The organism is Anabaena sp. UHCC 0204 (assembly GCF_009711975.1).
Classification (GTDB): domain Bacteria; phylum Cyanobacteriota; class Cyanobacteriia; order Cyanobacteriales; family Nostocaceae; genus Dolichospermum.
This window is the reverse complement of the sequence record NZ_VIKW01000004.1, coordinates 1-57,671: the sequence shown is the minus strand read 5'-3', so window position 1 is coordinate 57,671 and position 57,671 is coordinate 1. Positions and strand designations below refer to the sequence as shown.

Sequence of the window (57,671 nt, the reverse complement as noted above, 5' to 3'; positions counted from 1 at the left end):
AATGCAATTTCTCTAATTTGCTCCCTGGTATATTCTCCATCTTGCTGACGTTTAAAAGCTACTTCAAGAATTTGTTGCATTTCCTCTGAATTGTAAGTCATATAAATACCTAAAATGGTAAAAAATCCTTATGAGTGTTATTTTTGAAATGGTAGCTACACAAGCATTAAAAATATATTTGCCTACAAACTGTTTAGAAACACATTTTATCTCTGAAAAATAATTGATATCGTAATTAACAGTACAAATATAGATAAAATTAAAATTCAAAAATAAATCATTCCTCAGATAGTGTTTTCTCATCTATTTCTGAGAAAAAATGAAGTATGATTTTAATGACAGTAAACAATAAAAATACTTAAGTAAATTCGGTGTTTTTATAATTTATTCTCTACTTTTAGCAAGTATAAAATATTCACAAATTAAAAATATTATCAGAAGTAAATGTATTTATTGAACTTATTCATCCAAGAGTTGCCAAAACCAGAAATTTCTCCCAACATAATTCCAGAAAATCCATCATTAGGTACAGATTCACTAATTGCTCATGGGTTAGAAAAAGAGCAGTACATTGGCATGATTATCCTCGTCATAGCTGTGATTAGTGCTGTGGGATTTTTTAGCCGTAGAGTTGAATATGCTATTTTAGTATCTCTTTTTTTGAGTGCATTTTTGATTATTTTGTTATTATTTTTATAACCAAAACTAAATTTTAATCTTTAAAAAATTATCTCAAACAGATTGGATAAATTGGCAATTATAGATAATTTGCTTATTTCCATCCTAGACGTTTAGCAATATCGGTAACATTAATCACAGATGCCACTAATTTATAACAAAATTCTTCCTCACTTTGAAATGAAGGTTGGAAAGGTTCACTTAAACTAATTGTTAACCTAAATTTATCAGGTTCAAAATTTTCTAAGTTGAGTTTTTCTATTACCTCTTCACAGGAATATTTTCCCTCTTCTAAATAATTAAGTTTATTTATCCACATTGAATCTGTAATGGGTAAGTCATAAAAATGATCACACAAATAAAAAAGACATCTAAAGGTTTTTTTATTGGAAGAATTGTATTTAACTTCCCATTTTAATTTTTCTGGTTTTATCATTGTTAATGAAGATTTAATTGGTGTTACTTGTAAATCTTCATAACAAATACGTTTATCAAAATTACCTAATAATTTAGGTTCAAAAGAATTATTTTCAATTTCTGGTTTAATTAACTTTCTTACTTGTTCTAAAGAAGCTTTTCCTAAAATCTGCCATTTATCACTATAATGAATTAGCCAATTTTCTGGATGATGACATTTTGGTTCATATCTAATAAAAGGAATTTTAATAACATCAAATAATTGGACTTCTCTACCATCTCTCATAGTGTAATGTTCTGGATATAAAGTACCATTTATTCTATTAGAAACTGGCCGCAACCAACCTGTACCATCAGTTTTCATACCTGCAAGACAAATTCCGCCATGCTTAGTAGATTTAGCAAGACAAATAATATCAAAAGTCTGCATTTTTTTAGTCTTATTAACACCCTATTTATCTAAGTAATAGTAAAACAAGACTAGATAATTAGTGAATAGTAATATTACTGAATTCTTGAAAAAAGTTGAAAATATAAATCTGGAAATATACTCAAAGATGATGAATTTTGATGGTTGTTTCTAGGTTATTTTGCAAATATTCTGCTACTAAGCGACGATGACAATTATGGGGTTTTAATTCACTACACAACAAACAACTTTTATCTATGATATCTATAGATAATTTCTTTTCAATCTGTCGTTGTGAAATCAGTTGATTAAATTTCTGTTCATAGCTATCCCAGGTTATTTCTTTCTTTTTATAAGCATCCAAAATATCTTTAGTGGGAGCTAAATCAAGAATATGGATATATTCAATTCCACCAATTTTCTGAAGAAAATATTGTAAATCTGACTTTTTTGCAAATCCCGCAAGTTGAGAAACATTATTTAAGCGAGTATCAATTACTCGTTTCACACCTGATTTTATTAAAATTTCAAAAAACTGTTCTGCTTTTTTTTGGGTAAAACCAATAGTAAATAAATCAACTTCTTTATTCTTCATGATCTGTGATTTCTGTATAAGCTACTTTTTCACTTTGTAATTGATATGCTTTTTCTACTAACTCGGCACGGGAAAGAGGTTTTTCTAGGGTTTGTATAGGTTGTAAATCAAATAGAGAAAGTTGTTTAACCGGACTTTGCAATTCAGTCAACAGTTTATATAAATTATTCTGTTTCAATACCCTATTTTCTAAATCCTCATTTGCTTCTAAATCTCCATTTTTATGAATATGCTTAATTTCCAAACCAGCATTTTTTAAATGTGGACAAATCAAAATAGCTCGATGACAAACAATAGGATCTTGTTCAGCACACATTAAACTAATTTGATATTTTTCTGAACCTTGAATTAGACGATTTAACCCGATTTTAAAAGCCTCCGTAGCCGCAATTAAATCATAACGAGCCATACCCTCTACATAACAGTTTCTATCACGGGGACGAGCGCCTAAATTATCTCCCAGGGGAACATAAGCAATATTTGCGGTTTTCAAGGCTGCTTTTAAAGCAGATTGGTTAAACTGAGGAAATCGGCGACTATAGGGACTAGAACGCACGTCAGCTAAAGCTGTTACTTGATGTTGGTGTAACAGTTCGATAAATGTTTCAATTGGATGATTGGAGTGTCCAATAGTGAATGTTTTCATAATTTGTTATTATGGGGAATAACACTGAATTACAATTATTTACAGGCATTTTAAGCATTATAATGTCAAAATGCAACCTATATTCGTTGTTTGGTTTCTTCGCACCTTTTGCAACTGTGAGGGAAAACACAAAAAACTATTATAATTAATTCAGTATAGACTAGCTTTGTAGAGCAGAGCAAGGAATATGAACACAACACCCTCTAAAAGCGAAACTGATGAAATACTTAAGTGGTTGAATCACAACCGCCAAATGTTATTAGATTTGTATAAAAATCAATATGTTGCGTATAATGCGAATGGGATAATTGCACATAGCGAAAACTTACGCGAAGTTTTAGAATTAGCTAATGCTGCAAAACAAACGTTTTTAATCTATTTAGTTCCTCATTACACTGCTTCTGTAGAAATTTTACCAATTCGCTTTCGCACCGTTGCCCGTCATGATTGGCAACCAAATTATACTGTTAATTTAAAGCATAGAGATATAGAATTTTCTACAACAATGTTAGTAGATTCTGGTGCTGAATTGAGTTTAATTTCCTTGAAAGTAGGTCAAGATTTAGGGTATGCTTTAGCTGATGCAGAATCTATTTTATTAGCAGAAACTATAGGTGGTAAAGTTGAGTATGTTTTACGTAACGTAGAAATGACAATTGATGGACATAATTTTATTGCTTCTGTGGCATGGTTACAAACCAATACAGGTGGAGAACAATTATTATTAGGGCGAGAAGTTGTATTTGATAAATTTAATATTGAATTTAGGCAAGCGGAGGAGAAAATTATTTTTACATGGCGCGAAGACTGGCATTCATAATTTGTCAGAATCAGGATTTACAGGATTTAAGGATTTACAGGATGATGATAAGATTAATCAGAAAAATCAAACTACAATGATTAGTGTCTAAAAGATACATCACTCAAAAGGATTAATACGATTATTAATTTTCACTTTACCTCTAGTTTCAGAGACTAACTTCAGACATTCTTCCAAGTCATCCCCTACCCATGTACCAGCATGACGTAAAATTGAACGTCCTGAAGCTGGCTTATAGTTAGTTTTTTCTGATAAACTTGTTTCTTGTTTATATTTAATAAATTCCACAAATTCATCAATAAATTTCAAATTTTCTGGTGAAATAGTTAATAGATTTTGTTCGATTTTTTGTCTTAATTCAAGAGAGTTCATAATTTTGACCTCCTAATTACAATTAATATTTTTTACTTTCATAAATTTTCTGTTGATAAATAAAGTATCATTTCGTTATTGATTAAATAAAGCTGTGAGCAATCACTTTAGTATCAAGTTTTCCAAAGTTTTGTTTATTTCACTTATGTTAATTCATTTTTGATTCGATTTATTGCATTTTTTAGATTACCTGAATTACTCCAATTTACAAACCCACCAAAAATTAGATACCCATGATTATCAGCTAGAAAAATATGGTTAAGTCCAATAACGTTTTTACAAATTTTAACTACAGTACCATCTTTAAGTACAAATATAGGTCTAGACCATTTAAAATCTCTGTCATGACAATGAGATATGCTAGGTACAGCATCTAAAATTTCTATAGCTTTTTGTGCAAATTTTGAAATAGTAACAGCTTTTTCAGCTTCATAAAGTACATCATCAGTAATATAATTAATTACTTTCCCAAATACAGATACTCCAACAACTTCCCACATATTTTTTTATCCTATTACGCACCTTAGTAACTATTATGAGAATATTTTATAAGTACATCAGACATCAGACATCAGACTATAGATAAATAATTTTTATTTACAAAATTTATTTATACAAAACTATAAGCAGACATTGAGAAAGTTATTTAAAAATTACCTCCTCTCTAATCTCAATATCCAAAGCCCGTTGAACTTTCAAAATTTTTGTGAAACTAGAATTAGCATATTGATTAGCCTCATCACGTTGCACCTGTTGTTCCTTCACATTTAAACGTTCGGCTAATTGTCCCTGAGTTAAACCGCGAAAAATCCGAGCTTTAATCAATGCTTCTGGTAATTCTTCTAAAGAATTACATTCTAACTTTTCTATTTGCTGTGTTTTCAATTTTTCATATTCTTCGACTTGTTCTGATAGTTCTTCTATTTCACCATTAAGTGAACCTAAATATGATTGATGCCGTAACTTTTCATTTTCATTATCTTGTGAGGGTACTTTTTTTTTCAAATTTTCTATTGCTAATTGAAATTTTTTAATCTGGGCTTTAGTAATCATATATTGGCGTTCATTTAAAATCATGGTTAGTATTGAAAGAAAATAAAGAATTCTTGTAATTATTCATTATACAATAGCCTTTAGCAAAGCTAACATATTTTGAGAAAATTCTCCATGCTTTAGGGTTTAAAGAAATTACTTACTTCCAAGGAGAAATAATTTCACAAATTGGACTAGAATCTTGAATTTCTATTTCCAGCTTAAGCGTATTCTTTAAATATTCAATTATACTGTCACAGTTATTTTTCGCATCTTCTGGTGACTCACCAAATGTTACAATATTATCCCGATGAAAAACTGTTTTTCTTATAAAAATTCTATAGAGATATATAGGCTTTCGGGAGGATACATTATAACTATTGATACTTTCAATAAAATTATTTCTTATATATTTTAGTTTATCAAATAAATCACTAGAAATAACCTCATTCATTATATAGAGTTCGCTAATAAAACTTAATTTTTCTTTAAATTTATCTAATATCTCTTCATACTCATTAAAAAACTCATCCTGTAACTTTCCTAAATTATTATTTAAATAATGTTTTGATAAATAGTAGCTTGTGAATATACCAAAAAGAGAAGTTGTTAAGATGGCAATTTTAACAATTATTAAAGTTCTTTCATATTGAGGTTGGTACTCAATTGAATCAAAATGAGTTTCTTTAACTTTAATATCTTCATCTAATTTAAATTCAATTAAGAAACGTTCAATATAGTTGAAACATTGTTGTAATTCATTTGAATATTTCGAGATTATATCAATATCTTTTTCATCATAAATACCTATTTTATTCAATGCTGTATCATAGGCTTTAGAAACGAGAAGATTATTTTTGTAGATTTTCATACAATTGATATTTTCCTCAGTTGAAGCAAATGATAAATAAAGATTAATAACCTGTAATGATTTTACTTGTAAATCAATAGAGTTTCTAAATAAAACAGATATTTCTCTCTTTTCTTTATCGTCTGCTATTTTTTTTAAAAATCTATTAGTACAGAAACCTCCTAAGATAGTAAATATAAACGCAATCTTAGAGTTACCTTCAGCCCAAGATTGAATTGAAGACCAATAAATATAAATAATCTCAAAAAGAAAGCCAGATACTATAAAAATGAAACTGGAGATTAAAACTCCTGGAGGATTTTCATTATACTGAGGAATTTTAACAGAAAATACAAATTTTAATATCAGTATTCCAGCAATTGAAAATCCAATAATTGCTGGTAAAACTTCTGTAATACTGTGGAAATTATTAACAACCATGATTAAATAATTGAAGCTAAACGAGATTGGGAGTATTTTATTATTTTTTTGATAAATAGACAATGATTTTCGACGTATTCAGCAAGTTTACTCTTTCGCATTAGATTCTTGGGTTTAAATTGTGTACTCAAATCCTAAATCCTGGATATCCTGATTCAGACAAATAAAGACAAAAAAAAGCGGGCTAACCGCTAATGCTTGGTTAACCCGTTTCGTTTTGGGAACGCGCTACAGAAATTGTTACTGCAATACCAACTTAACATTGGCGTTTTGCAGACCGCGCTGTTTTACTTCAGCCAAAGTCTTGTTAACGGCATATTTTTGATTGATGGAGTTGATCAACTCGGTCTGGTTGTGCTTCTTAGCAACACCCCAGAGGTCAGCAATGAGGTCAAAAGAACCATCACTGTTGCGAGACCAACCTAAATCGTACTCGCCTTCCAATACAGCAACGATGTCGGAACGTAGACGCTGACCGTTATAACCACGAACATCAGCTTCAGTCTTTACGCTGATACCTAAATCGCGCAAAGAAGATTTGAGAATTTCAGCATCGGTGATCTTGGTACGCAGAGTGCTAAAGTGAGACATTTGGGTTTCCTCCAATAAGAAGATTGATGAGAAAAACGACAACATTTCCTTTTCAGCCAAGCCGCATGATTTGGGAGCGGCTTTTTTCCAAACTGTTAGCCTTGTGACTAACCTTTCCCCCCTGACATTGCAGAGGAAAGCTTTTAAAACTCCATGCGCTGATATTCAGCAACAGAGGAGGCTGCGGGTCTAGCACGCTGTCTGGCCCAGTCTCTTAAAGCTGTGACCTGTTCTTGCATCGTTCGTGACAGCGGCAAAGTAGACTTCAATGCAGCAATAATATCTAATTGGGTGAACTCCCGATCTTGGGCGAAGGCTTCATACATAGCCGCCACGATCGCTTGTTCAATTTCTGCCCCAGAAAAACCGTCTGACATTTTTGCTAGTTGTTGTAGATCAAATCTAGCAATATCTTCCCTGCGTTTGGTTAGGTGAATACTAAAGATATCCTGACGTTCTTCTGGTGTGGGCAGATCCACAAAGAAAATTTCATCAAAGCGACCTTTCCTCAAAAACTCTCCAGGTAAGCGTTCTACGCGGTTAGCAGTTGCCATGACAAACACTGGAGATTTCTTTTCCTGCATCCAGGTGAGGAAAGAGCCGAAAATTCTATTTGATGTCCCCCCATCAGAATCGCCTGAACCACCACTACCCGCAAAGGATTTATCCAACTCGTCGATAAACAGAATCGTGGGGGAAATTGATTCTGCTGTTTTCAGGGCGTTCCGCAGGTTTGCTTCACTTCGACCCACCATTGAGCCGTCGTAAACCCGCCCCATATCTAACCGCAAGATTGGTAAACCCCACAAACGGGAGGTAGTTTTGGCAATGAGTGACTTACCACAACCGGGAACACCGAGAATTAACATCCCTTTTGGTTGAGGTAAACCATACTCTCTCGCCCTTTCTGTAAAGGCGTTAGAGCGTTGGGTAAGCCAGGTTTTCAACTCTTCCAAGCCACCCACAGCATCAAGAGTTTCATCTTCTTCGATGTACTCCAAGATACCGTTACGGCGAATTAATTGTTTTTTCTCGGATAAGACGATATCAACTTCATCTTCCGTCAATCGCCCAGTTGTTACCTGTGCTTTACGGTATACTTTCTCTGCTTCATCTTTAGTTAGACCTAAAGCTGCTCTGAGAAGTTTTTCTCGCGCCTCGGTTGTTAGCCGTCGTCCCCGATTTTGCTCTTGATGGTAAGTTAAAACTTTATTCAACTCCGCCATATCTGGCAATTGGAAATCTAGAACAACAACTTCTTTTTCTAGTTCAATAGGAACTTGCTGTATGGGAGACATCAAAACGATATTCTTTTGTGTTCCTTTGAAACTAGCGATCGCGTCCCGTAGGGATCTAGTTGTTGCAGGCGCATCAATAAAGGGATGTAAATCTTTAAGAATAAATATACTAGCTTCTTTTTGTCGAGAAATCCAATCAATTGCTGCTTCTGGCGAAACAGTATTGTGTTGTGTTGTATTGCGGGGTTGACCATACTCCACAATACCGTGAGTCACTGTCCAAACATATACTCGCCTTTGGGGCTTTAACTCTTGGGCGACTTTAAAAATTGCTTGCTCTGCCCGTTCTTCCTCGGAGGTCACAAGGTAGATTAAAGGGTATTGAGCTTGAATTAGTATATTGAGCTCTTCTTTCATACTATCGACCTACTTGAGACCTTAATAGAGACAGCACCGATAGCGATAGCGTGGTGTTAAGCCATACTATGGATTAATCATTAATAATTTCTATCTAGCAAGGAACTAATTCTTCCTCTCCCTTGGGATAAGTTTCATCTTGTTCTCTCGCGTCAATAGATAGATGATCCTGAGCTATTACTCCTGGTTGATTGCCTAAATCCACTAGTTCCCCATCACGTAACACCACTGAAGTTTCACAAGTGGGACAGGAATAAACCCGATGGGTTCGCCCATAAGAAGACGCTTCTATTTCTTCTACCAATTCTGAATTCATCAGGTAGAAATCAAGCGCCCGTTCTGCTAGGTCTGACATCGGTTCTGAGTCAACAGCAGAACGAATTTTGAGTCTTCTGTGCAATTCCGGCGATAAATATAACGTAACCTTTTGCTTAGTTTGCATATCACTTTTTAGTGGTCTTACCCGGGTATGTATCCCACCTTATCGGCTCTTTTCTGAGTTGTCAAGATGGTAAAACGTTTTGACGGTGATTTTGTTACATTTCTCAACAAAACTAGGATAACTACGTGAGATAATCATAGAAATGAGTAATTTATCAAACTTAGAAAATTGGTAATCGGTGATTATTTCCCCAGCCTTCTACCTCTTTTCCTTGTTAGCAATTATGGGTGCAATACACGTACAAAAGACACTGTATGCCATTACTTCAGGCGTTGGCATAGGCATGATGATGTGGGGGTGTAATACTAACCTCCAACTTAACGAGACGACATGGAAAATATATAGAAATGATCGTTATGGTTTTGAGTTTCCCTATCCCAACACCTGGAAAGAATTAGGAACTCCAGACAATAGTGATGGTATTGCTTTAGTTTCACCAAATAAGAAAACTGTAGAAATTCGGTCTTGGGCAAGTAAGCCCTTATTAAAATCCCAAAAATCCAAACCAGAACCTAATTTTCAGACTAATCAAGGAGTTTCTGGTGTACTGGTAGTAGAAGTTAGTGAAAAAGTAACTATCATGAAGTTGACCATTACTCAAGAGCAATTGGAATATCACTGGCAAGGACAAAGTGGCAGTCAAGAGTTTGCCAATTATTATCGTCTGTTTTACTACGTTGCTCAGGAGTATAAAATTAGTCAGTAGTTACAGGCAGGAGTGTTTTTTAATTTTTAATTTTTAATTGATTTACTGCCTTAGCGAGAATTTAATGATGAATAAGGGACACAAACCTGATAAATTTAGCTATCAGCAAGTAAAAACTGGTAAAGGTCAGTAACTCAGGGCTAAAGCTACTGAGCTTGTTTGATTTATCTGACAAGCTGTACTGACCAGCCTCAGTCAAAACTAGACTACGTTTTTTGAGTCACGACACCGGGGAATGCGTAGCTAGTTCCCTGCTCTGTCATTTGCAATTAAACAGTTTTACAGTCACTGAAACAGTGTTGCAAGTCTAAAAAGCTCTTAAAACATTGGCGAAGCTAACATTACCCCAGAAATGGGAGTTGGTTTTTCAGGTTTCCAATCAAAAAACCTGACTAAAATTTAAGATTCAATGCGGTTAAAACCGCCAGTGTCGCTTCTCTCTAGTCCCTTTAGGGACTGAGTTTCCTGCATACCGTGAAGTTTTATGAAAGTCCTGGTTATTGGTGGCGATGGGTATTGCGGTTGGGCAACCGCGCTTTACCTTTCTAATCGAGGTTATGAAGTTGGAATTTTAGATAGTTTGGTGCGAAGGCACTGGGATAATGAATTGGGTGTTGAAACTCTTACCCCAATTGCACCAATTCAGCAACGTCTCCAGCGATGGCAGGATTTGACTAGTAAATCTATCGATCTGTTCATCGGCGATATTACTAATTACGAATTTCTGCACAAAGCCTTACACCAATTTCAGCCAACGGCCATAGTGCATTTTGGTGAACAGCGTTCAGCACCATTTTCCATGATTGACCGTGAACACGCCGTTCTCACCCAGGTTAATAATGTAGTTGGTACATTGAACTTGCTGTACATTATGCGGGAAGATTTCCCAGATTGCCATTTGGTGAAATTGGGAACAATGGGTGAATATGGAACTCCCAACATTGATATTGAAGAAGGGTATATCACAATTGAACACAACGGGCGCAAAGATACTTTGCCCTATCCTAAGCAGCCTGGTTCAATGTATCATTTGAGCAAAGTCCATGATAGCCATAATATCCACTTTGCTTGTCGGATTTGGGGATTAAGAGCTACAGACTTAAATCAAGGGATAGTTTACGGTGTCTTAACCGAAGAAACGGGGATGGACGAACTGTTAATTAACCGCTTGGATTACGATGGCGTATTTGGTACAGCATTAAACCGCTTTTGTATTCAAGCAACCGTAGGACATCCACTCACCGTCTATGGGAAAGGTGGACAAACTCGCGGATTTTTGGATATTCGGGATACAGTGAGATGTATTGAATTAGCGATCGCTAATCCGGCTGAACCTGGAGAATTCCGTGTTTTTAACCAATTTACCGAATTATTCAGCGTTGGTGATTTGGCAATGATGGTGAAAAAAGCTGGTAACGCAATGGGACTAAATGTGGATATTAACCACATAGAAAACCCCAGAGTGGAAAAAGAAGAACACTACTTCAACGCTAAAAATACCAAACTCTTAGATTTGGGTTTACAACCTCATCTCCTCTGTGACTCTTTACTTGATTCATTATTAAACTTTGCAGTCAAGTATCAGAAACGAGTTGATCACAAACAAATTCTGCCTAAAGTCTCGTGGCATAGAAAATAGGTGACAGGTGACAGGTAGATTAATTCTCCACTGCTTTCCCTGACTCCTGACTCCTGACTGGGCGCAGGCCCTGCGCCCCTACCTCCTGAATTCTGACTCCTGACTGGGCGCAGGCCCTGCGCCCCTACCTCCTAACTCCTGCTTTCCAGTTTTTTTATGAGAATCGCCCTATTCACGGAAACTTTTTTACCTAAAGTTGACGGCATAGTGACACGCTTGCGTCATACCGTTGACCATTTACAACGCCATGGTAATCAAGTCTTAGTATTTGCGCCTGAAGGTGGCATAACTGAACATAAAGGTGCGAAAGTTTACGGTGTTAGTGGCTTTCCCTTACCTTTATATCCTGAGTTAAAAATGGCACTGCCTCGCCCTGCCATTGGTCACGCTTTAGAAGAATTCCAACCCGATATTATTCATGTTGTCAACCCCGCAATTCTAGGATTAGCGGGGATTTTTTATAGTAAAGTTCTGAAAATTCCCCTGCTGGCTTCTTATCATACCCACTTGCCCCAATACCTACAACATTATGGTTTAGGGATGTTAGAAGGTTTACTATGGGAGTTACTTAAAGCTGGTCATAATCAAGCAGCATTAAATCTTTGTACTTCTACCGCAATGGTTACAGAACTCACAGCCCATGGTATTGAAAGGGTTGATTTGTGGCAAAGGGGAGTAGATACAGAAACTTTTTCTCCAGATTTAGCTAGTCGGGAAATGCGATCGCATCTCTCCCAAAATCATCCAGATAGCCCCTTGTTGCTGTACGTTGGTCGTCTTTCTGCTGAAAAGGAAATTGAACGCATCAAACCCATTTTAGAAGCCATTCCCGATGCCAGATTAGCTTTAGTTGGAGATGGTCCCCACCGTCCAACTTTAGAAAAACATTTTGCAGGTACAAATACTTATTTTGTTGGTTATTTAATGGGTAAAGAATTAGGATCTGCCTTTGCCAGTGCTGATGCCTTTATTTTTCCTTCCCGCACAGAAACACTCGGCTTAGTGCTGCTAGAAGCCATGTCCGCAGGCTGTCCAGTCGTAGCCGCCCGTTCTGGAGGTATCCCTGATATCGTTACAGATGGAGTTAATGGATATCTTTTTGACCCACAAGCTGATATTCAAGAGGCGATTAATGCTACTATACGTCTGTTAAAACAAAGACAGGAAATAACTATTATCCGTAAAAATGCCCGGACAGAAGCAGAAAAATGGGGATGGGCTTCTGCTACACAACAACTGCAAGATTATTATCAAAAAATAGTCTTAAATCATGATATCGGGAATAGTTGGGGCAAATGATTCGTAGGACTTACGCAAAATATCTCTGAAACCCTCTTTTCTTAGTGTCCTTCGTTCCTTCGTGGTTCATTCTTTCGTGACTTGTGCGTAAGTCCTGATTCGGAAAAATGTAGGGCTATATTACGGAAATTTCCAATCCAAAATCTAAAATCTAAAATCTAAAATTCCCATGACACTTCCTAACCCTGGTAGCGTCTTGGCTACATTAACTGAACTCACTCAAGTTAACCGGACTCATGCCTTACTAAGTCGAGTTAAAGACCTTTCTGTTAATGAATTTGTATGTTTGCTAGACTTCATTACGGCTGAATTCCAACAATTTATCAGAGCTATTGATTTAATCAATAATGAAGCTCTAGAAACTATGTTGGAAAAGGTACTTGAAGCAATTACCTTGAAAATTGGTCAAATTCTGCAAGCAGAACATACAGCTATTTTTTTAGTTGATTACGATAAAGGACAATTATGGTCAAAAGTTCTTAAAGATAATAGTCAAAAGTTTCTCGAAATTCGGACTTCTATTAATGTTGGTATTCCTGGCCATGTGGCCAGCACAGGTAACTGTTTAAATATTGCTGAAACTACTAATCATCCTCTTTTTAGCCCAGAGTTGGAAAAACAAATGGGCTATAAAATCCGCAATTTATTATGTATGCCAGTTTTGAGTAGTAAAAACCAAATTGTAGCGGTAGTACAACTGGCAAATAAAGCAGGGGATATTCCTTTCAATGAAGATGATGAAGAACGGTTTCGAGATTTTGCTGCTGCTATTGGCATTATTCTAGAAAGTTGTCAATCTTTTTATGTAGCGGCTCGTCATCAACGAGGAGCAACAGCTTTATTACGAGCCACACAAACTTTAGGACAAAGTTTGGATCTAGAAGCTACTTTGCAGATGGTGATGGAACAAGCTAGAATCTTGATGCAAGCAGATCGTAGCACCCTATTTTTATATCGTAAAGAATTAGACGAATTGTGGACAAAGGTGGCAGAGGTTAATGGTAAAAACCTGATAGAGATTCGGATTAGTGCGAGTCGAGGGATTGCTGGTTATGTTGCTTCCAATGGTACAGCCCTCAATATTACAGATGCCTATACAGATCCTCGATTTGACTCTTCAATAGATAAAAAAACGGGTTATGTAACTCGTAATATTTTATGTTTACCAGTATTTAATTCCGCTAATGAATTGATTGGTGTTACGCAATTAATTAATAAACAACAAGGTAGTTTTACGGCTTCAGATGAAGAATTTATGCGAGCTTTTAATATCCAAGCCGGGATTGCTTTGGAGAATGCTCGCTTATTTGAAAGTGTTTTATTAGAAAAACAATATCAAAAAGATATTCTTCAGAGTTTATCTGATGCGGTAATTTCTACAGATATGCTTGGTCAAATTGTCACTATTAATGATGCTGCATTGGAATTATTAGGCTGTCCAGTCAGAAAGGCTAATAATAAAAATAATAAGCCGCTATGGGAACAAAATTTAATTGGTCGCCAAGTTTGGGATGTTGTGCCAATTGAAAATTTACAAATGCGAATAGAAGATAGTTTGAAGCATGGAGCTAAACATTATGTTCCTGAACAAAGTTTGCTGGTGGGATTATATGAAAAGGTAAATAATGGGATTGAACAGTTAATTTTAGCTGTTAGCGATCGCCATAATCCCAATATTTTTATTCCCTGGAATCAATCTCTGACTTCCCAATCTGAATTACTGAGTGCAGATGATGTCCAGAAGTTAGAACGAAGTATTAATCTGACTGTCAATCCCTTGACTAACCCCGAAGGTGGAGTGCGTGGTGGTTTAGTCGTGCTAGAAGATATCAGTCGGGAAAAACGCATGAAAAGCACTATGTACCGTTATTTGAATCCTCACGTAGCCGAGCAGGTGATGGCTCTAGGACAAGATGCTTTAATGGTTGGGGAACGTAAGGAAGTCACTATTTTGTTTTCTGATATCCGGGGTTATACAACCCTGACGGAAAATTTGGGAGCGACGGAGGTAGTATCACTCCTAAATCAGTATTTTGAAACAATGGTAGAGGCGGTTTTTAATTATGAAGGGACTTTAGATAAATTTATTGGTGATGCTTTAATGGCGGTATTTGGTGCGCCGCTACCACTCACAGAAAATCACGCTTGGCGAGCAATCCAATCCGCATTAGATATGCGTCAGCGATTACAGGAATTTAACCAAAGACGCATTTTTCAATCTCAACCACAAATTCGGATTGGAATTGGGATTAGTTCCGGAGAAGTGGTTTCTGGGAATATTGGTTCTCAAAAACGGATGGATTATACAGTGATTGGTGATGGGGTGAATTTGAGTTCCCGCCTGGAAGGAGTGACGAAAGAATACGGTTGTGATATTATTATCAGCGAGTTTACTTACAATTTGTGTAGCGATCGCTTGTGGGTGCGCCAACTAGATAAAATTCGCGTTAAAGGTAAACACCAAGCTGTGAATATTTATGAGTTGCTTGGCGATCGCTCTACTCCCCTAGATGCTAACACCCAAGAATTTTTGCATCATTACCATGCGGGACGAAATGCCTATGTATTAAGGGAATTTACCAAAGCGATCGCCTGTTTTGAATCCGCCAAAGGTATTTATCCCACAGATCAAGCTGTTGATATCCACTTAGAACGCTCCTATAAATATCAACAAACACCACCGCCAAAATCTTGGGATGGTGTCTGGACAATGGTTACAAAATAACAATTAACAATTGATGATTCTTCCTTCTTCCTTTGTGATTGGGCGCAGGCCCTGCGCCCCTACCTCCTGTATTTTATTAACTTTCTCCAGAATCGTGATTTTGAGAAGGATTTTCACCTATTTTTAGTTCTTTTTTGGAATTTTTTAACTGCTTCCACAGTGACTTGATTTGTTTATAAGCCTCATCGGGGGGGATTTTTCCACCTGTTTCTAAATTGCAGATATAGCTAATTTTTTGGGCAAATTCCTGTAAATTGGCGTTGAATACCAAATTTTCTGGTTTTACATGACCATAGTAGCGACCACGGGGGTAGAGAAAATCGTCTTTGCTCACTATTTTTTCTCCATTTATTCAAATACTCTATAGAACTTATCTGCTGCTGATAGTGCAGTGTGGCGCAAGCCATACATTGCTATTTATTTCCCCTATTAGTTGATCAAGATAGATGGGTAAAACCTGGCGCAAACCATAGGCGAAGATTCAGAGCAATTAATCACGTTTAATTATTACTTTATTCATTAACAACGAATTGCATGAACTTCAATTAGTTATTAATATATATAGATTTGATTTAATTTGTGATAATTTGCCTAGAGTAAGGTATATTTACTTGGGTAAACAGGGAAGAAGGAAAACAAGGTATGATGTATGTATTAAATATTGTCAGCGCGGACTACGCCAACAGAAATTAAAAAAGAGTTTTATCTTCCTTAGTCTACTAATATATTCCTTTTTGCAAAGTATTGCAAAATTTTCTCCAAAAGAAAATGATTGGACACAAGACCTATATTCATATAGAAACTTTATAGAGAAGTTACATAGACTATCTCGACAATCTTTTTCACTTGTTTATTCAAAATTGAATACTCAGGGCTTAAAGTATATTTGAAGACAGATATTAGGAAATAAAACTTAGCACTTGTATACAAGTAGATGCTTTGGAAATTTTCAATTATTAACTTTAAATTCTGCCATCTGGTACTCGCCATTGAAATTTAGTCGCGGAAATATTCTGTTAGCCAATGACTAATAACTAAAGATAAAATGGTGAGACTGACAAAGAGCAAACCCGTTCATTATCGAAAACTGTATCTACTACCATGTCTGTTAATTCTAAACTCTACGAAGGCAAAGCCAAAATTCTCTACGCAACAGACGATCCAGAGGTTTTGCTGGCTGATTTCAAAGATGATGCTACGGCCTTTAATGCTCAAAAACGGGGCAGTATTCAGGATAAGGGGATGATCAACTGTAGTATTTCTAGCCAACTATTTCAACAATTGGCAAAACAGGGTATTAAAACTCATTTTATTGATAGTCCAGCCCCCAACCAGATGCGAGTAAAAGCCGTAAAAATTATTCCATTAGAAGTAGTGGTGAGGAACATTGCGGCTGGTAGTTTGTGTCAGCAAACTGGGTTAGCACTAGGTACTGTTTTGTCACAACCATTGGTAGAGTTTTATTACAAAAACGATCACTTAGGAGATCCTTTACTGACGAGCGATCGCTTATTACTCCTAAAACTAGCCACAACGGAACAAGTTAATCAAATTACCCATCTTGCATTGCAAATCAACAAATTTCTTCAGCAGTTTTGGCAACAATGTCACATCACTCTAGTGGACTTTAAACTGGAATTTGGTGTGGATTCACAACAGCAACTACTTTTAGCAGACGAAATTAGTCCAGATACCTGCCGTTTGTGGGATATAGCAGAAGCTGATCCTAACCTCCGGATTATGGACAAAGACCGTTTTCGTCGAGACTTAGGAAACGTAGAAAATGCGTACCAGGAGGTTCTACACAGAGTTTTAAAAGTAGTAGAAGCCCAAAAATAGATAACTAACAAATAATCATTAATGGTGTGTGGTAGTGAAGAGGAATATGATTAAAACAAGTTTAACTCCCGGATTAATGGCAATGTTAGCTATGACAGTTCCTTTAGCAAGTTCTGTCAGAGTAAATGCCCAAGAAGCTGTACCTATTGCTTCACAAACAACAGAAGTTTTGACGGCAGAGACAGTGCAACAAAAACAGGATGCTGTCAAAAGTGATGGGAATGACACTCAAATATCTCATTCTCAACCAGTTACAGTCGTTATCGAGCCAGAATCTAACCAATTTTCTCCTTTAATTAAAGTCTTAAAGGCCAATGCAGAATCAAGAGACAAAGCGGCGGCCACTGTCCCAAAATCTACAATAATTCCCATTACCGCCCAAACGCCACAAGCACAGATTCCAACCTCACCAGAGGCAGAAAATACCAATTTAGAATCAAGAGACAAAGCGGTGGCTATTGTCCCAAAATCTACAATAGTTCCCATTACCGCCCAAGCGCCACAAGCAGAGCCGCCAACCTCACCTGAAGCGGAATCCAATGGGGAAGATATTAATTCCCAAACCACAGCACCTGTACCATCTGCCGAACCAGAAACCACTGAATCCCGTGTGTTGGTGTCTGAGGTAGTTGTCAAATCAGAAACAGGAGAAATAATCACCCCCGAACTAGAAAGCGCAGTTTACAGAGTAATTCGGACTCAAGCAGGACAAACAACAACCCGTTCCCAATTGCAAGAAGATATTAATGCGATTTTTGGAACTGGGTTTTTCTCCAACGTGCAAGCATCTCCAGAAGATACCCCTCTTGGTGTACGGGTAAGTTTTATAGTTGCTCCCAATCCCATACTTACCAAAGTAGAATTAGAAGCTAATCCTGGTACAAATGTAGCCTCTGTACTTCCTGCTGATACTGCAAACGAAATATTTAAGGATCAATATGGCAAAATCCTCAACTTGCGGGATTTGCAAGAGGGCATCAAGGAACTAACTAAACGTTATCAAGATCAAGGTTATGTACTGGCTAACTTAATTGGAGCGCCGAAAGTTGAAAAAAATGGCGTTGTCACCCTACAAGTAGCCGAAGGGGTGGTAGAAAACGTTAAAGTGAGATTTCGCAATAAAGAAGGAGAAGAGGTCAACGAAAAGGGAGAACCAATTCGCGGGCGCACTAAAGATTATATAATCACGCGGGAAGTAGAGTTAAAACCGGGGCAGGTATTTAACCGGAATATTGTGCAAAGAGACTTACAAAGGGTTTTTGGACTAGGGCTGTTTGAAGATGTGAACGTTTCCCTTGATCCTGGTACTGATCCTAGTAAAGTTGATGTGGTAGTAAATGTGGCAGAACGAAGTAGTGGTTCTATTGCCGCAGGTGCGGGGATTAGTTCTGCTAGTGGTTTATTTGGGACTGTCAGCTATCAGCAGCAAAACTTGGGGGGAAGAAACCAAAAATTGGGTGCTGAAGTCCAGTTAGGAGAACGAGAACTACTTTTTGACTTCCGCTTTACAGATCCTTGGATTGGTAATGATCCTTATCGGACTTCATATACAGCTAATATTTTCCGTCGTCGTTCTATTTCCTTGATATTTGAAGGTAAAGACGAAAATATTGAAACTTTTGATCCGAACAATATTACGAATACAGATCAGCAGAATAGTCCCCGCATTACCCGTTTAGGTGGTGGTGTTACCTTTACCCGTCCTCTTTCTGCCAATCCCTTCAAAAGTTCAGAATGGCTTGCTTCTGCGGGATTGCAGTATCAACGGGTGTCTGGTCGTGATGCTGATGGTAATCTTCGCAAAGAGGGGGCAATCTTTGATGACAATGGAAATATCCTCAGTGAAAGAATTCCTCTGACGCTTTCGCCGTCCGGGGAAGACGATTTGTTACTATTAAAACTGGGCGCACAACGCGATCGCCGTAATAATGCTTTACAACCCACAAATGGTTCTTACTTAACCTTGGGAGTTGATCAATCTGTCCCCATTGGCGAAGGTAGTATTTTTCTGACTAAGTTACGGGGTAACTACAGCCAATATATACCTGTGAAATTTACTAACTTTAGCAAACAACCAGAAACTTTAGCATTTAACATCCAAGGGGGAACAATTCTTGGTGATTTACCCCCTTATGAAGCCTTTACCCTTGGTGGTAGTAATTCTGTTCGAGGTTATGAGGAAGGCAGATTAGCCGCAGGACGTAGTTATATTCAAGCGGCTGTAGAGTATCGTTTCCCTGTGTTCTCTGTGGTTAGTGGCGCATTATTTTTTGATTATGGTAGTGACTTGGGAACAAGTACCAAAGCTGCACAATTATTAAATAAAGATGGTAGTGGCTACGGTTATGGGGTGGGTGTGCGTGTTCAATCTCCACTAGGTCCAATTCGTATAGATTACGGTATCACTGATGATGGTGATAGCCGCATCAATTTTGGGATTGGAGAAAGATTTTAATTTTGTCAGTGGTCAGTGGATAAGGACTTTTGAGAATTTTACTTCTGACTTCTGACTTCTGATTGGGCGCAGGCCCTGCGCCCCTACATCCTTTGCTTTTATCTATTTTTCAGACAAGATCAATCAGGGTTTCTACTTAAGACGGTATATGAGCAATAATAACCAAAATATCTGGATTGTGAATTTATGCAACAACATACTTTAGCTGGGGAAATTTCTCAGACTGGGGTGGGGTTGCATAGTGGTGTCAAAACTCAAGTGCGAATATTACCAGCACCACCAGGAAGCGATACCTACGGCGATCGCAGTGGACGCTTTTTTGTGCGAGTAGATTTACCGAACTCACCGATAATTCCCGCCCAAGTTGGTGCTGTGAGTCAGACTGTGCTTTCTACTCAATTGGGTAAGGATGAAGTTTGTGTCCGCACTGTAGAACATTTGTTAGCCGCTTTGGCTGCTATGGGGGTGGATAATGCCAGAATTGAAATTGATGGACCTGAAGTGCCACTTTTAGATGGTTCGGCTCAGATTTGGTGTGAAAGGATTGCGGAAGTTGGCTTAGTTAGCCAAACAACGAATAATTCACCAAAATCTTGGGTAATTACCGAACCTATCTGGATTTATCAAGGTGATGCTTTTGTTTGCGCGTTACCTGCACCCGAAACCCGATTTAGCTATGGTATAGATTTTAATTTACCGGCAATTGGTAATCAATGGCATAGTTGGTTATTAACCACCAATCTAGAAATCTCTTCTGCTGACTTTGCTACAGAAATTGCTCCAGCGCGTACTTTTGGTTTACAGCATCAAATTGAACATCTGCAAAAGTCAGGATTAATTAAAGGTGGTAGTTTAGATAATGCCCTAGTCTGTGGGGACAAAGGTTGGCTAAATCCACCATTACGATTTGCAAATGAACCAGTTCGTCATAAAATCTTGGATCTAGTCGGAGATTTGAGTTTACTGGGAAATTTTCCAATTGCTCATTTTTTGGCGTACAAAGCTAGTCATAATTTACACATTCAACTAGCACAGAAGATATTAGATGTTTCGTTCCTCAAGATGACAGAGGGGCTAATCTAAAATTCCCAAAACTTCCTTCTTATTCCCTTGTCATAAAGACAATTTTGAACGCCATTTACTTAATAATTTACATCAATTACAACTAATGTCCACTATTACCGAAGCTAATTCTACGGAAGTGAATATATCTCTAGAAGAGAATACACCGACAATTAAAACTACCTTTACTATTGAGGAAATTCAGGAACTATTACCCCATCGTTATCCATTTTTACTAGTAGATCGGATTATTGATTATGTACCTGGTCAAAAAGCCGTAGGTATTAAAAATGTAACGTTTAATGAACCCCAATTTCAAGGGCATTTCCCAGAGCGATCGCTGATGCCGGGTGTGCTAATTATTGAAGCAATGGCACAAGTCGGTGGGATTGTTATGACGCAAATGCCGGACTCAAAAGGAGGATTATTCGTATTTGCTGGCATTGATAAAGTCCGTTTCCGTCGTCAAGTTATACCAGGAGATCAACTGGTGATGACCGTGGAACTGTTGTGGGTCAAGCAGCGTCGTTTCGGGAAAATGCAAGGAAGAGCAGAAGTTGATGGACAACTAGCTGCTGAAGGGGAATTAATGTTTTCTCTAATTAGTTAAAAGTCATTAGTTATTAGTCATTAATACTTAACCTCAATGGTTAATATTTAGACATCTTGTAGCTAAATTCTGAATTTTCGCCCTCACACATAACTTACTTTGCCCGACAGGTTTCTTTAGTGAAATATTTAATACACAGCACTTAGTTTTGGAGATTCACCCTTGAAAACACTTATTCATCCAACTGCTGTCATACATCCTAACGCGGAACTCCACTCAACAGTGCAAGTCGGTGCTTATGCTGTGATTGGCGAGAATGTTAGAGTTGGTGCAGACACTGTAATTGGTTCTCATGTTGTCCTCGAAGGTCCTTGTGAAATAGGCACGGGAAATCAGATTTTTCCGGGTGCAGCTATTGGTATGCAGCCCCAAGACCTCAAGTATGTGGGAGAACCGACTTGGGTAAAAATTGGTAACAATAATTCTATCCGTGAGTACGTAACAATTAACCGCGCCACAGGTAGAGGTGAAGCGACGGTGATTGGTAATGGTAATTTATTAATGGCTTATGTTCATGTAGGACATAATTGCCTGATTCATGATTCCGTAGTTATTGCTAACTCTGTTGCATTAGCTGGTCATGTACATATTGAATCACGAGCTAGACTCAGCGGTGTTTTAGGTGTCCATCAATTTGTCCATATTGGCGGAATGTCAATGGTGGGCGGCATGACACGCATTGATCGAGATGTACCCCCCTATATGTTAGTAGAAGGAAATCCTGCTAAAGTGCGATCGCTCAATTTGGTAGGATTAAAACGTTCAGGAATGCCGTTAGCTGATTTCCAATTAATTAAAAAAGCTTTTCGTCTTCTTTACCGTTCTGATTTCTTGTTTAAAGATGCTTTGCAAGAGTTAGAAAGTTTAGGAGATACTGAACAATTAACACACCTCCGCCGTTTTTTACTCCTTTCTCAAATGCCAGGAAGACGGGGTTTAATTCCCGGAAAAGGCAAAAAATCTGTCAATGATGAATAATGAATAGTCAGTCAAATGTAGGGGCGGGGTTTCCCCGTCCTCAAAGTTTACTCTGTTTTTGTTGGATGAATATGGATTGAATGAACCACGAAGAAGCGAAGGTAGCGAAGGAAGAAAAGAAGAAGAAGAAGGAAGAAGAAAATATAGCATTTCTTAGTCTAACGAGGTACAAATTGATCTGCGTTCATCTGCGTTTATCCTCTTCCATCTGCGGTTAATTCTTTCTTCTTGTACCTCACTTAAATGGGAATTGCTATAAGAAGAAGAGAAAAATAGGTAATCTTCCACGGGGAAGTGGGTAGGAAAGGAAGTAAAAATCTAAAATCTAAAATCTAAAAATGCGGATATTTATTAGCACTGGTGAAGTTTCTGGGGATCTACAGGGTTCGTTATTAATTACGGCACTTCATAGACAAGCTGTAGCTGCGGGTTTGACATTAGAAATTATTGCCTTGGGTGGGGAGAAAATGGCGCAAGCTGGGGCGAGAATTTTGGGCAATACTAGCAGTATTGGTTCAATGGGTATTATTGAGGCTCTACCTTACTTTATACCTACTATTCAGGTGCAACGGCAAGCGATCGCCTACCTCAAGCAAAATCCACCTGATTTAGTGGTACTCATAGACTACATGACTCCCAATATTGGCATTGGTAGTTATATGGAACAGCATTTTCCTGATGTTCCTGTAGTTTATTATATTGCTCCCCAAGAGTGGGTGTGGTCAATCAGTTTTGAGAGAACAAAACGGATTGTTAGCTTTACAGATAAGTTATTGGCAATTTTCCCAGAAGAAGCTCGATATTATCAACAAAAAGGCGCAAATGTTTGTTGGGTAGGACATCCTTTGATTGATAGAATGGAAAATGCACCCAGTAGAGAAAATGCGAGAGAGAAATTAGGAATTAAAGACGAAGAAATAGCGATTCCTACGGAGCGCTTCGCTATCGCTCTTTTACCAGCTTCCCGTCATCAAGAATTAAAATATCTTTTACCAGTTATTTTTAAAGCTGCTCAAAATATCCAATCTAAATTACCCAATGTACATTTTTGGATTCCTCTATCGTTGGAAACATTTAGACAGCCAATTGAGAAAGCCATTCAAGATTATGGGTTACAAGCAACCATAGTATCAGGTCAACAACAAGAAGTTTTTGCAGCGGTTGATTTTGCAATTACTAAATCTGGAACTGTCAATTTAGAATTAGCATTATTAAATGTCCCCCAAGTTGTAGTTTATCGTCTTCATCCTCTTACCGCTTGGATTGCGCGTCATATTCTCAAAGGTTCAATTCCTTTTGCTTCTCCAGTAAATTTAGTTCTCATGCGGGAAATTGTCCCAGAATTTTTACAGGAAAAAGCTACAGCCGAGAATATTACTCAAGCTGCAATGGAATTATTATTGAATCCTGAAAAACAGCAAGAAACACGGAAAGATTATCAAGAAATGCGGCAATGTTTAGGAGAAGAGGGAGTATGCGATCGCACTGCCAAGGAAATATTAGAAATGAAAAAATAGCAAGATATTGAATTAAAATGGTAAACAAACGTCCCATAGCAGTTGATTTATTTGCAGGTGCAGGAGGGATGACATTAGGCTTTGAACAAGCTGGTTTTGATGTCCTAGCTGCTGTAGAAATAGATCCAATTCATTGTGCAATTCATAAATTTAACTTTCCTTTTTGGACGGTGTTATGTAAAAGTGTAGAAGAGACAACAGGGAAGGAAATTAGGAATAGTTCTAAAATAGCTAATCAAGAAATAGATGTAGTTTTTGGTGGTCCCCCCTGTCAAGGTTTCTCATTAATGGGAAAACGTTCTTTTGATGATCCAAGAAACTCTTTAGTTTTTCATTTCATTAGATTAGTTGTAGAATTGCAACCCAAGTTTTTTGTATTAGAAAATGTCAAAGGAATGACAGTAGGTAAACATAAGGAATTTATTGCTGAAATCATTAGTCAATTTTCAGAAAATGGTTATCAAGTCAATGCAGATTATCAAGTTTTAAATGCAGCTAATTATGGAGTCCCCCAAAATCGAGAAAGATTATTTTTATTAGGGTGTCGTCAAGATTTAGAACTCCCAAATTATCCAGAAAAAATTACATTCCCTCATCAAAAATCTCCCACAGTTTGGGAAGCATTGCAAGATCTACCAGAAATAGAAGATTATCCAGAATTATATCAACAAGATTGGGTATTTACAGAGTTTGGAAAACCTAGTAATTATGCTAAAAAACTGCGTAATCTCACAACTGCAAAAAATAATTATGCCTATAAACGTCAATATGATCCTACTTTACTCACATCAAGTTTAAGAAGCAAACATTCAACTGAATCTATGGAAAGATTTGCTTCTACACCTCATGGTAAAATCGAACCAATTAGTCGTTTTCATAAACTTAATCCTGATGGTTTATGTAATACATTAAGAGCCGGAACACCTAGCAATAAAGGTGCATTTACTTCTCCTCGTCCCATACATCCTTTTATTCCCAGATGTATTACTGTCAGGGAAGCTGCGCGGTTACATTCCTATCCTGACTGGTTTCGATTTCATCCCACAAAATGGCATGGTTTTAGACAAATTGGTAATTCTGTTCCCCCACTTTTAGCACAAGCAGTAGCAGCAGAAATTATTAACTTTTTAGAGATTAAATCTTCTGATAGCGAAAAAGTGACGCAAACAATACCTCAAGGAATTAAAGTTTTAGGGGATATTAGCTTATTATCACTTGATATGTCAGGAGCAGCCAAATATTTTGGAGTTAATCCCCATGTTATAGAACCGAGAACTAGAAAAAAATGAATGTTTAGCATTTAGCTAATACAGCAAATTGTATTAGTAATATCAATTATCAATACCAAGGAATCACCATAATGAAAGAAGGATATTAGTTACTGTTTTGGGAAATTTCCCAATTTAATTTGTCGTTCTATATCGGCACAGTTTATGAAAAATGCTCTCATTGCTATGTTTGAACTGACAATATATGAAGGTGAAGTAAGAATTGTACAAGAGAAACATTACAAGTTTGTTCCAGCAGATCAAATTTCTGAAACCGACTTACAAAACTACAGGAATTATACATGATCAAGATTTATATTCAATATTAAATTTGTTGAATTTCACAATCAAAAGAATAGATAATAACTATCTCTTTGACATATCCTTATCCTCCGAGTAGCAATTAAAAATGAAATTCGTATTGCCTGAAGTTAAAAATTCTTCTCTAATTTTAGCTAAAATTCCTGATTCTTTACGTTTAGTCATAGAGAGAATTCAGGGATATTCTTATGCAGAATTATATGAAGAAAAAGATATTCAGGGAATAAGTTTAGAAGATTCTTTGATCACAGTATTTGATGCAATAGAAAAAGAGAAAAATAGTTTAGATATAAGTTATTGCTATTTCTTTATGGCTATAGTTATGGGAATTGCTGTGCAACCAACGATTAAAACTTATTTACCTCGTGAGACAATAACTGGTAATATATTTCAGCATCTTTTTCAAAATTGGATATATCCTCAAGATAATTATCAGCCAAATTTTAACGTTTCATTTCGGAATTATCAGAATTATTTGGGACAATATCAGGCTCTGGATGAAGCTGTTGATGTTTTTGAGAATATGCTGCAAGCACTGGAATCTGTGAAAACTAGAGAAGCCATATTAAATATTTTAGATGATTGCTTTCAGGGTTATGCCATTTTTCCAGGATCACAAGGTAGACGAGAACTTTTTGATTGGTGGTTATTAGATGTTGTTCCATCTGTTTTTTGTGGCCGTTTACCTAAAAATATTCATACTTTAAAGGGAGTTGATAAAATGACTAAACATATTTCTAAAATCCGGAACTATTTTTGGAAAGTAGTCGAAAATAATCAGTCTCAAGGAAATACAGATTTGGAAAAACAAGATTTGTTGTTGAGATTTTTGGCTCAATAGTTTCTGATAAATAATATTAATATAATACTAATAGGACTTACGCAAAATCTCTCTGAAACCCTCCTTTCTTCGTGTTCTTCGTTCCTTCGTGGTTCGTTCTTTCCTAACTTGTACGTAAGTCATGACTAATATCTATCCCCAAATAATTTGCATATCTAAAATAAATCCTGGTAAAATATCTTCACCTGATAATTGTTGAGGAAATTCTAATATTTCCACGGGTTTACCAAGACGATAAATTTCAACTTGACGCATTTTTCGATTAATTAACCAACCTAGTTTAACTCCGTTATTGATATATTCCTGCATTTTTGCTCGCGTTTCCTGCAAACTATCAGTAGGTGACATTAATTCTAAAACAAAATCTGGGGCAATTGGTGAAAACTTTTCCTGTTCTTCTGATGTAAGTGTATCCCATCTATCTTTTTTGATCCAAGCAACATCAGGAGAACGATTTGCACCATTGGGAAATTTAAAACAGGTGGAAGAATCAAAACAAACTCCTAGTTTAGTTTGACGATTCCAAAATACAAAATCTGCGGCAATTTCCACATTACGTTTTCCTGTTTCTCCTCCGGTAGGTGACATGATCAATATTTCTCCTTTTGCATTGCGTTCAAATTTAACTTCAGGATTTTCCCGACAGAGTTGATAAAATTGGTTGTCGCTTAGTTGAATAATAGGGTTTAAGTTGACGGTGATAGCTGTCATAATGAGCCTCGCAAGAAATGATATCAACTTGAGATGACAATACTTAGAGTATTCCAAGTAAAAAAATGCCCAATTGTCATTGCGAATGGAGCGGAGCGGAATGAAGCAATCTCTGGTTTTGGATCATTTATTGTTTGGAACACTCTTAGACACTTAGAAGGAAGTGTTTACTTCTTTTTATTTTAGCCATATTTTTTGGCTTAATTACAATATTACAGATTTTAATATAGTATGATGCTTATAATAAAATCTATTAGGCATAAAAAGCTCTAATAAGCTTAAAAGCGATATTTAAAGTCTGTATTCAAAATGAAAATCAAGCTACTTATAAGTAGAAAGGCTTATTATAGTATATTCATGGGATAATACCCTGGCCATATCTTTCTCCATAAACTGAGAGCTTGCATTCAAATCTTGGCAGATAGTACCTAACGGAATTATCCCCAAAAGTGTAACAATGGTCAGCCATCAAGAGAAAACTGCCTTTTCCGAAGTTTTTCTATATTAGTATAAACAAAACATAACGAGACAGAATCATGACCAACATCCAAGAAAAAACCAATAACGATATCCAAGAAAAAATCCAAGAAGAAGTAGAACAAGCTCGCACTGTATGTGATATCTCAGGTAGCAACTCGGCTGAATGTGCTGCTGCTTGGGATGCCGTCGAAGAATTGCAAGCTGAAGCTTCTCACCAACGTCAAGTCAAGCCTAAAAATGCTTTAGAAAAATATTGTGATGATAATCCAGAAGCAGACGAGTGCCGTCTTTACGAAGACTAGAACCGTTGGACAGAATTAACAATTAAAAAATGTAGATTCCCAAAACTTTTTACGAATTTTCAATTGTTAGTTATTTTGGACTCGCTAGACTAAAACCAGCACTTGTACTTTTTGCCTAAGTGACAAATTACTGGAATATCAATGGTTTTAAGCTCCATTAACAAATAAATGGATTTAAACCTGACGGGGAATAAAATCCCCGTCTTTCACTTTTGAACAAAATCCAGAAGCTGAATTTTTTCTGGAATGGCTAAGGCCACGCTACGCTATCAGATATCTACAATACCTTGTCCATTTTTTGTAGGTTGGGTTAAGCGACAGCGCCACCCGACGCATTTGTTGGGGTTCCTACCGATTGCTCCGCAACGCTAACGCGAACAACCCAACCTAGAAATCAAGACTTTTTTTGATTTGGACAAGGTATTGATATCTATTCACAAATTTTTCTATTTTTTATTGACTTTATGACACAAGTATGGTTTCGCCCCTATGTTTGGATGGATTATCGCCTAGCGTTATTATTTACGCTGATGATTCCTTTAGTTCTTCTAATTTGGGCATTTGTACAAAAAGCAGAAGCAATGCAACGCTTATTGATAATTTACTGGCGCGTGGCTAGTTTATTGGCTATTACTATTTACTTGATGATTGGCGGCTTTGGAGTGAGTTTTATCTCTGCTTTAATGGCAAGGATTCTGATTCCTATTACGCTATGGTTTTGGGTAGATATCAATGATGAAATTGAGTATCATCCTACTAGTCCCTTGAAATTGGTTTTTACTTCTTGGCGTTGGGCAACAACAGTTTATTGTAGTTTAGGAGCAGTTGCCCTTTTACCTTTTTTAGGTTGTGCTTTTTCAGCAAATGGACTAAAAACTCCTTACTGTAGTGTTTGGTTAGAAGCACCATTAATTTTTAAGGACTACTTCCACCACAACAGTAAACCTGCTTTTCTCGGTTTTCTGGGCATAGTTGCTTTAGGATTTTACGTAGTATATTTAAGTTATTTTGTGGCTGTGAAGTTGGGTAAATATGGACGTTCAGCGACGCACTAAGCAATTAAGAATTAGAAATTAAAAAAGTAGATTGCACCAGATTTTGGAGATTTTTTGATTGAGGATTTCTTGACGTTTTTGTGTAATAAGAAAGAGCTATGATTTTTAACAAAATTAAAATCAAACTCCTGTGGGACGGGCATCCTGCCTGTCCAGTTTATGTAAATTGAATGCACAACAGCTTAGTATAAATAATCAATGAATAACTCTATTGGTAAAAGACTGGAACAATATACAGTCAAAAAATCGCAAGAAGTTCTTATTGTCACCGTGGAAATTGATGATGAACCAGATAAAATTGCTGTGTTTAAAGGATTTTCTAGTTCTTTAATGCGTCCCACAGCATTTGATCCAGACATTCCTGTGTTGCCAGATACCGCTACAATTATCACTATTGACAGGATAGCAAGTCCCTATAATCCTGATTCACCCCGTTATCTTCAACAGGATATTTCTTGGGAAGAGATGGAAGTTTTGTTATTAGAGGTTGGAGTATAAATGGATAATATAGCAATCCTAAATAAGATATGAATACCTCTTTTTCTCTACCTCTGCGCTCTCTGTGTCTGGAGCGGTTTGTTTTAAAAACTCCGTTCATAAATCATAGAACTTACGCACAAGTCACGGAATAATGAACCACGAAGGAACGAAGGACACGTTCGCGAAGCGTCCCGTTAGGGATAGAAAAGAGGGTTTCCGAGATATTTTGCGTAAGTCCTAAATCAAATAGGATTGCTATAGTTTTTTTAATTTTTAATTGTTAATTTTTAATTGTCACTATGTCCCGATCTGGATACACTTTACCAGTTTTTGCTTGTGCTGCTGCTGTTGCGGCTTTGCATTGGTTACGTAATCGTCAATCCCTAAGTGTGGCTTCTATAGATTTGATTGAACCTGCTGAACTTGCAGAAATACCCATTGAACAAGTAGCGGGAATTTCAGAAAATCAAGCTTTGGCTATGACTCGTAGTGATCCTGGTGATAATCTGGATTTAACTAGGAATACACCAATTTGGGTTGTGGTGGAATGGTACAAGGGAGAGGGGAACACGGTAATTATTGAGGGTGGAGAGGGGATTGGGAGGCAGTTTAATGGTGAGGGGAAAGCGGCAATTTATGGTTATGCTCAAAGATTATTAACAGAGAATTTACAGCGATTATTAACACCGACCGAAAAAATCAAGATCACAATTATTTTACCAGAGGGGCGATCGCTCGCTGTTCGTACTTCTAACTCTGCTTTTGGGGTAGTGGAAGGACTGTCTTTATTAGGAACAACAGGTATTTCTCAACCTTTAAGTACACCAGATCAATTAGCAGCTTTCCGCGCTGATTTAGCAGATAAAGCTAATCAATTTACAAATTTGGTATTTTGTATTGGGGAAAATGGCCTAGATTTAGCGCAGAAACTCGGTATCAATCCCGCACAATTGGTCAAAACTGCTAACTGGTTGGGTCCAATGTTAGTTGCTGCTGATGTCTTAGGTATTAAAGAAATTTTATTATTTGGTTATCACGGTAAATTGATGAAACTAGCAGGGGGAATTTTTCACACTCATCATCATTTAGCTGATGGTCGGAGGGAAATTTTAACAGCCCATTGTGCCATGCTAGGTTTACAGTCTCCAGATATTCAAGCTATTTTTCAGAGTCCGACAGCAGAAGCAGCTTTAAAACACCTGAGAATCCTTGATAACAACACTGGTAGTAATTGGGTAAATCAAGTTTATAGCAATATTGCCGAAACAATTGATACTCGTTGTCATGAATATATTAGTAGTCACAATCAGCAAGGTAAAACCATCATAGCTTGTGGTTCTGTGCTTTTCGATCGCGATCGCCAAATCCTCGTTAAAAGCAAAACTGGTTGTATGTTACTGGATAAATTGTGTTAACTTAATATGAATTATCGTCAGTACGTCAAATAAATATTTTTAACTATGATTTGCGTAATTAATTTGATTTAGATGATTAATTGATCTTTTATCACCATTAATCACAAAAATCACAATTTGTGACTTCTACTACCCTTAACGACACACTTACTTTCGCTATCATGAATACAGCGGTGACTCTACCAACGGTCGAATTATCTCCAACACAGGTAAAATCGGGAAAACTTAATAGTCAAATAATTGTAATCTTAGACTTTGGATCTCAATATTCTGAATTAATTGCTCGTCGAATCCGCGAAACTCAAGTATATTCGGAAGTTCTTCCTTATCGCACCACAGCAGAAGATTTACGTCAAATTAATCCGAAAGGAATTATCCTCTCCGGTGGTCCAAATTCCGTATATAGTGACCACGCACCCCATTGTGACCCAGAAATCTGGCAATTGGGAATACCCGTTCTCGGTGTTTGCTATGGGATGCAACTCATGGTTAATCAACTGGGTGGGGAAGTTATTAAGGCAGATAGAGGTGAATACGGTAAAGCATCTTTGTATATAGATGATCCCACCGATTTATTAACTAATGTCGAAGATGGTACAACCATGTGGATGAGTCATGGGGATTCAGTCAAAACCATGCCTCCAGGATTTGAGTTACTTGCCCATACAGATAATACTCCTTGTGCTGCGATCGCTGACCATGAAAAGAAATTGTATGGTGTCCAGTTCCATCCAGAAGTTGTACATTCTCAGGGTGGTTTAGCTTTAATCCGTAACTTTGTTTACCATGTCTGTGATTGTGAACCGACTTGGACAACAGCAGCTTTTGTCGAAGAATCCATTCGGGAAATTCGCGCTAGAGTTGGTGATAAACGGGTGTTATTAGCACTTTCTGGAGGAGTGGATTCCTCTACTCTCGCGTTCCTACTCTATAAAGCCATTGGGGAACAATTAACTTGTGTATTTATTGATCAAGGCTTTATGCGGAAATTAGAGCCAGAACGATTACTCAAGTTATTTAAAGAACAATTTCATATTCCTGTAGAATATGTCAATGCCCGTGAGCGATTTATTTCCGCGATCGCTGGAGTAACAGATCCTGAAGAAAAACGTCGCCGCATCGGACACGAATTCATCAGTGTTTTTGAGGAAACATCCAAAAATCTTGGTCATTTTGACTACTTGGCTCAAGGCACACTTTATCCAGACGTGATTGAATCCGCTGATACCAATGTTGATCCAAAAACTGGTGAACGGGTAGCAGTAAAAATTAAAAGTCATCATAATGTTGGTGGTTTACCAAAAGATTTGAGATTTAAACTGGTAGAACCACTCAGAAAACTATTTAAAGATGAAGTCCGCAAAGTTGGACGTTCTATCGGTTTACCAGAAGAAATTGTCCAACGTCAACCTTTCCCTGGACCTGGTTTAGCCATTCGGATTTTAGGTGAAGTTACCGCCGATCGCTTAAATATTTTGCGAGATGCTGATTTAATTGTCCGTCAAGAAATTAACCAACGCGGTTTATATCACGAGGTTTGGCAAGCTTTTGCTGTCTTATTACCTATTCGCAGCGTTGGTGTCATGGGTGATAAACGCACTTATGCTTATCCCATTGTTTTACGGATAGTTACTAGCGAAGATGGCATGACGGCAGACTGGGCGCGTATTCCTTACGATGTACTAGAAGGAATTTCTACCCGCATTGTCAATGAAGTGAAGGGTGTGAACCGTGTGGTTTATGACATTACTTCCAAGCCACCTGGAACTATTGAGTGGGAATAGATAAGTAGGTAGGTGGGAAAACTTATAACTATGTCATTGCGAGTGGAACGGAGTGGAACGCAGCAATCCCAAGAGTTTTGGGTAATTTACAGTTCGTTACATAGTTGGGTTGATTAGCATCTACCTACTTAATTGGTAATTGGTAATTGGTGAAAAGGAAAAGCTTTTACCTATTACCATAGGACTTAGGTCTAAAATTAAAAAGTATTACATTTAGTTGAGAACATTATGGCTGCAAAAGTAGAAATTTACACTTGGACTACTTGCCCGTTTTGTATCCGTGCCAAAAATCTACTCAGAAATAAAAGTATTGATTTTATCGAATACAACATTGATGGAGATGAAATAGCCAGAAATCAAATGTCGGCAAGAGCTAATGGAAAACGCTCTTTGCCACAAGTTTTCATCAATGATGCTCACATTGGTGGTTGTGATGATATCTACTCTTTAGACCGTCAAGGTAAATTAGATCAGATGCTAGTGTCGTAAAAAATTGTGTAAGTAGGTTGGCGTTAAAAATTGTCGTTGGGGCAAGGGAACAGGGAACAGGGAACAGAGTTTTGGACGATTTTACTTTTCTTCACATACCTTTAATTTTTTCTGTTCACCTACTTATCAGATCCCCGACTTCTGCAATTAATTGCATTATCTCAGCCAAAAATTTAGCAAAAGTTATCAGATCCCCGACTTCTGAAATTAGTTTATTTATCTTCGGAAAAAATGGAGCAAAGAGGTCGGGGATCTTTAATATTCTTTAATATTAAAATTCATAGAGAAGAGAGGCATAAAGGGTGAAACTGGCTTTTATTATTGATCCCATCCATCGGCTTGATCCATGTCATGATACCAGTGTTGCTCTAATGGAAGCAGCGCAAATTCTCGGACACGAAATTTGGATAACTCAGGCGAATTTGCTCAGTGTTATTGATAGCAAAGCTTGGGCTGTCTTGCAGCAGGTAGAACTTGTTCCCGTGGAATTGGTGGAGGGACGTTGGTTAGCAGTGAATTCTTGGTTTAAGTTAAACCCTAGTGCCTTCATTCCTTTAGAAACAATGGATGCCGTATTTATGCGGACAGATCCACCTGTTAATGATGCTTATCTATATGCAACTTACATTCTGGATTATATTAACCAAAATAAAACCTTGGTTATTAATAATCCTGCCGGAATTCGTGGGGCTAATGAAAAAATGTATGCCCTCCAGTTTAGCCAATGTATTCCCGAAACAATTGTTAGTGCTGATAAGCAAGTAATTCGCCAATTTGTGGAAGCTAAAGGGGCAACAATTCTCAAACCATTGGGGAATAAAGCTGGAGAAGGAATTTTATTTTTACAATCAGGCGATCGCAATTTTAACTCTATTGTCGAACTTAGCACGCTCCAAGGTCAAGTTCCGGTGATGGTACAGAACTATTTACCCCAAGCTAAGGAAGGAGATAAACGAATCATCTTACTCAATGGAGAACCGATAGGTGCGCTTAATCGTCTTTCTAGTAGTAGTGATTTTCGTAATAATATGGCCACCGGTGGAACAGTGGCTCAAACTACCATTACTCCAAGAGAGCAGGAAATTTGTAGCCATTTAGCCGAAAAACTCCGTCAAGATGGCCTAATTTTTGTGGGTATAGACGTAATTGGTGGCTACCTCACGGAAGTCAATGTCACAAGTCCCACAGGGATTCGGGAAATTGACCGTCTCGATGGTACTCATCTTGCCCATCAGGTCATTAAATGGATAGAAGCTAATACGTAATTTTACTTTTTTCCTTCTTCTTCCTTCTGACTCCTCCTGACTCCTGACTGGGCGCAGGCCTTGCGCCCCTACTGGTATAAAACCCTGAAACTAACAACTTGTATACAGCACTCAGCCTCAAATGAGACTGGGAATTTAATCTAAAATCTCATATCCACAATCATTTAATTTCTGGGTGGTGTGCGTCGGCGTTGCAGGAAGTCAGGAATATCCAAAGATGGTTTTTCCTTTGGTTCAGCAACTGGATTTGGAGTATTAGATGGTGTTTGGGGTGTGGGTTTTCTAGTAGTTGTCGTGGGAGTGATAACTCTAGGAGTAACTACTGTTTGTGCTGGTGCAACTTGAATTTCACCAGTAAAACCAGTGGCAATGACAGTAATTCTGACTTCTCCTTGGAGTCTGTCATCAATTACCGCGCCAAAAATAATATTGGCATTAGGATCAACAACTTCATAGATTGTTTCCGCAGCAGCATTGACTTCATGAAGAGTCAAATCACTACCACCAGTGATATTAAAGACCACTCCTCTAGCCCCTTCTATAGAACATTCTAATAAAGGTGAAGAGATAGCGGCGATCGCTGCTTCTCTGGCTCTAGATTTGCCCGAACTCACACCAATTCCCATCAACGCTGATCCCGCATCTGCCATCACAGCCCGAACATCAGCAAAGTCAACATTCACTAATCCAGGAATGGTAATAATATCAGAGATACCTTGCACACCTTGACGCAAAACATCATCGGCATAGCGAAAAGCTTCTTGCACAGGGGTTTGTTCAGGAATCACCTCTAACAACTTATTATTGGGAATAATAATTAAAGTATCTACCCGACTTTTTAACCCTTCAATACCTTGCTCCGCTTGTCCCGTGCGTTTACGTCCCTCGAAAATAAATGGACGAGTGACAACACCAACAGTAAGAGCGCCCATTTCCTTAGCTACTTCTGCCACAATTGGGGCTGCACCTGTACCTGTACCACCCCCCATGCCAGCAGTGATAAATACTAAATCTGCACCCTCTAAAGCTGTAGCAATCTCATCACGAGATTCCTCAGCCGCCTTTTGACCAATGGCAGGATTTCCCCCCGCACCCAATCCCCTAGTTAATTTCTGGCCAATTTGCAATCGGCTAGGAGCGCCCGCTAAAGTCAGCGCCTGAGCATCAGTATTAATTGACCAAAACTCTACTCCAGATACATCAGACTCAATCATGCGGTTGACGGCATTACCACCACCACCACCGACACCAATCACTTTAATATTGGCAACACGCCCTGGAACAATTTCACCAATACCGCTATTTTCAGTAGACATCCGCTTGTGATCTTGACCTTGGGTAAAGTTTAGCCCTGAATTATTAAAGGGATTGTTTGAGTTAACTGCCAGAGAAAACCCTGGTTGTCCCGCAGCTTGAGAGTTATAGGTAAGCTCTTGGTTATTATCAAGTGTCATTGGATTTGTGAAAGGTAGATAAACGACTTTTCTCGGTGTGATTCACCTAAGAGTCAACTATATTTTGACATTGCCAGAATTTATGGCACTGTTATTTATTGTTTTTATTACTTCCCAGCCTACATTATGGCAGGTAAGATATGAAAATTCATAACTGAGCTAGGTATAAAACCTAAGCTGTATAACAGCTTATTAAGCCCGTTAGCCTTCTGACTCTTTTATTGGTGCATTGTTTAGATGATTAGCTGTATAGTTGATGATATCAGCCGCTGATTTTGATAACCCCCATTCCTAAAAAGTATAGTTCCAAAAAGCATAGATGTTTATTTATCTCATGCTTTTTGTCAGTACCAGATAATTTCGACAATAGTCTTAACTCAAATCCTGTGCAGACAGCACCATAACTTAATAAGGTTCAGCCCTAGCAATATATCTGAACCTAATGACTAAAAAATCGTGTATCTATATTATGTATAATATATACCCATTTGCCAAAATATAAAGTTAGTCTCTTCAATTACTAGTTAGGAACATTCATCTGGATGAGGCAAAAAGAGGAGTAGCACAGCCGAAAGAAAGATTCTTACCTTCAACGGATTGGTATTTTGTTCAGTTCTTTGATTTCTTGATGTCTAAGATTGGTTTTTTCTGATTCACTTGTACTAATGGATCAGCCGGATTTTTTATATCAATATAATCTATATTACTAGAATTAACTTGAGTGGGTAAATGGCGCATTTGCATAAGTACCCGAATTTTTTCAGGTAATTTGTTACTAGCGACACCTAAATGCACAGTTCCCAATTCAGTTTTCAAAATTAAATTTGTGGGATCTTGAAAATCAATTTCTGTAACTTTTAGAGAACTTTGGTTGATAGCTTCATACAGTTGAGTCCAGAAGATTTTGTATTGTGCCGGAGAGCCAATCACTATCAACTGGGGCAATTTTGCTTGGGGATTAATTGACATATACCTAGTGATGGGCATCCATATTCCATGAACATCTAGTAAGCCTAGTTCACCTTGTTGATTTGCTCCACTAAGATTTTGTAAACAAGGGTTGATATTCAGGGACTTCTTAGATGAATTGGCTTTTATACAATTATTTACTGTGTTAACTTTGCGGATTTGGTTGATGTCTTCAGCGCGTACAGCGATCGCTACCGGGACTCGTTCCTGAATTTCAATCATTAATCCAGGTGGAAACAGACGACGACTAACATTTGCTTCGGCAATAGTGGGTTCTTTTTTCAAAGCTTCAGCAATATGCGAGGGTTCAATCCGCCATAAAGACTGGGGATAGGATAGCTCCAACAATGAACTAATATCCTCTTGTGTCAAGACTTGATCACCGGATTTTATAACTACTTGCTCTGAATCCTTTAATACCCACATTGGTTGGATTGCCACCCAGAACAAAGCAGATGCAAATCCAGTCACAGCAACTGTTCGCCAAATCGCCTGGATAATTTTAATTTGTCGCTGCCGACGCAATTTTTTACGACGTTGAGCAAGATTTGTCCGAGAAACTGATAATATCCCCGCCATATAATCCTCTTCTTAAAAATATTAGTACGAGTTATTTTGCTTATAAGAGAAATTGAATTTATCCAAGATAATCTAGTACACAACGGCGTAAATAAACCAACCCTTAAAAATTTGCACAAAGCTTGTTCAATCTGCTTTTTTAACTTTTAATTGTTAATTTTTAATTCCGCCCTGCGATACTAGTTTAATTTGGAAGCAATCTATATTTAATGATGATGTGATCACCATTAAATCCAGAAATATTTGATTGGTTAGTTTTCAAGGTTGCCCTATTCTGAGGAGTTATCAATCCGGAAAACATCATGGGTGTAGTTGGGAATAGCATCCTCATTATTAACTTCCTCCAATAAATTAACTAACAAAGTTTGTATTCGCATCCGGGCGATATAAGGCCATCCCCCCTCAGACTCAATATCTTTTAGAAGTGAGTAGAGTCTTTGACGATTATCAGGTAAATTTTCCTGAAACACTCCATCCCGAATTTCTTTGTGTAACTTTTCTAAATGACGCAATAAACCCAATAGTGCAATTACATCGCCTTCGCAGGTCTGTGCTGCATCTTGAACCGTAGTGGAAATAGCCTGTAACTGTTGGGATAAATCTCTAGATTCCCAATTTTGATCATGGTTCATGGAACGCTGTACTCCATAAAACTAATACAATACTGGAAAATTTACGAAATTGATCAATAAAAAAGTCAGAATTGCTGCATACCAGCATCAACTTGATCACCAGTACACAAAGCTGTTGAGTTACCTATACCCTAATTAGCAATTTAAACTTTCTGGCGATTCTCAAGTAACAAGAATCCTTGGTGGTAATGTAGAGAAGGCTTTCCCATAAATTGTGCTGCATAACAGCAAAATTTAACCACTAGAGTGCTTTGATTTTGAGTTAAAAAAAATCGTATGATCAGGCTAATTTCCCTATCCAAATACTCTTGATGTATTTACTGGCAACATATACATCATCAAAAATGGATGTGGTTCGCTGCTTAGTCTATGGTTTTAATTCTAGACTCAGAGACGCAATGCGTTTAATTACGTTTAGCAAAGCAGTTTGACAACTTAGATATTAATTTTTGACATTGAGGTTGACCATGAGGTATCGCGCTTTAATTGTTGCTTTCTTGGCTATATGCTTGGGTTTAATCACTGCTTGCAGTGATGCACCATCTACTAGTGGACGTGATGTCCTAACTTATGAACAAATTCGCGGCACTGGGTTGGCTAACAAATGCCCTCAGTTGGCTGAAACTAGTCGCGGTTCGATTGCAGTTGATCCTAAGCAGACATACACCATCAAAGAACTGTGTTTAGAACCAACAAATTTCTTTGTTAAAGAAGAACCTGCAAACAAACGTCAAGAAGCAGAATTTGTACCTGGTAAAATTATGACTAGGTATACTTCTACTATTGACCAAGTACAAGGTCGGCTCAACATTAACCCAGATAATAGCTTTACCTTTACAGAAGAAGATGGTCTTGATTTTCAGGCTATCACTGTTAAACTTCCTGGTGGTGAATTAGTACCTTTCTTGTTTACGATCAAAAACTTAGTTGCCCAAACACAACCTAATTTAACTAGCATCAATACATCTACTGACTTTGAAGGAACTTTCAAAGTACCTTCCTATCGTGGTGCTGCTTTCTTAGATCCTAAAGGTCGTGGTGTTGTTAGCGGTTACGACAATGCTGTAGCTCTACCAGCCCAATCTGATGATGAAGAACTTACTCGTACTAATGTCAAGAAAGCAGACATTCTCAACGGTAAAATTTCTTTGCAAGTAGCCAAAGTAGATAATATTTCTGGTGAAATAGCTGGTACTTTCGAGAGTGAGCAACCATCTGATACAGATTTAGGTGCTGGTGAACCTAAAGAAGTGAAGATTCGTGGTTTATTCTATGCTCGGATTGAGCCTCGCGTCTAAATATTTCTAGAATCTTATGGGAGTGTGTCAATCTTCAAGATTACCTCCCTAAGCTTGCGAAACAAATCCGGTTTAAGGAATCTCAAGTAAAAAAATCTCTGATTATTTTTGTAGTCCAGGCATTTTAACCAGTCTCCAAAGAAATTTATTTGTTGGAATTCCCTTTCCAAGATGCACATTATGAACAAAGTGCATCTTGGTTTTTTTTTGAAAAAACTAGGGACTTTTAATATGAGCGTAAATTTACTGATTTAAAATTTTATCTTTTTGGAATTTAAAGTTGAGATGAATTTAAGGAGTTAATTACGTAATCTTACTCAGTCAATCGCGCCTTGAAAGAGAGAATAGAGCAAATAAACAAAAATAATCACAGTCTAAACCTTGGAAATCATCGCCGCTTCCGAATTTTCAAGACCTATAAGCAAATCTCATGGCTAATTAGTTAAATATAGGTACAATCTCGGTTTAATATTGGATCGCTAATTGTATATTTTAATTCTAGGACAGTTGTTTGATAAACTACAAAACTTACCCAACTGAGTTGAGTAAAAAGCCTGAAGACAATTTTGCACAGTCAAAACTTTTGTTTGACATAGGGTTTTATAAATTCCCAATCTCAGCATTTATCTAAATATAGTTCTCATGTCTAGAGCGATCGCTGCGATCGCCACTAAGTTAACAAACGCTCATATCATACCAACTTACTCGTTTAAAAACAAAAATGTTATGCCTACTACAGCCACCAACGAACTAAAACATGAAATTTCACAGTTGTTGCGAGAGTATCAACAATGTCGCTCGGAGAGAGTTCGCAATCAACTAGTAAACCTTAATTTTGGACTAGTGAGAAAAGAAGCTCATTATTGGATTAATCAGTGCCAAGAGAGCTATGATGATTTGCTCCAAGTAGGTTCTATGGGCTTAATTCGGGCGATCGAGAAATTTGAACTTTCTAAAGGCAATGCTTTTAGTTCCTATGCGATGCCCTATATTCGTGGTGAAATTCAACACTATCTACGAGATAAAGGTGTGACGGTAAGAATACCTAGACGTTGGTTAGCACTCCAACAACAAGCTGTTGGTATATCCCGTTCTCTTCGTGAGCAGTATAATCGTCAACCTACAGATGGAGAATTAGCTGCTGCATTAGAAATTTCTCTGAGTGAATGGCAAGAAATTAAATTAGCATGGATTAATCGCGCTCCCTTGAGTCTTGATGTCCCTATCCAAGACGGAGAAGAAGGCTCTACCTGTTTGGGTGAATTAGTTCCAGATCCCCACTACCGAAGTTTTCAATTAGCCCAAGAAGATCAAATTCGTTTACAACAAGCCCTAGTCCAGTTAGAACAACGCACTAGGGATGTGGTTGAGTGTGTATTTTTACAAGATCTAACCCAAAAACAAGTAGCAGAACATTTGGGTATTAGTGTTGTGACAGTTTCTAGACAAGTTAAGAAGGGCTTGGAGTTGCTGAAAACTATTATGGGTGTAGCAGAAGACTAATAGCGCACTGCGGGATTAAAAATTAAAAATCAAAAAAGCAGATTAAACAAGCTTTTGTCAAATTTTTAATGGTTGACTTACGCAATTGTGTACTAGTTACTGAAAACCCTTTTCGTAGAAATTCTTTGTTGCGCGTGTGTTCATGAAATGTCAACACGGATAAATAATTTTGTTATTTCACAATAAAAGCGGGCGATGGGACTCGAACCCACGACGTTCACCATGGGAAGATGACATTCTACCACTGAATTACGCCCGCAAGTATTTGCTATTATACCATAACTTCATAAATAATTTAAAAAATCTATAATTTGTACAATATTTTGAAAGGAAACTATTGTGGTACGGTCATTTTACTGTTCAAATTGGGCAAATTGAATGTACAACAGCTTATTCAAGAGCTTTAGTAAAGAATTAGCTCTTAGCAATTGGGTAAGTAAGCATAAATTAGCCAAAACAGAAGAAAATCATGTAAGCTGGGGAAATAACTGTTGATCATAATTAGCATAGATGCCAATAGTTATAAATAAATATTCGTTTTTCTACAGTGTCAGCAAAAAACCTGAATATATTAAACATATAGTTTGAGAACCCCGTATGTTCAATACCACTGAAATTATAATTGATGCTTTCGTTAATCAAGTTCGAGAGGGTTACAGGCGCACCTATGGTGGGTTAAACACTAATTATCAAGACATTATTGCCTGGGCTGGGAATATGGCGTTGGAAAACATCGCCAACAGTGATGCTTTATACCATAACGTCGAACATTCTGTCTTGGTTACTCTTGTAGGACAAGAAATTTTGCGGGGTAAACATATTCGTGAAGGTGGTGTTTCCTGCGAAGATTGGCTGCATTGCATTATTTCTCTGCTTTGCCATGATATTGGTTATGTGAAGGGAGTTTGTCGCCAAGATCAAGAAACAGAAGGCTTATATGCGACTGGTCAGGATGGTGGGATGATTTCTCTTCCCTTTGGTGCTTCTGATGCCAGTCTCACTCCTTATCATGTTGATAGAGCAAAACAGTTTATTGATGAACGCTTTGGTGGACATCCGCTAATTGATGCAGAAGTCATTAAGAGTAATATTGAATTAACTAGATTTCCTGTGCCAACGGTAGATGATCATCATGATTCCCAAAATTTTGCCGGTCTAGTTCGTGCTGCTGATTTAATTGGTCAATTGAGTGATCCACGTTATTTAAAAAAAATCACCAGTTTATTCTATGAGTTTGAAGAAACAGGGGTAACTAAAGTTTTAGGGTATAAAAATCCTGGGGATTTACGAAAGAACTATGCCAAGTTTTATTGGAATAGTGTTTATCCTTATATTACAGATGGCTTGCGTTATCTATCCTTGACACAGCAAGGGAAACAAGTTATGGCCAATCTTTATGCCAATGTGTTTGTGATCGAACATGAAAAACCACAATTAGACCTACAATATTTTGCTGAACAATTCAATTCTTAATTTTTGTTCACAAGGTCTTGTTGGTTTTAGCAAAGCTGATTTTTTTAGCTTTGCTGTTTTTTATTTTGTGATCAAAAATACAATTTATTTTGCTGTAGTAGTCACTTCCAGATCCTCTAAATTCTTGTTAGTTTAAAAGGATGTTAATTAATGCTCAACTTTTACTGCAATTTCAACGCTGTCAACGGCGACCTTTTTTAGATGTTCACGGTGATTATCGTCAACGAGAGATTCCCAATGAATTAGTGCTGAAGGTACAACAGGATAAAAAAGCTCATCATCAGCGGATAGTGACCAAGTTAAGTTACTACGAACCTGATTATCCTGCCGGAAATTGGCAAGCAGGAACAGCAGCAACTGTCAAACTGATGGAGCAGGGAGTGAGTTATATTCATCGGGGTGTGCTATTAACTACTTATGGTGAAAAATATACTTTGCTGAGTCGCCCGGATTTGCTTGTCAAACAACCCGGAGAATCTTGTTTTGGGAATTGGAATTATGTTCCAGTCAATATTGAACTGGGTAAACGTCCTAAACAAGAATATCAAGTAGTTATTGCTTTTCATGCCCAAGTTTTGGCGACGGTTCAGGGTGTGATTTTGGATAAAGCAGGATTAATATTGCGGGATAAAGATAAAACTTATGTGGTGGATTTAGATAAATGGACACCACAGATGCTGAATATTTTATCGGAATATACTCAAGTGATTGAGTCATTAGAAGCGCCAGAAATATTTATTTCTCGGCAAAAGTGTAATCTTTGTCCTTGGTATAATTATTGTTATGCGATCGCTCAATCTCAGCAACATCTTTCTCTATTACCAGGTGTAACACCTATTCGCTATACCCAATTGCAAAATCTATCTATCACCACTTTAGAATCACTTGCTGATACTCATCCCAGCACTTTAGAAAATCTGACAGGGTTTGATAGTAATGTAGCTGCTAAGTTAGTTGTTCAAGCCCAATCTGTATTTACTAAACAACCCTTAATTCTTCCAGATCCTCTATCTTCAGAGTATCTTACTTTGACAGCGCCGATAGAACTTTATTTTGATATTGAAGCCCAGCCAGATTTAAATTTAGATTATCTTTTAGGTGTTTTAGTTGTGGATCGAACAGCTAACACAGAAGAATTTTATTCCTTTTTGGCGGAAACACCAGAAGAGGAAAAATTAATTTGGCAGCAATTTCTCAACTTAGTTAATCAATATCCCCAAGCACCAATTTATCATTTTTGTGCTTATGAATTAGATACCGTTCAACGTCTGGCTAAACTGTATCGTACACCTCATGCTCAAATTCGTCCTGTACTAAATCGGTTTATTGACATATATGAACAACTAATTCAAAGTGTAGCTTTACCAATAGACAGTTATGCCTTAAAAGTCATAGCTCGTTGGTTAGGATTTACATGGCGTGAGCAAGAAGCCAATGGGGCTAAATGTATTTACTGGTATGATCAGTGGTTAGAAACAGGCGATCGCCACTTATTAGCAATCATTCAAGAATATAACGAAGACGACTGTCGCGCCACCCGTACAGTCAAAGATTGGTTAGTCAGCTTTTTTCAAACAAAATCTGGCGATGACTACAGCGAGTAAGGCGATCGCATTTATAAAAATATTACTACAGTTAATCTATGTTCCGTCTCCCCAAACCCCGAAAACTTTCTCTAATTATCATTTTTAGTATTCCACTAATTCTTATTGGTTTCTTCTTTAGTAATTTCGCTTCCGCCTCCTTAACTATCAGTAGTATAGAATTTATCGGACAAGCCACCTTACCCACAGGTTTATCTTTCCAAAAAACTGAAATTGGCGGTTTATCAGGAATTACTTATGATGCCCAAAATAACCTATACTACGCCATATCAGACGATAGAGGGCAAAAAGCACCCCCTCGTTTTTATACATTAAAAATTGACCTTAGCAAAGGTAAATTAACTAGTAACGGCGTTGTTCCCGTCAGTGTCACCAACCTATTAGATACGAATAATCAACCATTTCCCCCCACCACTACTGATACAGAAGGAATTGCCCTCACCAATAGAGATACTATATTTGTTTCATCTGAAGGTGATGTCAACCAACTCATCAATCCCTTCATTCAAGAATTTTCTCTCGCTTCAGGCCAAACCATTAGCATCCTACCCATACCAGAGAAATTTTTACCAGATCCACAAAACCAAAAAGGCATCCGCAACAACTTAGCCTTTGAAAGTCTTACAATTACACCCAATCAGAAATTCCTATTTACAGCAACAGAAAACGCCTTAATTCAAGATGGTTCAGCAGCTAAACCTGGTTTGGGGACTCCTTGTCGGATTTTGCAATATAACCTCTTAACTAAACAGCCAGAACAGGAATTTCTCTACCAGACACAACCAGTTACACCTTTATTTAATCCTACAGGTAAATTTGCCAGTGGCTTACCTGATTTACTAGCCCTTGATAACCAAGGACACTTTCTCAGTCTAGAAAGAAGTTTTACAGGATTAGGATTTACAGTTTTCTTATTTCAGGTTTCTTTAGACAACGCTACCGACATTCAGCACTTTGATAGCATGATCAAAACTGACATCACCAAAATCAAACCAGTAGAGAAAAAAATCCTCTTAGATCTACGATCTTTAGATGTATCATTAGATAATATTGAGGGATTGACTTTGGGTGCAAAATTACCAGATGGAAAACCATCTCTAATTCTTGTCAGCGATAACAATTTCAATGGGTTACAGCAAACCCAAATTTTAGCCTTTAAACTGAAAATAGAATCACCACTAACTAGATTATTAAATCTTCTGAGAATGCCTAATGCTCAATAATCATTAAAAATTCCTTTTTTTACGTATATTCACGTATATCTACTTTCTTTGCACTCTGATTACATATAATTACTAATAGGCAACAGTCACAGCAAAATCAAGATAATGTGACAACAGATCGGCAATTGCATAAGTACCTGAGCAAAATTAATTCAACATTTTCGGAACAAATAAAAATTTCTGTATTCCTTATCTGTTCCCTTTCCCAAATATACAATTTATTTTGCACGACTACTTAAAAAAGATTCGGGAGGAAATAAGCTAACAATTTTAGCAACTAAAAGAAATTTAGGATATGACTAACAAAACAGCTAAATCAGACATTTACATTGACAAACTATTAAATAACCGCTATTTAATCAGAGACTTGCTTGGACAAGGAGGAATGGGAAAAGTCTACTTAGCAGAAGACGTTTCTAAAGGATGTATGCTAGTAGCCGTAAAAATCCTCACATTGAGTCTGAGAAATCAGCAGATAGCGGAACGTTTTGGTAGAGAAATATTTGTTAGCGCCCAACTAGGTAAAAAAAGCAAAAATATTGTCCGCTTATTAAGCTATGGTGTAACTGATAACAAAGTTCCCTTTTATGTGATGGAATATCTACGCGGTAGACCATTAAATAGGATTATTAAGAAAAATTATTTAAACTTACCAATATTCTTAGAAATTTGTCAACAAATATGTTTAGGACTACATTGCGCTCATCAAGGTGTTCACTTTAAAGGTAAAATTTATCCAATAATTCATAGAGACATCAAACCAGAAAATATATTTATTAATGAAGCTGGAGCAAAATCAGAGATGGTAAAAATTCTCGATTTTGGTATTGCTAAATTTTTAACTGAAACAGGGGGAATGACACTAACAGAATCTTTTGTTGGTAGTTTACCTTATTCATCTCCAGAACACATGGAAGGAAAAAAACATATAGATGCACGTTCGGATATTTACAGCTTAGGAATTTTAATGTTTGAAATGCTGACTGGAAAACATCCATTTCATAACACCAGTCAATCTTTCGGGATTTGGTATCAACTTCATCATTTTCAAAATCCACCAACCTTTGCTGAGGTAAATTCCCAAGTAGAAGTTCCCGAAGAATTGCAGAAATTAGTTATACGTTGTTTGGCTAAAGATGTAAATAAAAGACCTCAAAGCGTCAGAGAGATATTAAATTCTTTGGAAAAAATCAAGGAAAAATTAATTGCGAAACATCAAATAAATAAACAAAAAATAACTGGTCAGCCAAAATTTATACCTACACCGGCAGTCGAATTAATTCCCGTTACATCTGTCACAGAACAAGAATGTTTGCAAAAAAAATGGCCTAGAAATAAGCCAATAGAACTTATTGGTTTCCCGCATCTTCTATATACACAACAAGGTGTTATTCCCACTTTTTGGGCAATGCTACCCCAGAAAGAAATTGATCAATTTATTAATAAGAAACATCATTCTGAATTTATTAGTAAAATGTCAGTATACCCAATGGTTTTATGGATAACAATGCTATATGATGAAGAATCGTCCCTAACGAGATGGCTATCTCATTATTTAGATATAAAAGATGAAACAGGGCAGAAAATCGTCAAGTCTTTAGAAAGAACAGGATATTATCATTTATTGTTTTTTACTTTAGAAAATCCCAATAATCAACCCAGAGTTATGACTTTGACTTTAAGTGGTACACAACGTCAATATTTAACTGATTGTATAAATATTAGCCACATAGATAATCCAGAAATTTCCACCCAGCAAGCAAAAAATCTGCTAAAAACTGAATATAAAAAAGTTAAATTACAAATATTACACAATTTAGCTAAAGATGGCAAAAAAGTTCGAGGTTGTGTAAAATTATGGATAGGTAACTTGTTTGATAATTTGTTAAAGAAAAATTTAGGCATCAGTAATTATCCTAGTGATTCAGAATGAATTATGTTTTATTTTTAAATTTTGAATTGTTAATGGTGACTTCTAAATTTTTCCATATTTACCTGTATTAACAGCATTATGGATTGCATGATTCAAAATCCCAATACCCAAACTATCAGGAGGTTTAGGTGAACAATAGCCCCTACCAATCTCCAAAAACTCAGGAGTTGGTGGCCAACCGTTATCAAATCAAGACATTAATTGAAAGGGGTGGCATGGGTGAGGTATTCCTAGCAGAGGATATGTTGCTAGGTGGAACACCAGTTGCCATTAAGTTTTTATCTCAAACTGTTACTGATCCTCAAGTACAAGAAAGTTTTAGCAGGGAAGCTCTACTAAGTGCAGCTTTAAGCCAAAAAAGTATCCATATCGTTCGTGCCTATGATTATGGTATGACGGCTAATGGCAATCCTTATTATGTAATGGAATATTTATCTGGACAGAGTTTGAAGAAATTAATTCCTCTACCTGTGCCAATGTTTCTAAATCTATCACGCCAAATTTGTTTAGGGTTAAAATGCGCTCATCAAGGTGTCAATATTGATGGAAAAATTCATCCCTTAGTTCATAGAGATATTAAACCAGCTAATATTATCGTCACCCCTGATCCTATATTAGGCAACCTAGCTAAAATCTTAGATTTTGGTATTGCTAAATTTTTAGACACTACAGCCGCAATTACCACAAATAAAGGATTTCATGGAACTTTACCTTACTGTTCTCCTGAACAATTAGATGGTGGAGATTTAGATAGTCGCTCAGATATTTATAGCTTAGGCGTGATGATGTTTGAAATGCTGACAGGGCAAAAACCTTGGCAACCAGAAACAGATGCGTTTGGTGCTTGGTATAGAGTGCATTTATTTGAACCACCAAAACATATAGCTGATGTTAATCCTCAAATTAAAATCCCACAGCAGCTAAATGATTTAATTATGAATTGTTTAGCCAAAAAGCCAGAGCAGCGTCCACAAAATATGACCAAAATTCTCCAAGTTTTGGAGAATATAGAACAATCTGTTCATCAGGTATCTTTACCTCCCGTTTTGGGGAATTCAGAATTATCCAAAACCATGACAATACCTGATAAAAAATTTATTTGGCCTAAAAATAAACCAATTCAAGAAATTGTTTTTCCACAACTAATAGATATAGAAAAAGTTCCTAAACCTTCTTTATGGTTAATGTTGCCACAATTAGAAATCTATAATTATGCCCATACTACCCGCTACACTCGATTTATTTTTATTACACATCCCCATCCAATGTTGTTATGGATCACACTACTTTACAATCGAGAAATTGCTCCTAAGTGGCTACCATGTTATTTAGATATGCAAAATTCCCAAAATCTAAAATTGGTGTGGACATTAGCGGAAAGTGCGTGCTATTCGTTACTTTTCTTTACCTTAGAAGCCCCTAATGACTGCGTTAATACTTTTAGTATCAGTCTTGTTCCCTTACAATCACAAAATTTGAAAAATTGGGTGCAGCAAAGTCAACAAGTCACAGCTTCAACCCAAGCTTTGGTAAGCAAAAATTGGTTAAAGCAGCAATATAAGCAGCTCCAAGCGAAAATTTTAAAGCATTTAGAAGCGTAATATTACTTATAAGTTAGAGAAATTGTCAGAAATGGCTAACGCCACGCTACGCTATCAGGATGTCCAGGATTTAAGGATTTACAGGATGAGAACTGGAACTTTATCACCAATGACCAATGGGCAGAGGGGGGAGCATGGGTACGGGATACAAGCTTTGTCCCAGTCTCTCCCCCCTGCTCCCCGCTCCCCTGCTTCTTTTGACCAGCCCTCTTTTCCAGAATTTAAAAAAAATTTCTACAAACTACTTGACAACTAGAAAAAGATTAGGCATAATAGTGAGAGTGCAAGTCAAGGGACTGTAGTTCAATTGGTTAGAGCACCGCCCTGTCACGGCGGAAGTTGCGGGTTCGAGCCCCGTCAGTCCCGTTCTAAAATACTGAGTGTAAGATACTGAGTTAGTTAAATAAACTCATAGTCTTTACAACAGTAGGTGTAATTATGATTTATAAAAGAGAGAATCAACTGTGACCGTCAGAGTCCGTATAGCTCCGAGTCCTACCGGAAATTTACATATTGGTACAGCAAGAACGGCTGTATTTAATTATTTGTTCGCCCGTCACCATGATGGGAAGTTTATTTTAAGAATTGAAGATACAGATTTAGAGCGATCGCGTCCTGAATACACAGATAATATTTTGTCGGGACTACGCTGGTTAGGACTGAACTGGGATGAAGGTCCATTTTTCCAATCTCAACGCTTACATCTTTATAAAGAAGCAGTTCAAAAATTATTAGATCAAGGATTAGCTTACCGCTGCTACACCACATCAGAAGAACTAGACGGTTTGAGGGAAGCGCAAAAAGTCAGAGGTGAAGCTCCTCGCTATGATAACCGTCATCGTCATCTTACCCCAGAACAAAGGGCTGATTTTGAAGCTCAAGGACGTTCATCTGTAATTCGTTTCCAAATAGATGATCACCGGGAAATTGTCTGGAATGATTTAGTCCGGGGTAAAATGAGTTGGCGCGGTAGCGATTTGGGTGGTGATATGGTCATTGCTCGCGCGGCTAGTGATGGTACTGGTCAACCACTATATAATTTTGTGGTGGTTGTGGATGATATTGATATGCAAATTAGTCATGTCATTCGTGGTGAAGACCATATCGCCAATACTGCTAAACAAATTCTGCTGTATGAAGCTTTGGGCGCGAAGATTCCCGAATTTGCTCATACACCCTTAATTTTGAATCAAGAAGGGCGGAAACTATCGAAACGGGATGGAGTAACTTCCATTTGTGACTTTCAGGAAATGGGCTTTCTGCCAGAAGCTTTAGTAAACTATATGACCTTGTTGGGATGGTCGCCTGCGGATTCTACCCAAGAAATATTCAATTTAGAATCAGCAGCTAAGGATTTTGGCTTTGAACGGGTGAATAAAGCTGGTGCTAAATTTGACTGGGATAAATTGGATTGGTTAAATAGCCAATATCTGCATATTATGCCAGTGGATAAACTCACAGATTTACTTATCCCCTGCTGGGAAAAAGCTGGTTATCAATTGACTGGTGGGAGAGAACGTCCTTGGTTAGAGCAGCTAGTGGCGTTAATTGCTGCGAGTTTGACGCGGTTGGTGGATGCTGTGGAGATGACCAAAGTATTTTTTACTGAGGGGGTAGAATTGACTGAAGAAGGCAGTCAACAACTACAGCAAGCAGGTGTCAAGACTGTATTGCAAGCAATTATTACAGCTTTAGAAAGTCAGTCAGAGTTATCAGCAGATAGCGCCCAGAGTATTATTAAGCAAGTTGTGAAAACAGAGAATGTCAAAAAAGGCTTAGTCATGCGATCGCTCAGAGCAGGGTTGACAGGAGATGTACACGGACCAGACCTGATTCAATCTTGGCTACTATTAAATCAGATCGGTTTAGATAAAGCTCGTTTACATCAAGCAATTAGCACCAACCCTTAAATCATCTAGAGACGTTCCATGGAACGTCTCTACAAAAATTCAAAATTAAACTCTGGCTAATATTGGTTGACTGACTGCTGCATTGATAGATGTTGATTCAGAGTCAGCAACATAGATTTCACAGGAGTTATTAGGACTTTCGATGAGTTTGACTTTATATAGAGTTCCTCCTAATGCTTGAATAGGCGATCGCAATACATTACTAATATAAAGAGCGATATTTTCCGCCGTTGGCACAACTTTAGCAAAGAAAGCAATATCTTTATTTAAAAAAGTGTGATCAAAAGGTTCTACGACATAATCTGTAATTATCTGATTTAAAGCCCCTAAATCAATAATCATGCCTGTGCGGGGGTCAATTTGCCCTTTTACAGTCACTTCCAAATGATAGTTATGTCCGTGTCCATTCACACGAGCGCATTTACCGTAAATCTGAGTATTTTCTTCCAAACTCAAATCAGGGTGTGCTAATCTATGAGCGGCGCTAAAGTGAGTGCTAATACTTAGGTGTGCTTCCATTCCGTTACCCATATAATCTGCCCAAAGTTCAGGATGTTCAAATAACTGCACGCGGACTAAAGGTAAGTGGGGTGCTAAACGCTGCCAAATTACCCGCGCTATATTTTCTGTAGTGGGGAGAGTTTGTTGAAAATCTGCCCATACATCATTGAGATAGGAAAAATCTAGTTGACCAGTAACTTCCCGCTTAATGACGTGCTTCACATCAGACAAATTTAGCACCATCCCATATTCATCTAATTCCCCAGCTAGGGAAATAAATAAAACATAGTTATGTCCGTGTCCGGGAAATTTCGAGCAAAGACCAAATTTTTCCACATTTTCGTTTTCACTTAGTTCTGGCAACCAATACCGATGGCTGGCGGAAAACTGAGCGCGGCGATTTACAATACATTGCATGAGTACACTGAGAACAGAACTTAAAATTTCTTAATCTTTCACTTTTCTCAGTATAAACCAATTTGTTGCTTAGTGGTCAGTTGCTTTTTTACTGGTAACTATTGAGTAGGTACTGGGGAAAGGGTGCGATCGCTACCTACGGATTCTGTGTTGTATAATATCATTATTAATTTTGTTACACTGATAAAAAATAACAGAAAAGTACATTAAAAACTAAATTAATCAGGACTTACGCAAAACAGAACAGAAGTAGGGGTAATTCATGAATTACCCCTACGCAAGAATCAGGTTTTGAGTTCAATCTTGCGTAAGTCCTATTAATGTTTATGCTCACATCATATTTTTTGTAACCTCATTATAATAGAGTACATCTTCCCTCCACACCTCGAATAGTCGGGTTAGGTTTAAGAAATAGTAAGGAAATTACTCAGCCATTAAATATTTTTTACTCAATATATTAATTTCTTTAGACCAAAATCCTCAATTAGTTGATAAAATTGAGAAAATATTTGAAAATGTAGAGGTTCAGAAAAATAGGGAAATAACAAATTAATACTATGCTACAAAATACCTATCAACTACCATTGACATTTGAGCAAATTCTGACTCTAGTTAAACAACTTTCTGATTCTGAAAAATTGTTACTTAGCAAAGAACTAGAAAAAGAAACATTGAATCATAAATTAACAGAGTTATTGGAAGTATTTCAAACTGATGAATTATTATTAGCAGAAATTACTGAAGAGGTTGAAATTGTCCGTTCTCAAATTTATGACAGAAAACAAAGCAGTTAAGATCATTATTGATACTAATCTTTGGATTAGTTTCTTGATTGGTAAAGAACTGAAAGATTTAAAAGACCTTTTAGTTGCCGAAACAATTATAGTAGTAATTTCTGAGCAAATATTAGAAGAAATTACTTTAGTAACTCAATGTCCTAAGTTACAAAAATATTTTCCGTCTAACAAAGTTCATGAGTTAATTCAACTTTTACGAACCATTGGTGTATTTATAAATATAACCTCCGAAGTTTTTATTTGTCGGGATGCGAAAGATAACTATCTTTTAGCACTAGCAAAAGATAGTGACGCAAATTTTTTAGTCACTGGTGATCAAGATTTATTAGTGATTACAAAATTTGAAAATACTGAAATTGTTACTTATCAAGAACTTTTACTGAAATTATAGAATTGATCTGAGTACATATTCAACCTACCGATTCTTGCGCTTCCCGATACAATCTTTTAGCTATCCGAAATAATTCTTGCCCAGTGTGCAAATAACGATCATCATAGCTTAATGGAAAATAAGCTAACTCCTCTATACCGTCTCCAAGTTGACTCATACAATAGTAGATGTGCGCGGCTGTGGCGGCAAAACTAGGAGGATTTGGTAAAGAACGAAACTTAATTTGAGCGTCCTTGAGGTCTTCTCGACAGGATTCTAAATAATCTTGAAATTCGTCTAAAAGATCATCATCAAAAGGATCTGCGGCTAATTCCTCAATTTGCTCTTTTAAAGAATTGAGAATTGTACAAAGTATCCGATTTACTGGTTTATAAACTCGGCATAACCATTCTTCAATCTTCTCATCAACATCTTTGCCAGTTTTCCTAGTTGCTTTGTAATGCTGTTGGGCAGATTCTGTACGTTTTTGGCGAGAATGATGGAATTTTTGCTGCCTATGACGAAGTTTTTCATCATAATCAAGGCGACTTTTGTTGTCACTCAATACTTCATAAGCAGCATTAACACGAATAATCTGCTCATTATCTGGTATTTCTTTATTACTATCAGGATGAAAAATTTTCACCAAGCGGCGATATGCTTGTTTAATCTCCGCTTGGCTGGCATAGGCACTAACTTTTAGGGTGTCGTAGTGGTTAAAATCGGACATTAATCCAATAGATTGTTAAGTGACAAGTAAATCAACAATGATTAAAAATTTGCAAACAGCTTGTGTAATCTGCTTTTTAATTTTTAATTATTAATTTTTAATTCCACCTTGCGCTTCTAAGTCTTGGAACAAAGGTGTACTGAGATATCTCTCACCGAAACTTGGTTGAATCATAACAATTAAGCGATCGCAATTTTCTGGACGTTGAGCGACACGAACCGCCGCACAGAGGGCAGCACCCGTAGAGATTCCCGATAGTAGTCCTTCCTCTCTGGCTAATTTACGACTAAAGGCGATCGCTTCGTCATCAGTAACCGTAATCACCTCATCAATCAATTCTACCTTTAAGACTTGGGGAATAAAACCCGCCCCAATACCTTGAATTTTGTGGGGTCCTGGTTTACCCCCAGATAATATAGGGCTATTAGCAGGTTCAACAGCGATCGCTTGAAAACTCGGTTTTCGTGCCTTCAACACTTCCGCTACCCCAGTAATCGTTCCACCTGTCCCCACACCAGCCACAATCATATCTACCTGGCCATCCGTATCTGACCAAATCTCCTCAGCGGTAGTTTCCCGATGAATTTGGGCATTAGCCGGATTGCGAAACTGTTGCAACATATAGGCATAAGGTGTCTTATCCACTATCTCTTGCGCCCGCCGAATCGCCCCACTCATGCCCTCAATTCCCGGCGTGAGTTCCAATTGCGCCCCATAAGCCCTTAACATCGCCCGCCGTTCTGCGCTCATTGTTTCTGGCATTGTTAAAATTAATTGATACCCCTTAGCCGCAGCGGCCATTGCTAAGGCAATTCCCGTATTTCCCGATGTAGGTTCTACCAAAATCGTCTTACCAGGTGCAATTAATCCTTCTTTTTCCGCCGCAGTAATCATACTTACCCCAATTCGGTCTTTCACCGATGCAGAAGGGTTCATACTTTCCAATTTCACCAGAATTTTCGCCACACAACCTAATTCTTGAGGAATCCGGTTTAACTCTACTAAAGGTGTCCTTCCTACTAATTCCGTAATATTTTTAGCAATTTGCATGATAAATTTTTATGTCCTTAAATGTAGTACATGATATCTAACTGCTTCCGTGAATCTCGTTTTTCACAAAGATCCTGAAGCGAATAGTTTTGTAACACTGAATTTGCAGCTTGACGTGCTTCTTGCCAGATTTCTGCCACCAGAGTATTGTCTAGACTTGTGGGATTAGAATCTTGCTCAGTCGTCTGCACATCTAAACCTTCTAAACATTCTAAAATATCAAAGATACTAATTTTCCAAGGTTCTCGCGCTAATAAATAGCCGCCTTTTGAACCCCGTTGACTTTTAACTATACCTCCACGCCGCAAAGTTGCTAATAGTTGTTCCAAATAGCGATCGGGTATCTTTTGTTGCGTAGCAATTTGCCGAATTTGCATCGGTTCACCATTTTCATAATGACTGGCCATCTCTAATAACGCTAAAATTGCGTATTCCGATTTACACGATAGTTCCACAAGCAGTAATCCAAGATGAAAGTAGAAGATTAATGAAGATGAGCAAAACGTTACAGTTCATCTCTTTTTCAGTATACTCCGGGTCACTACTGGGGTTTTTTCTCCCAACAAAAAACCCCGCCTAATGGCAGGGTAAAATAAATTACAAATTTATCAACGAACTTTTAACTATCTAGAAGCTGAAAGTTGTTCTCAGTGTACCGATGAAAGCATCATTACTGTTATTGCTTTGTCCAGGAGATGTAACCCAGATAACTCCAGGAGTAACAGAGATATTTTCAGAAACGCGATACTTGTAGAAGCCTTCCACTTGGAATGGTGTTTCACTAGCACCCGCACGTAATGAGTAGGGTTGAGCGCCACCAAAGATACCTAAAACGTTACCTTGCTTACCAAAGTCAGGTAATGCTATACCAGCCCCATAGCTCCAAGCTTCTCTATCATCATTAGCACCAAAGCCTGTAACATCATGGTAAGAAACGAAACCACTTACAGACAGTTTTTCGCTAGGTTTGAAGGCTGCGGAAATACCGTAGGAATTGCTGGAAGAGGCAGATGGAGAATTTATATTTGCTTGTCCGCTACCTACTATTGCACCATTACCAAGTCCTGAATCAAACAGTATGCTGTTTGCTCCATGATAACCATGTACATAGGTTGCAGCTAAAGCTAGGCGATTACCAACATTAAAGTTTAACTGACCTAAAGCTGCATAATCACCGTCGAATAACCCTTGACCAGGAGCAGGATTATTAGCATTAGAGGCCAAATAACCTAATGTGATTGAACTTGGCTTCAAGAAGCTATCACCAGGTTTCCCAAAAGGTACATTTAATGCAACACCAGCACCACCACCAATCCGGTAGATGGGATTTTCAGATGCAAAGGTTGTTAAAGCACCCTTACCGCCATCTGTTTTATCGAAGAAGTAGGGATTGTTAACAGCAGCATAATCGCTGTGTTGCCCACCACTGGCTGCAATATAAGCCCTAGCTGGACCAAAAGGAGCTTCGTATGTCAATTTGTCAATTGAAACATTGTTACCACCTGTGCCACCGACTTGGAAAGTTTGTTGACCAAGGGCTGTGCCAGGAATAGAAGCACTATTTTCGTCTTTTAAATCAAAGCCTATGACATTACCAGCCGCTAACCGAGTTGTTAACAAGTCTCTACCCGTAAAGCTGGTTTCTAAGCCTAAACGGACTCTATCTTGGAAGACTGCACGGTTAGTGTCGCCTGTTTCACTACCAAAAACATCGGAGACAGCAAAAATAGCTTCACCTTTAAGTTTAGTGGTTGTGGAGAATTGATTTGCTTCTAATTCAGCAGTGCGAGCTTCTAAAGCATCTACGCGACCACGTAAAGTAGCTAGTTCTGCGGAAAATTCTTCTTGCAAACGCTGTAATGTTGCTAAATCCTGTTTTGTCACCATATCAGCCGTAGCTGTGGCGATCAATTCGTTCACACGATCTAAACAAGCATTCAAACCAGCGGCAAATTCGTAACGGCTTAAAGCCCGATTACCGCGAAATGTGCCATTAGGATAACCTGCAATACAGCCGTATCGTTCTACCAAAGACTGCAATGCTTGGAATGCCCAATCTGTAGGTTGAACATCAGAAAACTGAGAAACGGATGTTACCTGAGACAGCGAATTATTGTTTTCGTTGCTGTAGCGGTTAACTTGAGCTAAAACTTGAGTTTCTTTGGTTTCACTAGCCAATACTTCTGTTGTCGAAGCAGCTTCTACTGATAATGTTTCCGTAGTTGTTGGAGCGGCGATCGCTGTTGAAGATACTAACAACGCTGCTCCCAAAACTGCTGGGCTAACCACTAGGGATTTCCACAAAATATTAGACATTTTTCTTTTTCTCCTCACACCTTTATATGGACAACTTGCTTCGCTTTAACTAACTGCTTAGAACTGCGAAATTCGGTTTAAACCTGTTTATTAGGCATGAATGCCACCAATATCACAATTTTAGCGTCTAAAAGACTAATAATTGGTTAATAAATCGTTAAGCTTCTATGCAATTAACTTATACGACAAGCTAGAATCATATCCTTGGATTATATTGTATTTGCTTGGAAATGATCAAGATCAGATTTTTTTTGATTAAGTTACTTTTACAAGAGCATCCGGTAAGCGTAAGGCTCAGTGTCTTTAGCCCTGAGAGTGTCAATTTCCATTTTCTTGGTCTTGCCTTTGTTATGGAAACCAACAATAATTGGCCAGCATATACCTGTATCAAGTTACTTTCACCAACAGGCTTTGGAAGACAAAATCCTATCTGAGTTGTAAAAGAGTTTTTGAACCACAACGTTTCTACATTTATTGATAAGGGTTCGGACTTGACACAAACCTATACTCCGTTTACAGACATTCTCTTATTTGCTAATGTTCCCAAATAATAATGATTTTTATAAAAAACTACCCATAAAAACTATCCGCCCTGATTTAGATCAGATAACCTAAATCAGGGCGGTCTAGCGGGTCTTCAAGTTGCAACCAGACTGCCGGAAGGAACTCCGACGTTAAGCCTAGCTAGTTGAGCTAACTTAGTATCTCAAGAGAACTAAGGCTAACTTTTAGAGAACAGCCCCGGCGCACAGCCGGCTAACTGCAACTTGATGACCCATGCGTATACTACTTTCTATCATGGGCATCACCTCCTTGTTGCCTAAACGGTCTTAGTTTCAAAAGGGGCAAAGCAAAATGCTTTGGGTTTGTAACCTGAGATTACTATAACACAACTGCAAAAATTTGCAATAGAATTTTGCCATTAAAAAAACCCCCACTGACAGGTGGAGGCTAAATGGATATTAATCCAGGATTAATTTTCAGATTTAGAGAGCGTTACCGCGTGGTAGCACTTCTTCTGGGAATACAAATTGTTCATGTGGTTGATCTTGAGGAGCCATCCAAGCGCGGATACCCTCATTCAACAAAATGTTTTTGGTATAGAAAGTTTCAAACTCTGGG

52 protein-coding genes, 2 tRNA genes and 1 pseudogene (1 of these 55 running past the window's edge) are annotated in these 57,671 nt (G+C 37.5%); 32 read left to right on the top strand and 23 right to left on the bottom strand.

The features are described 5' to 3' along the window. A protein-coding gene (locus tag FJR04_RS04625) for a 2TM domain-containing protein (protein WP_168492247.1) crosses the window boundary here: on the bottom strand, positions 1-101 show its start. Its footprint begins 268 nt before the window's first position; the window shows 101 of its 369 coding nt (coding positions 1-101); it begins with the start codon at positions 99-101; its stop codon lies beyond the left edge, outside the window. Positions 102-444: 343 nt separating this feature from the next. Between FJR04_RS04625 and FJR04_RS04620 the strand changes: the two genes are divergently transcribed. Then, on the top strand, positions 445-699 hold the full coding sequence (locus FJR04_RS04620; RefSeq protein WP_371717172.1) for a hypothetical protein: 255 nt from the start codon (positions 445-447) through the stop codon (positions 697-699). 73 nt (positions 700-772) lie between these two features. Here the strand turns inward: FJR04_RS04620 and FJR04_RS04615 are convergent, their stop codons facing one another. From FJR04_RS04615 to FJR04_RS04605, 3 genes are all read right to left on the bottom strand, one after another. Next, entirely contained in the window at positions 773-1,525 is a 753-nt protein-coding gene (locus FJR04_RS04615; protein WP_168492246.1) for a hypothetical protein, read from the bottom strand. Between the two features lie 121 nt (positions 1,526-1,646). Further along, positions 1,647-2,099: a DUF488 family protein gene (locus FJR04_RS04610; RefSeq protein ID WP_168492244.1), complete on the bottom strand. Its 453-nt coding sequence runs from the start codon at positions 2,097-2,099 to the stop codon at positions 1,647-1,649. Continuing rightward, positions 2,089-2,745 carry a DUF488 family protein gene (locus FJR04_RS04605; RefSeq protein ID WP_168492243.1) on the bottom strand — a complete coding sequence of 219 codons (657 nt, stop codon included), beginning with the start codon at positions 2,743-2,745 and terminating at the stop codon, positions 2,089-2,091. Before FJR04_RS04605 ends, FJR04_RS04610 begins: the two co-directional genes overlap by 11 nt. Before the next feature lie 187 nt (positions 2,746-2,932). Here FJR04_RS04605 and FJR04_RS04600 point away from each other — a divergent pair, with 187 nt between their 5' ends. Continuing rightward, a complete protein-coding gene (locus FJR04_RS04600) occupies positions 2,933-3,565 on the top strand; it encodes a retropepsin-like domain-containing protein (protein WP_168492241.1) in 633 nt (210 codons plus the stop codon). A gap of 99 nt (positions 3,566-3,664) precedes the next feature. Here the strand turns inward: FJR04_RS04600 and FJR04_RS04595 are convergent, their stop codons facing one another. From FJR04_RS04595 to FJR04_RS04565, 7 genes are all read right to left on the bottom strand, one after another. Next, positions 3,665-3,937 (bottom strand): hypothetical protein, encoded by a 273-nt coding sequence (locus FJR04_RS04595; RefSeq protein ID WP_027403473.1) that lies wholly within the window; start codon positions 3,935-3,937, stop codon positions 3,665-3,667. 143 nt (positions 3,938-4,080) lie between these two features. Continuing rightward, positions 4,081-4,437: a hypothetical protein gene (locus tag FJR04_RS04590; protein ID WP_168492240.1), complete on the bottom strand. Its 357-nt coding sequence runs from the start codon at positions 4,435-4,437 to the stop codon at positions 4,081-4,083. A 142-nt stretch (positions 4,438-4,579) separates the two neighbouring features. Further along, positions 4,580-5,014 carry a helix-turn-helix transcriptional regulator gene (locus FJR04_RS04585; protein WP_168492238.1) on the bottom strand — a complete coding sequence of 145 codons (435 nt, stop codon included), beginning with the start codon at positions 5,012-5,014 and terminating at the stop codon, positions 4,580-4,582. A gap of 115 nt (positions 5,015-5,129) precedes the next feature. Then, positions 5,130-6,260, bottom strand: coding sequence for a hypothetical protein (locus tag FJR04_RS04580; protein WP_168492237.1), 1,131 nt, complete (start codon positions 6,258-6,260; stop codon positions 5,130-5,132). A 240-nt stretch (positions 6,261-6,500) separates the two neighbouring features. Continuing rightward, the gene (locus FJR04_RS04575) at positions 6,501-6,851 is read right to left on the bottom strand and encodes a DUF1257 domain-containing protein (protein WP_015081375.1); all 351 of its coding nucleotides are present in this window, start codon (positions 6,849-6,851) and stop codon (positions 6,501-6,503) included. Positions 6,852-6,994: 143 nt separating this feature from the next. Beyond that, a complete protein-coding gene (locus FJR04_RS04570; RefSeq protein WP_168492236.1) occupies positions 6,995-8,506 on the bottom strand; it encodes an AAA family ATPase in 1,512 nt (503 codons plus the stop codon). 94 nt (positions 8,507-8,600) lie between these two features. Next, entirely contained in the window at positions 8,601-8,948 is a 348-nt protein-coding gene (locus FJR04_RS04565) for a hypothetical protein (RefSeq protein ID WP_168492234.1), read from the bottom strand. Between the two features lie 223 nt (positions 8,949-9,171). Between FJR04_RS04565 and FJR04_RS04560 the strand changes: the two genes are divergently transcribed. From FJR04_RS04560 to FJR04_RS04545, 4 genes are all read left to right on the top strand, one after another. After that, positions 9,172-9,654, top strand: coding sequence for a hypothetical protein (locus FJR04_RS04560; protein WP_168492233.1), 483 nt, complete (start codon positions 9,172-9,174; stop codon positions 9,652-9,654). A 484-nt stretch (positions 9,655-10,138) separates the two neighbouring features. Further along, positions 10,139-11,293, top strand: coding sequence for an NAD-dependent epimerase/dehydratase family protein (locus FJR04_RS04555; protein ID WP_168492231.1), 1,155 nt, complete (start codon positions 10,139-10,141; stop codon positions 11,291-11,293). A gap of 156 nt (positions 11,294-11,449) precedes the next feature. Next, positions 11,450-12,592, top strand: coding sequence for a glycosyltransferase family 1 protein (locus tag FJR04_RS04550; RefSeq protein ID WP_168492229.1), 1,143 nt, complete (start codon positions 11,450-11,452; stop codon positions 12,590-12,592). A gap of 169 nt (positions 12,593-12,761) precedes the next feature. After that, on the top strand, positions 12,762-15,317 hold the full coding sequence (locus FJR04_RS04545) for an adenylate/guanylate cyclase domain-containing protein (RefSeq protein WP_168492227.1): 2,556 nt from the start codon (positions 12,762-12,764) through the stop codon (positions 15,315-15,317). Positions 15,318-15,393: 76 nt separating this feature from the next. Here FJR04_RS04545 and FJR04_RS04540 read toward each other — a convergent pair whose 3' ends face one another. Further along, a complete protein-coding gene (locus FJR04_RS04540; protein ID WP_174763503.1) occupies positions 15,394-15,654 on the bottom strand; it encodes a hypothetical protein in 261 nt (86 codons plus the stop codon). A gap of 764 nt (positions 15,655-16,418) precedes the next feature. On the opposite strand from FJR04_RS04540, the gene purC reads away from it, so the two are divergent. The 8 genes from purC (at position 16,419) to FJR04_RS04500 (ending at position 26,208) form a co-directional block, all read left to right on the top strand. Then, on the top strand, positions 16,419-17,156 hold the full coding sequence (purC, locus tag FJR04_RS04535; RefSeq protein ID WP_168492222.1) for a phosphoribosylaminoimidazolesuccinocarboxamide synthase: 738 nt from the start codon (positions 16,419-16,421) through the stop codon (positions 17,154-17,156). 46 nt (positions 17,157-17,202) lie between these two features. After that, on the top strand, positions 17,203-19,611 hold the full coding sequence (locus FJR04_RS04530) for a BamA/TamA family outer membrane protein (RefSeq protein WP_168492221.1): 2,409 nt from the start codon (positions 17,203-17,205) through the stop codon (positions 19,609-19,611). Between the two features lie 186 nt (positions 19,612-19,797). Further along, complete coding sequence (gene lpxC / locus FJR04_RS04525; RefSeq protein WP_168492220.1) at positions 19,798-20,694, top strand: UDP-3-O-acyl-N-acetylglucosamine deacetylase; 897 nt, start codon at positions 19,798-19,800, stop codon at positions 20,692-20,694. An 85-nt stretch (positions 20,695-20,779) separates the two neighbouring features. Further along, positions 20,780-21,283 (top strand): 3-hydroxyacyl-ACP dehydratase FabZ, encoded by a 504-nt coding sequence (gene fabZ, locus FJR04_RS04520; RefSeq protein WP_168492219.1) that lies wholly within the window; start codon positions 20,780-20,782, stop codon positions 21,281-21,283. Positions 21,284-21,445: 162 nt separating this feature from the next. Continuing rightward, the gene (lpxA, locus tag FJR04_RS04515; RefSeq protein ID WP_168492217.1) at positions 21,446-22,261 is read left to right on the top strand and encodes an acyl-ACP--UDP-N-acetylglucosamine O-acyltransferase; all 816 of its coding nucleotides are present in this window, start codon (positions 21,446-21,448) and stop codon (positions 22,259-22,261) included. A 338-nt stretch (positions 22,262-22,599) separates the two neighbouring features. Then, the gene (lpxB, locus tag FJR04_RS04510; RefSeq protein ID WP_168492215.1) at positions 22,600-23,778 is read left to right on the top strand and encodes a lipid-A-disaccharide synthase; all 1,179 of its coding nucleotides are present in this window, start codon (positions 22,600-22,602) and stop codon (positions 23,776-23,778) included. Between the two features lie 17 nt (positions 23,779-23,795). Continuing rightward, on the top strand, positions 23,796-25,067 hold the full coding sequence (locus FJR04_RS04505; protein ID WP_168492213.1) for a DNA cytosine methyltransferase: 1,272 nt from the start codon (positions 23,796-23,798) through the stop codon (positions 25,065-25,067). A 388-nt stretch (positions 25,068-25,455) separates the two neighbouring features. Next, on the top strand, positions 25,456-26,208 hold the full coding sequence (locus FJR04_RS04500) for a hypothetical protein (RefSeq protein ID WP_168492211.1): 753 nt from the start codon (positions 25,456-25,458) through the stop codon (positions 26,206-26,208). Between the two features lie 132 nt (positions 26,209-26,340). On the opposite strand, the gene FJR04_RS04495 is transcribed toward FJR04_RS04500, so the two are convergent. Continuing rightward, entirely contained in the window at positions 26,341-26,919 is a 579-nt protein-coding gene (locus tag FJR04_RS04495; protein WP_168492210.1) for a Uma2 family endonuclease, read from the bottom strand. Positions 26,920-27,455: 536 nt separating this feature from the next. Here FJR04_RS04495 and FJR04_RS04490 point away from each other — a divergent pair. The 7 genes from FJR04_RS04490 to gshB all read left to right on the top strand — a co-directional run bounded on the left by FJR04_RS04490 (position 27,456) and on the right by gshB (position 34,189). Beyond that, on the top strand, positions 27,456-27,701 hold the full coding sequence (locus FJR04_RS04490) for a Calvin cycle protein CP12 (RefSeq protein ID WP_168492208.1): 246 nt from the start codon (positions 27,456-27,458) through the stop codon (positions 27,699-27,701). Positions 27,702-28,165: 464 nt separating this feature from the next. Next, positions 28,166-28,756 carry a DUF3177 family protein gene (locus FJR04_RS04485; protein WP_168492207.1) on the top strand — a complete coding sequence of 197 codons (591 nt, stop codon included), beginning with the start codon at positions 28,166-28,168 and terminating at the stop codon, positions 28,754-28,756. Between the two features lie 198 nt (positions 28,757-28,954). Then, positions 28,955-29,254, top strand: a complete 300-nt coding sequence (locus FJR04_RS04480) for a hypothetical protein (RefSeq protein ID WP_168492206.1) — start codon at positions 28,955-28,957, stop codon at positions 29,252-29,254. A gap of 281 nt (positions 29,255-29,535) precedes the next feature. After that, positions 29,536-30,651: a cobalt-precorrin-5B (C(1))-methyltransferase CbiD gene (cbiD, locus tag FJR04_RS04475; RefSeq protein WP_168492204.1), complete on the top strand. Its 1,116-nt coding sequence runs from the start codon at positions 29,536-29,538 to the stop codon at positions 30,649-30,651. Positions 30,652-30,812: 161 nt separating this feature from the next. Then, positions 30,813-32,435, top strand: a complete 1,623-nt coding sequence (gene guaA / locus FJR04_RS04470) for a glutamine-hydrolyzing GMP synthase (protein WP_168492467.1) — start codon at positions 30,813-30,815, stop codon at positions 32,433-32,435. Positions 32,436-32,663: 228 nt separating this feature from the next. After that, positions 32,664-32,924 (top strand): glutaredoxin 3, encoded by a 261-nt coding sequence (grxC, locus tag FJR04_RS04465; RefSeq protein WP_168492203.1) that lies wholly within the window; start codon positions 32,664-32,666, stop codon positions 32,922-32,924. Positions 32,925-33,226: 302 nt separating this feature from the next. Next, positions 33,227-34,189, top strand: a complete 963-nt coding sequence (gene gshB, locus FJR04_RS04460) for a glutathione synthase (protein WP_168492201.1) — start codon at positions 33,227-33,229, stop codon at positions 34,187-34,189. Positions 34,190-34,353: 164 nt separating this feature from the next. On the opposite strand, the gene ftsZ is transcribed toward gshB, so the two are convergent. From ftsZ to FJR04_RS04445, 3 genes are all read right to left on the bottom strand, one after another. Beyond that, entirely contained in the window at positions 34,354-35,643 is a 1,290-nt protein-coding gene (ftsZ, locus tag FJR04_RS04455) for a cell division protein FtsZ (protein WP_168492200.1), read from the bottom strand. A 609-nt stretch (positions 35,644-36,252) separates the two neighbouring features. Then, entirely contained in the window at positions 36,253-37,191 is a 939-nt protein-coding gene (locus FJR04_RS04450) for a cell division protein FtsQ/DivIB (protein ID WP_168492198.1), read from the bottom strand. Positions 37,192-37,460: 269 nt separating this feature from the next. Beyond that, entirely contained in the window at positions 37,461-37,823 is a 363-nt protein-coding gene (locus FJR04_RS04445; RefSeq protein WP_168492197.1) for a hypothetical protein, read from the bottom strand. 467 nt (positions 37,824-38,290) lie between these two features. Here FJR04_RS04445 and FJR04_RS04440 point away from each other — a divergent pair, with 467 nt between their 5' ends. After that, positions 38,291-39,121: a photosystem II manganese-stabilizing polypeptide gene (locus tag FJR04_RS04440; RefSeq protein WP_168492196.1), complete on the top strand. Its 831-nt coding sequence runs from the start codon at positions 38,291-38,293 to the stop codon at positions 39,119-39,121. Positions 39,122-39,847: 726 nt separating this feature from the next. Next, complete coding sequence (locus tag FJR04_RS04435; protein WP_168492466.1) at positions 39,848-40,624, top strand: RNA polymerase sigma factor SigF; 777 nt, start codon at positions 39,848-39,850, stop codon at positions 40,622-40,624. A gap of 187 nt (positions 40,625-40,811) precedes the next feature. Here FJR04_RS04435 and FJR04_RS04430 read toward each other — a convergent pair. Beyond that, positions 40,812-40,883 (bottom strand) — tRNA-Gly (locus FJR04_RS04430). Between the two features lie 338 nt (positions 40,884-41,221). On the opposite strand from FJR04_RS04430, the gene FJR04_RS04425 reads away from it, so the two are divergent. The 7 genes from FJR04_RS04425 to gltX all read left to right on the top strand — a co-directional run bounded on the left by FJR04_RS04425 (position 41,222) and on the right by gltX (position 50,368). After that, positions 41,222-42,097, top strand: a complete 876-nt coding sequence (locus tag FJR04_RS04425) for an Npun_R2479 family HD domain-containing metalloprotein (protein ID WP_168492194.1) — start codon at positions 41,222-41,224, stop codon at positions 42,095-42,097. Positions 42,098-42,237: 140 nt separating this feature from the next. After that, complete coding sequence (locus FJR04_RS04420; RefSeq protein ID WP_168492192.1) at positions 42,238-43,701, top strand: TM0106 family RecB-like putative nuclease; 1,464 nt, start codon at positions 42,238-42,240, stop codon at positions 43,699-43,701. Positions 43,702-43,739: 38 nt separating this feature from the next. Continuing rightward, entirely contained in the window at positions 43,740-44,924 is a 1,185-nt protein-coding gene (locus tag FJR04_RS04415) for an esterase-like activity of phytase family protein (RefSeq protein WP_168492190.1), read from the top strand. Between the two features lie 295 nt (positions 44,925-45,219). After that, positions 45,220-46,857 carry a serine/threonine-protein kinase gene (locus FJR04_RS04410; protein WP_168492188.1) on the top strand — a complete coding sequence of 546 codons (1,638 nt, stop codon included), beginning with the start codon at positions 45,220-45,222 and terminating at the stop codon, positions 46,855-46,857. Between the two features lie 128 nt (positions 46,858-46,985). Beyond that, positions 46,986-48,458, top strand: a complete 1,473-nt coding sequence (locus FJR04_RS04405) for a serine/threonine-protein kinase (protein WP_168492187.1) — start codon at positions 46,986-46,988, stop codon at positions 48,456-48,458. Positions 48,459-48,750: 292 nt separating this feature from the next. Continuing rightward, positions 48,751-48,824, top strand: a tRNA-Asp gene (locus tag FJR04_RS04400). A 98-nt stretch (positions 48,825-48,922) separates the two neighbouring features. Next, on the top strand, positions 48,923-50,368 hold the full coding sequence (gene gltX, locus FJR04_RS04395) for a glutamate--tRNA ligase (RefSeq protein WP_168492185.1): 1,446 nt from the start codon (positions 48,923-48,925) through the stop codon (positions 50,366-50,368). Between the two features lie 45 nt (positions 50,369-50,413). On the opposite strand, the gene FJR04_RS04390 is transcribed toward gltX, so the two are convergent. Then, positions 50,414-51,286, bottom strand: a complete 873-nt coding sequence (locus FJR04_RS04390; protein ID WP_168492183.1) for a 6-carboxytetrahydropterin synthase — start codon at positions 51,284-51,286, stop codon at positions 50,414-50,416. Positions 51,287-51,843: 557 nt separating this feature from the next. Here FJR04_RS04390 and vap15 point away from each other — a divergent pair. After that, positions 51,844-52,080, top strand: a complete 237-nt coding sequence (vap15, locus tag FJR04_RS04385; protein WP_168492181.1) for a type II toxin-antitoxin system VapB15 family antitoxin — start codon at positions 51,844-51,846, stop codon at positions 52,078-52,080. Beyond that, entirely contained in the window at positions 52,058-52,474 is a 417-nt protein-coding gene (locus FJR04_RS04380; RefSeq protein ID WP_168492180.1) for a putative toxin-antitoxin system toxin component, PIN family, read from the top strand. Before vap15 ends, FJR04_RS04380 begins: the two co-directional genes overlap by 23 nt. Positions 52,475-52,493: 19 nt before the next feature. Here the strand turns inward: FJR04_RS04380 and FJR04_RS04375 are convergent, their stop codons facing one another. The 5 genes and pseudogenes from FJR04_RS04375 to FJR04_RS04355 all read right to left on the bottom strand — a co-directional run. After that, the gene (locus FJR04_RS04375) at positions 52,494-53,183 is read right to left on the bottom strand and encodes a J domain-containing protein (RefSeq protein WP_168492178.1); all 690 of its coding nucleotides are present in this window, start codon (positions 53,181-53,183) and stop codon (positions 52,494-52,496) included. Between the two features lie 90 nt (positions 53,184-53,273). After that, a complete protein-coding gene (cysK, locus tag FJR04_RS04370; RefSeq protein WP_168492176.1) occupies positions 53,274-54,233 on the bottom strand; it encodes a cysteine synthase A in 960 nt (319 codons plus the stop codon). A 17-nt stretch (positions 54,234-54,250) separates the two neighbouring features. Next, positions 54,251-54,688 carry an Rrf2 family transcriptional regulator gene (locus FJR04_RS04365; RefSeq protein ID WP_168492174.1) on the bottom strand — a complete coding sequence of 146 codons (438 nt, stop codon included), beginning with the start codon at positions 54,686-54,688 and terminating at the stop codon, positions 54,251-54,253. A 172-nt stretch (positions 54,689-54,860) separates the two neighbouring features. Continuing rightward, positions 54,861-56,549, bottom strand: a complete 1,689-nt coding sequence (locus tag FJR04_RS04360) for an iron uptake porin (protein WP_168492171.1) — start codon at positions 56,547-56,549, stop codon at positions 54,861-54,863. A gap of 986 nt (positions 56,550-57,535) precedes the next feature. Then, positions 57,536-57,671: pseudogene (locus FJR04_RS04355) on the bottom strand (photosystem II D2 protein (photosystem q(a) protein)); the annotation flags it as partial.

Bases quoted from the DNA above. Each gene is read 5' to 3' on its own strand.
- FJR04_RS04530 (WP_168492221.1), top strand. From the start codon at position 17,203: ATGATTAAAACAAGTTTAACTCCCGGATTAATGGCAATGTTAGCTATG.
- grxC (WP_168492203.1), top strand. From the start codon at position 32,664: ATGGCTGCAAAAGTAGAAATTTACACTTGGACTACTTGCCCGTTTTGT.
- cbiD (WP_168492204.1), top strand. From the start codon at position 29,536: ATGTCCCGATCTGGATACACTTTACCAGTTTTTGCTTGTGCTGCTGCT.
- FJR04_RS04580 (WP_168492237.1), bottom strand. From the start codon at position 6,260: ATGGTTGTTAATAATTTCCACAGTATTACAGAAGTTTTACCAGCAATT.
- guaA (WP_168492467.1), top strand. From the start codon at position 30,813: ATGAATACAGCGGTGACTCTACCAACGGTCGAATTATCTCCAACACAG.
- FJR04_RS04360 (WP_168492171.1), bottom strand. From the start codon at position 56,549: ATGTCTAATATTTTGTGGAAATCCCTAGTGGTTAGCCCAGCAGTTTTG.
- lpxB (WP_168492215.1), top strand. From the start codon at position 22,600: ATGCGGATATTTATTAGCACTGGTGAAGTTTCTGGGGATCTACAGGGT.
- FJR04_RS04620 (WP_371717172.1), top strand. From the start codon at position 445: ATGTATTTATTGAACTTATTCATCCAAGAGTTGCCAAAACCAGAAATT.
- FJR04_RS04495 (WP_168492210.1), bottom strand. From the start codon at position 26,919: ATGACAGCTATCACCGTCAACTTAAACCCTATTATTCAACTAAGCGAC.
- purC (WP_168492222.1), top strand. From the start codon at position 16,419: ATGTCTGTTAATTCTAAACTCTACGAAGGCAAAGCCAAAATTCTCTAC.
- FJR04_RS04605 (WP_168492243.1), bottom strand. From the start codon at position 2,745: ATGAAAACATTCACTATTGGACACTCCAATCATCCAATTGAAACATTT.
- FJR04_RS04480 (WP_168492206.1), top strand. From the start codon at position 28,955: ATGAATAACTCTATTGGTAAAAGACTGGAACAATATACAGTCAAAAAA.
- cysK (WP_168492176.1), bottom strand. From the start codon at position 54,233: ATGCAAATTGCTAAAAATATTACGGAATTAGTAGGAAGGACACCTTTA.
- vap15 (WP_168492181.1), top strand. From the start codon at position 51,844: ATGCTACAAAATACCTATCAACTACCATTGACATTTGAGCAAATTCTG.
- FJR04_RS04485 (WP_168492207.1), top strand. From the start codon at position 28,166: ATGACACAAGTATGGTTTCGCCCCTATGTTTGGATGGATTATCGCCTA.
- FJR04_RS04575 (WP_015081375.1), bottom strand. From the start codon at position 6,851: ATGTCTCACTTTAGCACTCTGCGTACCAAGATCACCGATGCTGAAATT.
- fabZ (WP_168492219.1), top strand. From the start codon at position 20,780: ATGTCCACTATTACCGAAGCTAATTCTACGGAAGTGAATATATCTCTA.
- FJR04_RS04435 (WP_168492466.1), top strand. From the start codon at position 39,848: ATGCCTACTACAGCCACCAACGAACTAAAACATGAAATTTCACAGTTG.
- FJR04_RS04380 (WP_168492180.1), top strand. From the start codon at position 52,058: ATGACAGAAAACAAAGCAGTTAAGATCATTATTGATACTAATCTTTGG.
- FJR04_RS04450 (WP_168492198.1), bottom strand. From the start codon at position 37,191: ATGGCGGGGATATTATCAGTTTCTCGGACAAATCTTGCTCAACGTCGT.
- FJR04_RS04590 (WP_168492240.1), bottom strand. From the start codon at position 4,437: ATGTGGGAAGTTGTTGGAGTATCTGTATTTGGGAAAGTAATTAATTAT.
- FJR04_RS04550 (WP_168492229.1), top strand. From the start codon at position 11,450: ATGAGAATCGCCCTATTCACGGAAACTTTTTTACCTAAAGTTGACGGC.
- lpxC (WP_168492220.1), top strand. From the start codon at position 19,798: ATGCAACAACATACTTTAGCTGGGGAAATTTCTCAGACTGGGGTGGGG.
- FJR04_RS04565 (WP_168492234.1), bottom strand. From the start codon at position 8,948: ATGCAAACTAAGCAAAAGGTTACGTTATATTTATCGCCGGAATTGCAC.
- FJR04_RS04570 (WP_168492236.1), bottom strand. From the start codon at position 8,506: ATGAAAGAAGAGCTCAATATACTAATTCAAGCTCAATACCCTTTAATC.
- FJR04_RS04595 (WP_027403473.1), bottom strand. From the start codon at position 3,937: ATGAACTCTCTTGAATTAAGACAAAAAATCGAACAAAATCTATTAACT.
- FJR04_RS04425 (WP_168492194.1), top strand. From the start codon at position 41,222: ATGTTCAATACCACTGAAATTATAATTGATGCTTTCGTTAATCAAGTT.
- FJR04_RS04615 (WP_168492246.1), bottom strand. From the start codon at position 1,525: ATGCAGACTTTTGATATTATTTGTCTTGCTAAATCTACTAAGCATGGC.
- ftsZ (WP_168492200.1), bottom strand. From the start codon at position 35,643: ATGACACTTGATAATAACCAAGAGCTTACCTATAACTCTCAAGCTGCG.
- FJR04_RS04555 (WP_168492231.1), top strand. From the start codon at position 10,139: ATGAAAGTCCTGGTTATTGGTGGCGATGGGTATTGCGGTTGGGCAACC.
- FJR04_RS04375 (WP_168492178.1), bottom strand. From the start codon at position 53,183: ATGTCCGATTTTAACCACTACGACACCCTAAAAGTTAGTGCCTATGCC.
- FJR04_RS04545 (WP_168492227.1), top strand. From the start codon at position 12,762: ATGACACTTCCTAACCCTGGTAGCGTCTTGGCTACATTAACTGAACTC.
- FJR04_RS04440 (WP_168492196.1), top strand. From the start codon at position 38,291: ATGAGGTATCGCGCTTTAATTGTTGCTTTCTTGGCTATATGCTTGGGT.
- FJR04_RS04585 (WP_168492238.1), bottom strand. From the start codon at position 5,014: ATGATTTTAAATGAACGCCAATATATGATTACTAAAGCCCAGATTAAA.
- FJR04_RS04500 (WP_168492211.1), top strand. From the start codon at position 25,456: ATGAAATTCGTATTGCCTGAAGTTAAAAATTCTTCTCTAATTTTAGCT.
- FJR04_RS04600 (WP_168492241.1), top strand. From the start codon at position 2,933: ATGAACACAACACCCTCTAAAAGCGAAACTGATGAAATACTTAAGTGG.
- FJR04_RS04410 (WP_168492188.1), top strand. From the start codon at position 45,220: ATGACTAACAAAACAGCTAAATCAGACATTTACATTGACAAACTATTA.
- FJR04_RS04420 (WP_168492192.1), top strand. From the start codon at position 42,238: ATGTTAATTAATGCTCAACTTTTACTGCAATTTCAACGCTGTCAACGG.
- FJR04_RS04610 (WP_168492244.1), bottom strand. From the start codon at position 2,099: ATGAAGAATAAAGAAGTTGATTTATTTACTATTGGTTTTACCCAAAAA.
- FJR04_RS04490 (WP_168492208.1), top strand. From the start codon at position 27,456: ATGACCAACATCCAAGAAAAAACCAATAACGATATCCAAGAAAAAATC.
- FJR04_RS04390 (WP_168492183.1), bottom strand. From the start codon at position 51,286: ATGCAATGTATTGTAAATCGCCGCGCTCAGTTTTCCGCCAGCCATCGG.
- FJR04_RS04445 (WP_168492197.1), bottom strand. From the start codon at position 37,823: ATGAACCATGATCAAAATTGGGAATCTAGAGATTTATCCCAACAGTTA.
- FJR04_RS04415 (WP_168492190.1), top strand. From the start codon at position 43,740: ATGTTCCGTCTCCCCAAACCCCGAAAACTTTCTCTAATTATCATTTTT.
- FJR04_RS04505 (WP_168492213.1), top strand. From the start codon at position 23,796: ATGGTAAACAAACGTCCCATAGCAGTTGATTTATTTGCAGGTGCAGGA.
- FJR04_RS04560 (WP_168492233.1), top strand. From the start codon at position 9,172: ATGGGTGCAATACACGTACAAAAGACACTGTATGCCATTACTTCAGGC.